Origin of the sequence: Paenibacillus etheri (assembly GCF_001012825.1) — a bacterium.
GTDB lineage: Bacteria > Bacillota > Bacilli > Paenibacillales > Paenibacillaceae > Paenibacillus_AQ > Paenibacillus_AQ etheri.
Window position 1 is genome coordinate 1 of the sequence record NZ_LCZJ02000043.1, and the last position, 47,506, is coordinate 47,506.

43 protein-coding genes and 9 tRNA genes are annotated in these 47,506 nt (G+C 45.2%); 49 read left to right on the forward strand and 3 right to left on the reverse strand.

Translation table 11 applies throughout. The features are described from left to right. Positions 1-141: 141 nt before the first annotated feature. The 16 genes from UQ64_RS26350 to UQ64_RS26425 all read left to right on the forward strand — a co-directional run bounded on the left by UQ64_RS26350 (position 142) and on the right by UQ64_RS26425 (position 9,455). A tRNA-Ser gene (locus UQ64_RS26350) sits at positions 142-233 on the forward strand. Positions 234-263: 30 nt separating this feature from the next. Beyond that, positions 264-340 (forward strand) — tRNA-Met (locus UQ64_RS26355). An 8-nt stretch (positions 341-348) separates the two neighbouring features. Then, positions 349-424: transfer RNA gene (locus tag UQ64_RS26360), tRNA-Val, on the forward strand. A 33-nt stretch (positions 425-457) separates the two neighbouring features. After that, positions 458-533: transfer RNA gene (locus UQ64_RS26365), tRNA-Thr, on the forward strand. Between the two features lie 13 nt (positions 534-546). Beyond that, positions 547-624: transfer RNA gene (locus tag UQ64_RS26370), tRNA-Asp, on the forward strand. A 65-nt stretch (positions 625-689) separates the two neighbouring features. Next, positions 690-762 (forward strand) — tRNA-Phe (locus UQ64_RS26375). A 9-nt stretch (positions 763-771) separates the two neighbouring features. Continuing rightward, a tRNA-Tyr gene (locus UQ64_RS26380) sits at positions 772-857 on the forward strand. A 5-nt stretch (positions 858-862) separates the two neighbouring features. Beyond that, positions 863-935: transfer RNA gene (locus UQ64_RS26385), tRNA-Lys, on the forward strand. Between the two features lie 149 nt (positions 936-1,084). Beyond that, a complete protein-coding gene (locus UQ64_RS26390; protein ID WP_060626412.1) occupies positions 1,085-2,179 on the forward strand; it encodes a PucR family transcriptional regulator in 1,095 nt (364 codons plus the stop codon). Between the two features lie 114 nt (positions 2,180-2,293). Continuing rightward, the gene (locus UQ64_RS26395) at positions 2,294-3,415 is read left to right on the forward strand and encodes an ABC transporter ATP-binding protein (protein WP_060626414.1); all 1,122 of its coding nucleotides are present in this window, start codon (positions 2,294-2,296) and stop codon (positions 3,413-3,415) included. A 210-nt stretch (positions 3,416-3,625) separates the two neighbouring features. After that, a complete protein-coding gene (gene hprK, locus UQ64_RS26400; protein ID WP_060626415.1) occupies positions 3,626-4,564 on the forward strand; it encodes an HPr(Ser) kinase/phosphatase in 939 nt (312 codons plus the stop codon). Positions 4,565-4,576: 12 nt separating this feature from the next. After that, positions 4,577-5,608 carry a prolipoprotein diacylglyceryl transferase gene (gene lgt / locus UQ64_RS26405; RefSeq protein ID WP_060626417.1) on the forward strand — a complete coding sequence of 344 codons (1,032 nt, stop codon included), beginning with the start codon at positions 4,577-4,579 and terminating at the stop codon, positions 5,606-5,608. Between the two features lie 5 nt (positions 5,609-5,613). Then, positions 5,614-6,270 carry a pyrophosphatase PpaX gene (ppaX, locus tag UQ64_RS26410; protein ID WP_060626418.1) on the forward strand — a complete coding sequence of 219 codons (657 nt, stop codon included), beginning with the start codon at positions 5,614-5,616 and terminating at the stop codon, positions 6,268-6,270. Then, positions 6,267-6,776 (forward strand): acyltransferase, encoded by a 510-nt coding sequence (locus UQ64_RS26415; RefSeq protein ID WP_209445888.1) that lies wholly within the window; start codon positions 6,267-6,269, stop codon positions 6,774-6,776. The genes ppaX and UQ64_RS26415 overlap by 4 nt, the downstream gene beginning before the upstream one ends. 285 nt (positions 6,777-7,061) lie before the next feature. Beyond that, entirely contained in the window at positions 7,062-8,258 is a 1,197-nt protein-coding gene (locus UQ64_RS26420; RefSeq protein WP_060626422.1) for an acyltransferase, read from the forward strand. 42 nt (positions 8,259-8,300) lie between these two features. Continuing rightward, positions 8,301-9,455 (forward strand): acyltransferase, encoded by a 1,155-nt coding sequence (locus UQ64_RS26425; protein ID WP_060626424.1) that lies wholly within the window; start codon positions 8,301-8,303, stop codon positions 9,453-9,455. 85 nt (positions 9,456-9,540) lie between these two features. Here UQ64_RS26425 and gntK read toward each other — a convergent pair whose 3' ends face one another. Continuing rightward, complete coding sequence (gene gntK, locus UQ64_RS26430; RefSeq protein ID WP_060626577.1) at positions 9,541-11,067, reverse strand: gluconokinase; 1,527 nt, start codon at positions 11,065-11,067, stop codon at positions 9,541-9,543. Positions 11,068-11,453: 386 nt separating this feature from the next. Between gntK and UQ64_RS26435 the strand changes: the two genes are divergently transcribed. The 27 genes from UQ64_RS26435 to UQ64_RS26560 all read left to right on the forward strand — a co-directional run bounded on the left by UQ64_RS26435 (position 11,454) and on the right by UQ64_RS26560 (position 39,012). Further along, a complete protein-coding gene (locus tag UQ64_RS26435) occupies positions 11,454-12,671 on the forward strand; it encodes an ATP phosphoribosyltransferase regulatory subunit (RefSeq protein ID WP_060626578.1) in 1,218 nt (405 codons plus the stop codon). A 72-nt stretch (positions 12,672-12,743) separates the two neighbouring features. Next, a complete protein-coding gene (gene hisG / locus UQ64_RS26440; protein ID WP_060626426.1) occupies positions 12,744-13,382 on the forward strand; it encodes an ATP phosphoribosyltransferase in 639 nt (212 codons plus the stop codon). Between the two features lie 36 nt (positions 13,383-13,418). Next, positions 13,419-14,729, forward strand: coding sequence for a histidinol dehydrogenase (hisD, locus tag UQ64_RS26445; RefSeq protein ID WP_060626427.1), 1,311 nt, complete (start codon positions 13,419-13,421; stop codon positions 14,727-14,729). Further along, positions 14,716-15,324, forward strand: a complete 609-nt coding sequence (gene hisB, locus UQ64_RS26450; RefSeq protein ID WP_060626429.1) for an imidazoleglycerol-phosphate dehydratase HisB — start codon at positions 14,716-14,718, stop codon at positions 15,322-15,324. The genes hisD and hisB overlap by 14 nt, the downstream gene beginning before the upstream one ends. Before the next feature lies 1 nt (position 15,325). Further along, the gene (gene hisH / locus UQ64_RS26455) at positions 15,326-15,946 is read left to right on the forward strand and encodes an imidazole glycerol phosphate synthase subunit HisH (RefSeq protein WP_060626431.1); all 621 of its coding nucleotides are present in this window, start codon (positions 15,326-15,328) and stop codon (positions 15,944-15,946) included. Positions 15,947-16,093: 147 nt separating this feature from the next. Then, positions 16,094-16,831: a 1-(5-phosphoribosyl)-5-[(5-phosphoribosylamino)methylideneamino]imidazole-4-carboxamide isomerase gene (gene hisA, locus UQ64_RS26460; RefSeq protein WP_060626432.1), complete on the forward strand. Its 738-nt coding sequence runs from the start codon at positions 16,094-16,096 to the stop codon at positions 16,829-16,831. Between the two features lie 830 nt (positions 16,832-17,661). Beyond that, positions 17,662-18,420, forward strand: coding sequence for an imidazole glycerol phosphate synthase subunit HisF (gene hisF, locus UQ64_RS26465; RefSeq protein WP_060626433.1), 759 nt, complete (start codon positions 17,662-17,664; stop codon positions 18,418-18,420). Beyond that, positions 18,417-19,133 carry a bifunctional phosphoribosyl-AMP cyclohydrolase/phosphoribosyl-ATP diphosphatase HisIE gene (hisIE, locus tag UQ64_RS26470; RefSeq protein ID WP_060626435.1) on the forward strand — a complete coding sequence of 239 codons (717 nt, stop codon included), beginning with the start codon at positions 18,417-18,419 and terminating at the stop codon, positions 19,131-19,133. Before hisF ends, hisIE begins: the two co-directional genes overlap by 4 nt. A gap of 16 nt (positions 19,134-19,149) precedes the next feature. After that, a complete protein-coding gene (gene hisJ, locus UQ64_RS26475) occupies positions 19,150-19,977 on the forward strand; it encodes a histidinol-phosphatase HisJ (RefSeq protein ID WP_060626437.1) in 828 nt (275 codons plus the stop codon). Positions 19,978-20,000: 23 nt separating this feature from the next. Beyond that, positions 20,001-20,951 carry a ribose-phosphate diphosphokinase gene (locus UQ64_RS26480; protein WP_060626438.1) on the forward strand — a complete coding sequence of 317 codons (951 nt, stop codon included), beginning with the start codon at positions 20,001-20,003 and terminating at the stop codon, positions 20,949-20,951. Between the two features lie 233 nt (positions 20,952-21,184). Beyond that, on the forward strand, positions 21,185-22,921 hold the full coding sequence (locus UQ64_RS26485; RefSeq protein ID WP_060626440.1) for a tetratricopeptide repeat protein: 1,737 nt from the start codon (positions 21,185-21,187) through the stop codon (positions 22,919-22,921). Between the two features lie 131 nt (positions 22,922-23,052). Beyond that, complete coding sequence (trxB, locus tag UQ64_RS26490) at positions 23,053-24,006, forward strand: thioredoxin-disulfide reductase (RefSeq protein ID WP_060626442.1); 954 nt, start codon at positions 23,053-23,055, stop codon at positions 24,004-24,006. A 159-nt stretch (positions 24,007-24,165) separates the two neighbouring features. Next, the gene (locus UQ64_RS26495; RefSeq protein ID WP_060626443.1) at positions 24,166-24,954 is read left to right on the forward strand and encodes a class I SAM-dependent methyltransferase; all 789 of its coding nucleotides are present in this window, start codon (positions 24,166-24,168) and stop codon (positions 24,952-24,954) included. 210 nt (positions 24,955-25,164) lie between these two features. After that, positions 25,165-26,592 (forward strand): glucuronate isomerase, encoded by a 1,428-nt coding sequence (gene uxaC, locus UQ64_RS26500; protein WP_060626445.1) that lies wholly within the window; start codon positions 25,165-25,167, stop codon positions 26,590-26,592. A 57-nt stretch (positions 26,593-26,649) separates the two neighbouring features. Continuing rightward, complete coding sequence (locus tag UQ64_RS26505; RefSeq protein WP_060626447.1) at positions 26,650-27,654, forward strand: LacI family DNA-binding transcriptional regulator; 1,005 nt, start codon at positions 26,650-26,652, stop codon at positions 27,652-27,654. A 157-nt stretch (positions 27,655-27,811) separates the two neighbouring features. Beyond that, positions 27,812-29,281 (forward strand): tagaturonate reductase, encoded by a 1,470-nt coding sequence (locus UQ64_RS26510; protein ID WP_060626450.1) that lies wholly within the window; start codon positions 27,812-27,814, stop codon positions 29,279-29,281. 35 nt (positions 29,282-29,316) lie between these two features. Next, on the forward strand, positions 29,317-30,807 hold the full coding sequence (locus UQ64_RS26515) for a UxaA family hydrolase (RefSeq protein WP_060626579.1): 1,491 nt from the start codon (positions 29,317-29,319) through the stop codon (positions 30,805-30,807). Positions 30,808-31,012: 205 nt separating this feature from the next. Continuing rightward, positions 31,013-31,240: a DUF1858 domain-containing protein gene (locus UQ64_RS26520; protein WP_060626452.1), complete on the forward strand. Its 228-nt coding sequence runs from the start codon at positions 31,013-31,015 to the stop codon at positions 31,238-31,240. 39 nt (positions 31,241-31,279) lie between these two features. After that, a complete protein-coding gene (locus UQ64_RS26525) occupies positions 31,280-32,539 on the forward strand; it encodes a DUF438 domain-containing protein (RefSeq protein ID WP_060626458.1) in 1,260 nt (419 codons plus the stop codon). A 208-nt stretch (positions 32,540-32,747) separates the two neighbouring features. Beyond that, the gene (locus tag UQ64_RS26530; protein WP_060626459.1) at positions 32,748-33,698 is read left to right on the forward strand and encodes an ROK family glucokinase; all 951 of its coding nucleotides are present in this window, start codon (positions 32,748-32,750) and stop codon (positions 33,696-33,698) included. Between the two features lie 45 nt (positions 33,699-33,743). After that, positions 33,744-34,643 (forward strand): RNase adapter RapZ, encoded by a 900-nt coding sequence (rapZ, locus tag UQ64_RS26535; RefSeq protein ID WP_060626461.1) that lies wholly within the window; start codon positions 33,744-33,746, stop codon positions 34,641-34,643. Between the two features lie 57 nt (positions 34,644-34,700). Next, positions 34,701-35,648 carry a gluconeogenesis factor YvcK family protein gene (locus UQ64_RS26540; RefSeq protein ID WP_167348529.1) on the forward strand — a complete coding sequence of 316 codons (948 nt, stop codon included), beginning with the start codon at positions 34,701-34,703 and terminating at the stop codon, positions 35,646-35,648. 143 nt (positions 35,649-35,791) lie between these two features. After that, positions 35,792-36,721, forward strand: a complete 930-nt coding sequence (gene whiA, locus UQ64_RS26545) for a DNA-binding protein WhiA (RefSeq protein ID WP_042123310.1) — start codon at positions 35,792-35,794, stop codon at positions 36,719-36,721. Positions 36,722-36,818: 97 nt separating this feature from the next. After that, positions 36,819-37,088 (forward strand): HPr family phosphocarrier protein, encoded by a 270-nt coding sequence (locus UQ64_RS26550; RefSeq protein WP_036687106.1) that lies wholly within the window; start codon positions 36,819-36,821, stop codon positions 37,086-37,088. Positions 37,089-37,237: 149 nt separating this feature from the next. Continuing rightward, the gene (locus tag UQ64_RS26555; RefSeq protein WP_060626465.1) at positions 37,238-37,993 is read left to right on the forward strand and encodes an SIMPL domain-containing protein; all 756 of its coding nucleotides are present in this window, start codon (positions 37,238-37,240) and stop codon (positions 37,991-37,993) included. A 127-nt stretch (positions 37,994-38,120) separates the two neighbouring features. After that, positions 38,121-38,264 carry a hypothetical protein gene (locus UQ64_RS31130; protein ID WP_156417687.1) on the forward strand — a complete coding sequence of 48 codons (144 nt, stop codon included), beginning with the start codon at positions 38,121-38,123 and terminating at the stop codon, positions 38,262-38,264. Positions 38,265-38,373: 109 nt separating this feature from the next. Continuing rightward, on the forward strand, positions 38,374-39,012 hold the full coding sequence (locus tag UQ64_RS26560) for a GDSL-type esterase/lipase family protein (protein ID WP_060626467.1): 639 nt from the start codon (positions 38,374-38,376) through the stop codon (positions 39,010-39,012). Positions 39,013-39,110: 98 nt separating this feature from the next. On the opposite strand, the gene clpP is transcribed toward UQ64_RS26560, so the two are convergent. Together clpP and UQ64_RS26570 are read right to left on the reverse strand one after the other, a co-directional pair. Then, positions 39,111-39,707 carry an ATP-dependent Clp endopeptidase proteolytic subunit ClpP gene (gene clpP, locus UQ64_RS26565; protein WP_060626469.1) on the reverse strand — a complete coding sequence of 199 codons (597 nt, stop codon included), beginning with the start codon at positions 39,705-39,707 and terminating at the stop codon, positions 39,111-39,113. 193 nt (positions 39,708-39,900) lie between these two features. Next, positions 39,901-39,975: transfer RNA gene (locus UQ64_RS26570), tRNA-Arg, on the reverse strand. 334 nt (positions 39,976-40,309) lie between these two features. On the opposite strand from UQ64_RS26570, the gene UQ64_RS26575 reads away from it, so the two are divergent. From UQ64_RS26575 to eno, 6 genes are all read left to right on the forward strand, one after another. Further along, the gene (locus tag UQ64_RS26575) at positions 40,310-41,362 is read left to right on the forward strand and encodes a sugar-binding transcriptional regulator (protein ID WP_060626470.1); all 1,053 of its coding nucleotides are present in this window, start codon (positions 40,310-40,312) and stop codon (positions 41,360-41,362) included. 102 nt (positions 41,363-41,464) lie between these two features. Then, positions 41,465-42,472 carry a type I glyceraldehyde-3-phosphate dehydrogenase gene (gap, locus tag UQ64_RS26580; protein ID WP_060626472.1) on the forward strand — a complete coding sequence of 336 codons (1,008 nt, stop codon included), beginning with the start codon at positions 41,465-41,467 and terminating at the stop codon, positions 42,470-42,472. Positions 42,473-42,590: 118 nt separating this feature from the next. After that, on the forward strand, positions 42,591-43,772 hold the full coding sequence (locus UQ64_RS26585) for a phosphoglycerate kinase (RefSeq protein WP_060626474.1): 1,182 nt from the start codon (positions 42,591-42,593) through the stop codon (positions 43,770-43,772). A gap of 27 nt (positions 43,773-43,799) precedes the next feature. Beyond that, a complete protein-coding gene (gene tpiA, locus UQ64_RS26590) occupies positions 43,800-44,552 on the forward strand; it encodes a triose-phosphate isomerase (protein WP_060626476.1) in 753 nt (250 codons plus the stop codon). Between the two features lies 1 nt (position 44,553). After that, the gene (gpmI, locus tag UQ64_RS26595) at positions 44,554-46,098 is read left to right on the forward strand and encodes a 2,3-bisphosphoglycerate-independent phosphoglycerate mutase (RefSeq protein WP_060626477.1); all 1,545 of its coding nucleotides are present in this window, start codon (positions 44,554-44,556) and stop codon (positions 46,096-46,098) included. Positions 46,099-46,166: 68 nt separating this feature from the next. Then, positions 46,167-47,453, forward strand: a complete 1,287-nt coding sequence (gene eno / locus UQ64_RS26600; protein WP_060626479.1) for a phosphopyruvate hydratase — start codon at positions 46,167-46,169, stop codon at positions 47,451-47,453. The last annotated feature ends 53 nt before the right edge of the window (positions 47,454-47,506 follow it).

Below are 47,506 nucleotides of genomic sequence, written 5' to 3' on the forward strand. Positions count from 1 at the left end.
GGTGGAAGTGCAGTAATGCATGGAGCTGACCAATACTAATCGGTCGAGGGCTTATCCTATATTTAAAACGCAAATTCAATTCGGATTCAGTTTTCAGGGAGTCAAATTCCTGTTTGGATTGCTGTGGTACTGATATCGTTTGGAGAGATACCCAAGTGGCTATAAGGGGACCCTCTGCTAAGGGGTTAGACTGCGTAAGCGGTGCGTGGGTTCGAATCCCACTCTCTCCGCCATTTTCAATCCATAGCATTACTAATTATTGTGGCGGTGTAGCTCAGCTGGCTAGAGCGTACGGTTCATACCCGTGAGGTCGGGGGTTCGATCCCCTTCGCCGCTACCATAATACCTGGAGGCTTAGCTCAGCTGGGAGAGCATCTGCCTTACAAGCAGAGGGTCGGGGGTTCGATCCCCTCAGCCTCCACCATTATTACTTTTTTAGAATTACTTTTTACACCGTGCCGGTGTAGCTCAACTGGTAGAGCAACTGACTTGTAATCAGTAGGTTGGGGGTTCAAGTCCTCTCGCCGGCACCATTATTATTAATGCGGAACCGTGGTGTAGTTGGCCTAACATGCCTGCCTGTCACGCAGGAGATCGCGAGTTCGAATCTCGTCGGTTCCGCCATTTTTTTCCACAAGACTAGGGTGGGAAGTTTAAACTACCACTTTATTTTTATGTCAATTTAATATGGCTCGATAGCTCAGTCGGTAGAGCAGAGGACTGAAAATCCTCGTGTCGGCGGTTCGAATCCGTCTCGAGCCACTTTTCCCTGGGGGATTAGCGAAGTGGCCAAACGCATCAGACTGTAAATCTGCTCACGTACGTGTTCGGTGGTTCGAATCCATCATCCCCCACCATTTATGAGCCATTAGCTCAGTTGGTAGAGCACCTGACTTTTAATCAGGGTGTCGAAGGTTCGAGTCCTTCATGGCTCATCCCAAACAGAAAGTCATCACCTTATGGTGGTGGCTTTTTTTGTGTTTTATGGTTGTATTATAGTAGCGCGCTACTGTAGCGATTAACATAATATAAGAGAATATGCTAAAATAGGCGAAAAGAGCAAAAGTGGTGGAGCATGGTGACTATGGATAGTGAGACATTGCGGAAAAAATTAGAGCAGCTCACCGGAAAGAGAACCGGAATCAAGCAGTTAGGGAGGCAGCATTCAGCTTCTCTTTTTAGCATGGGATTAGAAGGACAAGATCAGCTGGTAATCCATGAAGGTCATCTCTGGGCACCTTTATATGAGAGTGACGGACGTATAACCGCTGTTTGGGTAGAAATGGAGGGACTCACCTCTCTGGAAGTACAGCTGGTCAACTATGCAGTTCGAAATTTTGCTATTGCACTTAAAGCTACAGGGCTTAGAGAAGAAGGTGAAGTGGAGGCACGGCAGCTTGGTGCCTGGTTGAACACGGAGCTAGAGCAAGAGAAGAATGACACTGAAATTCCCGATGAGATCACCCTAAAGGGGCGTCTGTTCGGCGACATGGTTCCATTCCTTCTTAGTAGTGAGATTGCACATAGCCCGCAGATCTCTTATCGTTCACTGATGAAATTGCTGCGTAGCTATTTTGAGAACGAAATCTTGCTTATTCCCCTACAAGAGAAGGAATGGTTGATTTTAGCTCGTAAAGAATTACTTACGGGCGGGGATGATAAGGATGATGAAGAAGAGAGTGTAGATGATCTTCTAGCACAGACTAGTATGGGCTTACATGAGTTGATAGCTAGTGAATGGGTAGGTGTATTCCATTTAGCGGTGGCTCCGGCTATTGTCCCTGTTAAGGGATTGACTGGATCTGTGGCTTTGCTCAGGGAGACGATTGTACTCGGTCGTATCTTTCAAGTAGGAGAGTATATTCATTTGCCTTGGGAACTACATTTGGAGCGTTTGGTTAATAGCATTCCTGTTGTGCGCCGTAAACAGTTGCTTGGACAGATTGGTGACTATTCCTCTGTACTATCAGATAAAGAGATGCTGCTGACTTTGGAAACCTTTTTTGAGATGGACTGTAATGTAAGTGAAACAGCCAAGAAGTTGTATATCCACCGAAATACGCTGCTATACCGTCTGGACAAGATAAAACAAGAGACTGGAGCAGATGTACGAAGCTTTGGGGACGCTGCTATTGTGAAGCTTACTATGCTTTTGTATAAAGTGACGAAAAGGAAATAGGTTTTTTGTGAACCTTACAAATAGCCATAGTGTCCCGACTGGGGTAATATAAATGTACAAGGAAACAGAATTTATATTTTAAATAATTAATAATTAACTCGAGGGGGAAATACAATGGCAGGCGTACGTTTAGAGCATATTTTCAAAAAATACCCGGGTTCAGATAAAGCAACAGTAATCGATATCAATCTTGATATTAAAGATAAGGAATTTCTAGTATTGGTTGGACCTTCCGGTTGCGGTAAATCCACAACTTTGCGTATGATCGCTGGTTTGGAAGAAATCTCCGAAGGTAAAATGTACATTGGCGATCGTGTAGTTAATGACGTTGCTCCTAAAGACCGAGATATCGCGATGGTATTCCAATCCTACGCCCTGTATCCGCATATGAGCGTATACCAAAACATGGCTTTCGGTTTGAAACTTCGTAAAGTGAAGAAGGATGAAATCGACAAGAAAGTTCGCGAAGCTGCTAGAATTCTCGATATCGAGCATTTGCTAGATCGTAAACCAAAAGCACTCTCTGGTGGTCAACGCCAACGTGTCGCTTTGGGACGCGCTATCGTACGTGATCCACAAGTCTTCTTGATGGATGAGCCTCTTTCCAACTTGGATGCTAAACTTCGTGGTCAAATGCGTGCTGAAATCACTAAACTGGTTAAGCGCCTTGAAACTACTTGTATCTACGTAACGCATGACCAAACAGAAGCTATGACAATGGGTGATCGCATCGTAGTTATGTATGATGGTATCATTCAACAAGCAGCTTCCCCTGAAGAGTTGTACAATGAACCTACAAACTTGTTCGTAGCTGGATTTATCGGATCCCCTACAATGAACTTTATCAATGGTACTTTGTCTGAAGTGAGCGGTTCTATCCGTTTCCGTGCTGAGAACCTTGATGTTGAAGTACCAGGCGGAAAAGCACAAATTATCCGCAACAAAGGTTACATCGGTAAAGAAGTAATCATGGGCGTTCGTCCAGAAGATATCCATGAAGAGCCAGTATTCTTGGAAGCTTCCCCGAACACAATCTTTACTTCATTGGTTGATGTTACTGAAAACCTTGGTCATGAAATGCTCCTTTACTTGAGCGGCCTTGGTAAATCTACTGTAATCGCTCGTGTAGATGGACGTTCCACTACTCGCGAAGGCAGCAAGCCAAAATTGGCTATCGATATGAACAAAATTCACTTCTTTGATAAAGAATCCGAAGCTAACATTTTGTTGGGATAAGATTGTAAAGATCTTTTCTCTCTTGATAAAGCCACCCGAAAGGGTGGCTTTATTGTTTAGATGGACCTTGTCTGGTTAGGCGCTAAGATTGCATTCATAAGCGTTATCAATTAAGATAGCAGGAGAATTACCTCCGGAATGTAAAGAGATCGCTGCCAACCGGACGCAGTAAGCGGACAAATACCGCAGGTGACGAAAGGACGAAATTAAATGGCTAAGAAAGTAAAAGTATCTGAATTGGTACAGCATTTTCAATTAGAGGTTATTTCCGGCCAGGAAGGTCTAAAGAGACCCATTACGGTCGATGACCTGAATCGCCCTGGACTAGAGATTGCTGGTTATTTTGAATATTATCCAGAAGAACGTGTTCAATTGCTAGGCAAAACAGAACTCGCTTTTTTCTCCATGCTGCCCGAAGCTGAGCGGAAAAGTCGACTTCGTGGAATTTGTAATGACAACACACCTTGTATTGTAATTACACGTGATTTGGATGTGCCTCAGGAGTTAATTGATATAAGTAATGAGAAGGCTCTTCCTGTGCTTCGTAGCTCCATGGCCACGACTATTTTTTCCAGTCGTTTGACCAGCTTCTTAGAAGGAAAATTAGCCCCTACGGCGACGATTCATGGCGTACTTTGTGATGTATATGGTGTAGGTATGCTAATTACGGGCAGTAGTGGGATTGGTAAAAGTGAAACAGCCCTTGAACTTGTAAAACGCGGACATCGATTGATTGCTGATGATGCAGTGGAAATCCGTCAGACTTCAGATAACCAGCTGCATGGTACAGCACCTGAGTTAATCCGTCATTTACTGGAGATCCGTGGAGTAGGTATCATTAATGTAATGACACTTTTTGGTGCGGGTGCCATTCGTAATCATAAACGGATTACACTTGTTGTTAGATTGGAAGCTTGGCAGCAAGACAAGCAGTATGACCGACTTGGGCTCGATGAGGAAACGACACGGATTATAGATACAGATGTTCCACTTGTAACGATTCCTGTACGCCCAGGACGTAACCTTGCAGTTATCATTGAGGTTGCAGCGATGAACTATCGCCTGAAGCAAATGGGCTTTAATGCAGCCCTGCAGTTCACGAATAAGTTAACTGCGACCATATCTGAAGATATGGATGATCTCGATTAGGAGTGTGAGAGAATGTTCCCATTAGCATTAGATCCTATTTTCTTCTCCATTGGATCACTGCAAGTACACTGGTACGGATTAATACTAGGTTTCGGTGCACTCGCGGGGTTATTTCTTGCGATCCGCGAGGGCAAAAGGTTCGGTATCCCACAAGAGTTCTTTATGGATATGCTACTGCTAGGTGTGCCCTCGGCCATTATTGGGGCACGGATTTATTTTGTAGCGTTTAAATGGGACGATTATAAGGATAATTTAATAGATATCTTTAAGATCTGGAACGGTGGCATTGCTATCTACGGTGCGTTAATTGGAGCCATTATTTGTGGGATTATTTATTTCCGCTATAAAGGCTACCCATTCTGGCGTATCGTTGATATTTGTGCACCAGGACTACTAGCGGGCCAAATGATTGGACGCTGGGGAAACTTTGTCAACCAAGAGGCATACGGCAGCGTGGTTGAAGAGTCTTTTTTACGGGATAAACTGCATTTACCTGATTTCATTGTGAACCAAATGTACATAGGTGATGCTTTTCATCATCCGACCTTCCTGTATGAATCTCTTTGGAGCTTACTGGGCATCGCGCTACTAATGGTCCTCCGCCGCCAAAAATTTGTGCGTGCTGGTGAGATCTTCATGTCTTACTTTATATGGTATTCGATTGGTCGTTTCTTCATCGAAGCCGTACGTACGGATAGCTTAGCGTTTAATGGAAGTTCAGGTGTGGCATCCTTTATAAACGGATTGTGGAAGCCGATGGAATGGTTAGGTTTTGAACAAGGATACTTAGACCCGAGTTATGGAAATATCCGTATTTCTCAGTTACTTTCTCTACTGATCATCGTCGCAGCTGTACTTCTTATCATTATTCGTAGGGTCACCGGAGAGCCTAAAGCACATTATTCTGATCCTATCGTATGTACTAAACCGATCAAAGCAGATACTGTAGTGCCAGAAAGCGCAGTAAATACACCGCAGAAAGCTCGTCACGGGGCACAACCTGAGCAAGGACAGCCGGCGGATGGAGATAAGAAGGAGCAGTAAAGCTTATGATAGAATGCGTTCTTTTTGATCTAGATGGAACGATTGTCGATACAAATGAGCTAATTATTAGTTCATTTATGTACGCGCTGAAGGACAATGGTTTTGCTCCACTGACCAGAGAAGAGATTATTCCCCATATGGGAACTACCCTTCAGCAACAGATAAGAGTCTTCTCTGGACTTGAGGATGCAAGTGGTGCGCTAGAGAAGTCTTACCGGTCTTATAATAATGAGCATCATGATGAGTTAGTACGTCCCTTTCCTCAGGTGAATGAGACGATGGAAGAGCTCTTACGTCGTGGGATTAAAATGGGAATTGTAACTACCAAAATTCGTCCTACAACGATTAAATCGCTCGAGATGTTTGATTTGCTTAAGTACATGGATACGATTGTGACGGTGAACGATGTTACTGAACCAAAGCCACATCCAGAACCTGTTCTTACAGCTGTCAATAGCCTTGGCGTTGATCCACGTAAAACTCTAATGGTGGGTGACAGTACGGTTGATATTCAATCGGCTAAGGCTGCCGGTGTATATGCTGCTGGAGTAGCATGGTCATTAAAGGGCGAAGACACTCTCCGCAAGTATGATCCCGACTATATCATCCATAACATGAAGGATATTATAGAAATTGTGGAGCGAGGAACGAGTGAATCGTGAGAAACGTAACCCGATATCCTGTAGAAGGTCATAACTCACTTTGGTACATTTACCGCACGGTCAGTCCATGGAAGGGTGTCCGTAACTTTATTTTTATTCAAATTGCCCGTTATTGCCCGATTCTACCGCTAAAGAACTGGATCTATCGTCGGATTCTCGGGATGAAGGTAGGTAAGCATACTTCCTTCGCTCTGATGGCGATGGTGGATGTGTTTTTTCCGGAAAAAATAACGGTGGGTGAGAACTCTATTATCGGTTATAACACGACGATTCTGGCGCATGAGTATCTAATCAAGGAATATCGCCTGGGTGAAGTAGTGATTGGTGAAAATGTATTGATCGGCGCGAATACAACGATTCTTCCCGGTGTAACCATCGGTGATTGGGCAGTTGTTGCCGCAGGATCAGTAGTACACAAGAACGTGGCGGCTGGCTCTTTTGTAGGAGGTAATCCACTGCGGGAGCTACGCCCAGCCTCATCGGAAGATTCTTCGGAACAAGTGTAAAAGATTCTTCGTAAACCCTGCAGTTTCATATTGCGTTTTTTTAGCGCAGGATCTGCAGGGTTTCTTGCGTCTTTGGAGAAGCTTCTTAAGGAAACTTTAAGTTCTTCTTAAACGGATGCAAGTTATATAATTAGCTTTAGTGATCATGTAAATCCCACGCTAGGCATTCAGCGTCAAATATCAGAATGTAAATTCAGCAGGTGCAGACTTCCTGGTATGTTCAGTTTCCAAATTCCGCTTAGCGTCTCTATGAACTACCATCATAGTAGAGAAGAGGAATATAATATGAATACTGTGAGACAGGAAAGGCTACCCCAGCTGGATATTTTTAGAGCTTTAGCTATATTAGGAGTGCTGCATGTGCATTCTTCATCTTTTGCTGCTGCAGAGCAGGCACTGCATTCTCCTTATTATTACTGGCTGAACTGGATTAACATTTTCTTTAAATTCGGCACGCCCTCATTTATTTTCCTTAGCAGCTTCGTATTGTTTTATAATTATTATGGTCTTCCTGTGACACGCAGCGTGATCATTAATTTCTATCGTCGTCGATTAAAGTATATCTTACTGCCGTATTTGCTAGCTTCTATGGGCTATTATGCACTAACCCTATATGTGAACGGACGATTGACGCAGAACCTTGGTGACAACCTGTTAAGCTTTTCTAGAGCGTTATTCTCGGGCTCTGCATATGCGCATTTGTATTTTGTGTTTATTAGTATTCAGTTTTATTTGCTTTTTCCAGTGCTACTTAAGTTACTACAGAGTTCCCGCTTCTTAGTTAAATGGGCGATACCGCTCGGTTTGGCTCTTCAGTGGGGTTTTATTTTTTGGAATAAATACGAACTGCATATTGTTGAAAAAGGGAGCTTGGCGATCTCCTACCTGGCTTATTATATGATGGGTGCTTATATTGCCATTCACTTTGAGAAGGTGAAGCTGTGGCTGTTAAAGCCATGGAGAGAGCTGCCTGCCAAGCAAAAAGGATGGACTGCCCTATTAGTGAGCTTGTGGTTAATTGCAGCCTTTATCCATGTGCAACTATGGTATGTGGCCCGCCATTTTGGGGTGTGGACGGATTCGCTCTGGTACGAGCTGTTATGGAATGTCCATACAATATTGTCAGCGTTGGTACTGCTGTATGCTACATTTTTGATTTATTGTAAGGCCCCTCGTGTGATCGTTGCTTTTTTGACTCGTTTAGGTGAGCTGTCATTTGCGATTTATTTGATACATCCGCTATTGCTGGCGATATATCGCAGATTCCGATATCATATTCCACTAGAGTCGCTAACTTATGTTTTCTTCATCTATGGAGGACTTGTGTTTGCACTGGGAGGAAGCTGGTCCATGGTGCAGTTTGCTTTTCGCCGAATTCCTAAGTCATGGATCTTCTTGGGGAGTGTTCCACGGTCTCTACAGTCTAGTCTGAAGGTGAAGTCAGTACATGCCTCTGATGAGATGAGGAAGGTTAATATTTGATTAAGGCATCATTTTGATGCGAGCTTAACAGGAGGAAAGATCATGAGACAAAAAGAAAGAATTCCGCAGCTGGATATTTTTCGGGCGATTGCTATTTTCGCAGTGCTAGCTATTCATGCTACCTCGCGAACGCTGGCGGAGACACTAGATACAAACATGTTTCATCCGTTCTTATTTATTAATAAATTCAGCCAGTTCGCCGTACCTTCATTCATATTTTTGAGTGGGTTCGTGCTGTTCTATAACTATATTGATCGTCCACTGGGCGGAAAGACGCTGGGGAAGTTCTACAGTAGAAGGCTGCTGTATATTATTGTGCCGTATGTACTATTTTCGCTGCTGTATTTCGCATTAAAAATGACGGCGGGACATACATGGAGCTTACCTCCAGGGGAGATGGCTTCTAAGCTTTGGAAGTATTTATGGACAGGAACGGCATATACGCATTTGTATTATGTTATTATCATTATTCAGTTTTACGTATTATTTCCGCTCATTCTGTGGTGCTTGCAAAAGGTTCGTCGTCTGGGGGCTTGGGCACCGTTAATCGGGCTGCTGCTACAGTGGGGGTTCGTATTACTGAATAAATACATGACTAATAACGGGTATTGGCAGTTGTCTAAGGGTAGTCTGGCGATCACTTACTTCTCTTATTTCCTACTAGGAGCTGGGATTGCAGTATATTACTCTTCTCTGAAGAAATGGCTGGTGCCTTCACGTGAGGGCTGGCGCGCCGGTAAAGGTCCGGTATGGATTACATTGTGGTTGTTATGGATTGTAGCAGGGGTCGTTCATGTTGAGCTATGGTTTAACAACTATACGAAGAAAACGGTCATCAATAGTTTATGGTATGAGGGATTCTCTAACCTTCATGCGCTGCTCTCTTGTGTGGTGCTGCTGCAAGTTTCCTTCTTATTGTACGGAGCGGGTCGAAGCTTGCTCACAAGGCTCTTGCTATCTGCCGGGGCATGCTCGTTCGGAATCTATTTACTACATCCGTTACTGCTCTTTTTCTATAGAAAATTACCGTTTCACGGAGGATCGCTTGCTTATACCGCAGCGATTGCCGGAGGCTGGCTCTTTGCGTTGTTAGGTTCATGGCTGGTAGTGGCTTTTACCTTCCGATATATTAAATCGGCTTGGGTCATCTTTGGGTCGAGTCCACAGAAAGCGAAAACGAATTCGAAAAGCGCGTAACTTAGTTACGGCGCTAATGGTAATAAAGAAAGCGTCGGTTTACCACCATAGGGTGGATTAACCGGCGCTTTTTGATTTCTTATGCTTATTCTCCAGCTTGCAGCTGAAATTCTGCAATTGCTTGATACTGGCTTTCGAGACTACGGTAGACAGAAATATAGATCGGTAGTAGCTGCTTGTATACCTTGGTATGTTCATGTATCGGAGTATGCTTATGGGTTGAACCAATCATGTCAAATACCACATCAAAGGAATTTACGCGACCTGTTGCATAAAGGCCAAGTACAACCGCCCCGAGGCAGGAGCTCTCGATACTCTCCGGAATGACAACCTCCTGATCAAAAATATCGGCCATCATCTGCCGCCATAATGAGGAGTGGGCGAAGCCGCCTGTGGCTAGGATTTTTTCAGGACGTCCGATTTGCTCTTCCATCGCGAGCAGGACCGTATACATATTAAAGATCACGCCTTCTAAGACCGACCGAATCATATGCTCCTTATGGTGGTTCATAGTAAGGCCAAAGAAGGAGCCCCGAGCATCCGGATTCCATAGCGGTGCTCGCTCCCCGGTCAAGTAGGGATGGAATAAAAGTCCGCCGCTTCCCGCAGGAACCTGCTCTGCAATGCGAGTTAGAACCTCGTAAGGATCAATACCTAGTCGTTTGGCGGTTTCAACTTCAGAGGCCGCGAACTCGTCACGTACCCAGCGGAACAGCATGCCCCCATTATTGACGGGTCCCCCAATTACCCAATGTTTTGGGGTTAGGTTATAACAGAAGATCCGACCTTTGGGATCGGTGAGTGGGTGATCCACTACAGTGCGAATCGCTCCACTCGTACCAATCGTAGCGGCCACTACACCGGGTTCAATTGCACCTACGCCGAGGTTGGACAGGACGCCGTCGCTGGCGCCAATAACAAATGGGGTTGTAGGGAGCAGCAGAAGCTCCTCCGCCAGACCAGGGAGCAGCCCTTGCATGATCTGTGTGGTGGGAACAAGCCTCGAGAGTTGATCCGCTGTAATATGAGCAATCTCCAAGGCTTCTTTATCCCATTCTAGATTCTCCAGATTGAGCATGCCTGTGGAAGAGGCAATGGAATGATCGATGACGTATTCGCCAAACAGTCTTGCGAATATGTATTCTTTTATGGAAATGAATTTATAGGTTTGGTGGAACATGTCGGGCTGCTCTTCACGAAGCCACATTAGCTTGGTGATCGGAGACATTGGGTGTATAGGTGTTCCTGAACGTAGATACAATTCATGACCGTTCAGCTCATCCTTCAAACGAAGTGCACACCCGGCACTGCGATTATCAGCCCATGTGATGCAGGCAGTTAGTGCCTTGCCCAGTTTATCAACTGCAATGACACTGTGCATGGCTGAACTGAAGGAGACGAATAGGATTGCATCCGCAGATACACCGCTTTGCCGTATAACATCAGAGATTGTATGGAAGACTGCACTCAGGATTTGCTCGGGGTCCTGCTCCGCTATTGAGGGTGAGGGCTGATGTAAAGGATATCCTACGTTTGCTTGTGCAGCTATGGCTCCTTTTTCCTCGAAGAGAACTGCTTTGGTACTTGTAGTTCCAATATCAACGCCAATCATATAGGATTTAGTCACGCATTAGCCCTTCTTTCTAGTTGTAAGTAGATTTTTAGAACACTAATTACAGAATTATGAAGTACAATCATATTAGCTCATTATAGTATTGGATAAACGTAGAGGCAAAATAAGAGGGATTTCCAAGTATTCGTTCGAAGTACATAAGTATTTATTTTAGAATGCAGATTTTCCTTGTGAGCAATTCAATCTAGATGGACAAACTTAAGCATACAAGCATTTGAAATGAAGTTATAGCTTTATTCCGTTTGATTGACGAAAAAGCGGTGAACATGATACGATATTGAAAATACTTTAATTTGCTACCACTTTACCATAGTAAAGTAACCATAAACAATATCTAATGATAACTGACGAGGTGAACAATGAAGATGTCCAAACCAAAGGGATTTGAGAAGCCGTCTGGCGTTCGGGACTATCTGCCCCGGGCCGTGACGAAATTGCGCAAAATTGAGAACGATGTACTGCATTGCATGAGTCGCTGGGGTTATCAGCAAATGATGACTCCGACGCTAGAATATTACGATACGGTTGGCGTGGCTAGCTCTACGTCTGACCAAAAGCTTTATAAATTGCTTAACAATCGTGGTCAGGCGCTAGTGCTTCGTTCTGAAATGACAGCTCCAGTCGCCCGTGTGGTTGCATCTCTTTTGAAGGATGAGCCATTGCCATTGCGGTTGTCCTATCACGCTAATGTTTTCCGTGCCATCGAGGAAGAGGCAGGGCGGGAAGCGGAGTTCTTCCAGACAGGGGTTGAGCTGGTTGGTGATGATTCACCTGAGGCCGATGCAGAAGTAGTGGCGCTTGCGATTTCATCGCTGCAGGCTGCGGGTGTGAAGTCTTTTAAAATCGCTATGGGGCATGTAGGCTTTTTGAATGGTTTATTTCAAGAGGCACTTCCGGAATTACCGGAGGTTCAGGAGGAGTTGAAGAGTCATTTGCTGGGTCGCGACTATGTCTCTTTCCGAGAGACCCTACGGCGGCTGGATCTGACGGAAGCTCAGAAGAATGAACTGGATGGACTGTTGCGTCTACGTGGCGGCAAGGAGATTTGTGGACAGGCGCTGGAGCTTAGCGATCATCCGCTTGCCCGCCATTCGATAGATCATTTGTGCAAGGTATGGGAGGTACTGGTCTCTTACAGCGTATCCCAGCATGTGTTGATCGATCTGACGATGATTGGGGACTTTTCCTATTATACAGGCATGACTTTTGAAGGCTATGCAGCGGAATTAGGGTTTCCGGTATGTAGTGGAGGCAGATATGATAATCTCCTTCAGCAGTTTGGGCGTCCGATCCCTTCCACAGGTTTTTCCTTAAAAACGAATCGTATTCTCGATGGAGTGGCCGGAGCAAACGAAGAGGAAGAGCTACCTATCTTGATCCAATATGATGCTACTCGCAGAAAAGAAGGTCTGGAAGAGGCAACACGTTTGCGGTCAGAAGGCCACGCGGTAGTGACTAGGCTGGCAGCAGGTCCAGAAGAGCTTGAAACGGTGAAGCGTCTAGATACGGACACGGTCGAAGCAGAGGGTGTGCGGTACGGCGAAATCTATACCTTCGTATCTTTTGTAAGTGAGCATGGCTGAGATATCGCTAGTACAAAAAGCGGTTAAGATAAATTTTGTTTGTATGGAGATGGAAAAGGAGGCAACTTAACGATGGCACAGATTTTGAAGGTCGCTATGCCAAAAGGTCGGATTTACGAAAAGGCTGCTGAGCTGTTCCGCCAGGCAGGTCTCCCGATTCCACCGGACGGTGAGGCATCCCGCAAGCTTGTTATTCCACTGCCTGAGGCAGGGATGGAGTTTATATTAGCGAAACCAGTAGATGTACCTACATATGTAGAATATGGTGTGGCCGATATTGGAATCGTGGGCAAGGACGTATTGCTGGAAGAAGATCGTGATGTATATGAGCTGCTTGATCTTGGCATCGCTCGATGCCGGATGTCGATCATTGGATTACCTAACTGGCAGCCGGGAATTCAGCAGCGTGTGGCGACGAAATATCCGAATGTAGCATCAAAGTATTTCCGGGAGCAGGGACAGCAGGTCGAGGTCGTGAAGCTGAATGGTTCAATTGAGCTTGCGCCGTTGATTGGGCTCGCTGATCGTATCGTGGATATGGTAGAAACCGGGCAAACGCTGCGGGATAATGGATTAATAGAAATGAAGAGCATATTCGAAATTACGAGCCGTCTTGTGGCGAATCGTGTAAGCTATCGGATGAAAAATGAAGAAATACAGCAGCTGTGTGATCGACTGCAGACGGTTATAGGGGAACCTAATTTGCGGTAGGTGACAGATGTTAAGGGGTAAAGGGAGGAACCAGCGATGAAGGTTGTATCGAGCAAGGATTTTAAGCTAGAGCGAGAAGTGGAGTATGGAACACCAGAGCAAAATCAGGCGGTAAAGGAAATTGTGGCCGCGATTAAAAAAGAAGGAGACACGGCGCTTCTTCGCTACACGGAGCAATTTGATCGGGTCACGCTTACACCGAACCAGCTGCGGGTAACTCCGGAAGAGCTTCAGGCAGCATATGGTCGGGTAGAAGAATCTTTCGTATCCGCTATTCAAGCAGCCGCAGCCAATATCCGGGCCTTTCATGCTAGACAGAAACGGAATTCGTGGATGGATCTTCAGCCCGATGGCACGATTCTGGGACAGATTATTCGTCCATTGAAGCGGGTAGGGGTGTATGTTCCTGGTGGCAAGGCAGCTTATCCTTCCTCGGTGCTGATGAACGTGATCCCTGCGCAGATCGCAGGCGTGCCGGAGATCGTTATGGTAACCCCGCCATCCACCGGTGGCAAAGAAGGGATTGATCCTTACATCCTGGTTGCTGCCGCAGAAGCAGGTGTGAATGAAATCTACCGTGTGGGCGGTGCGCAGGCGGTAGCTGCTTTGGCTTTTGGTACGGAGAGCATAGCGCCGGTAGATAAAATATGTGGGCCCGGCAACATATACGTTGCCCTGGCTAAACGCGAGGTATATGGCGCCGTAGATATCGACAGTATCGCGGGTCCAAGCGAAATTGTCGTGCTGGCAGATGAGACCGCTGAGCCGGCCTATGTCGCAGCGGATCTGCTCTCGCAGGCCGAGCATGACGAGATGGCCTCGGCGATTCTGGTCACGCCATCGCAGAGCCTGGCGGATAGCGTGGCAGCCGAAGTGGAGCGTCAGCTACAAGAGCTGCCGCGACAGGCGATCGCCCGTTCATCCGTAGAGAATTACGGCGCGATCATTGTTGTGGAATCTATGGAGGAGGGAATCTCCGTAGTGAATCGTTTGGCACCAGAGCATCTAGAGATTGTTGTCGAGGATCCAATGGGCCTTGTGGGCAGCATCGAGAATGCTGGAGCGATCTTCCTAGGAGCGTATAGCTCGGAGCCTGTGGGCGACTATTTTGCCGGACCGAATCATATTATCCCGACCAATGGTACAGCACGGTTCTCGTCGCCAGTGGATGTCGATGATTTTATAAAGAAATCAAGTCTGATCTATTACAGTAAAGAAGCCCTCCTGCGGGATGGGAAGACCATTATAGAGCTGGCGCGTCGCGAAGGGCTAGAAGGCCACGCACGAGCCATTGAGATTCGACTCAAGAACGAAGGGAAAGGTGGAGATGGATATGGAGAACAATAACGAACAGACCTTACGCCAAGCAGGATTAAGCCGTAAAACAAATGAGACGGATATCAAGCTGTCTCTTAACGTAGATGGAAGTGGAGTTTCCGAGCTGGAGACGGATGTTCCTTTTTTGAATCATATGCTGGACCTGTTTACGAAGCACGGCCAGTTTGACCTGTCTGTACAGGCGCGTGGAGATATCGAAATTGATGATCACCACACGGTTGAAGATATTGGGATCTGCCTAGGTCAAGCGCTGCATGAAGCACTTGGTGATAAAAAGGGAATCAAACGTTATGCGAGTGTTTTTGTACCGATGGATGAGGCGTTGGCGCAAGTTGTGATCGATATCAGCAATCGCCCGCACTTTGAATATCGCGCAACCTATCCTTCACAGCAGGTGGGCAGCTTTTCGACGGAGCTGGTTCAGGAGTTCTTATGGAAGTTCGCGCTGGAGGCTCGGATTACGCTGCATGTGATCGTACACTACGGTTCTAACACACATCACATGATTGAGGCTGTATTCAAGGCGCTCGGACGGGCGCTCGATGAAGCGACACTGATTGATCCACGTGTGAAGGGTGTGCCTTCTACGAAGGGAGTGCTGTAGCATGACTGTTGCAATCGTCGATTATGGCATGGGCAACCTGCACAGTGTGAGCAAGGCGGTAGAACGTCTCGGTTATGAGTGTGTGGTGACGGGTGAAGCCGAGCGAATTCTCGCTGCTGATAGTGTTATTTTGCCTGGTGTCGGTGCATTTGGCGATGCGATGGAGCAGCTGCGAGAGAGTGGTTTGGATCTTGTGGTCAAACAGGTAGCTGCCGGAAAGCAGCCGCTGCTAGGCATTTGTCTCGGCATGCAGCTATTGTTTAGTAGCAGTGAAGAGCATGGCAGCCATGAGGGACTTAATATTCTCTCAGGTTCCGTAATGCGGTTCGCTCCTAGAGAGGGCTATAAGGTGCCACATATGGGTTGGAATAAGCTGAGCTTCACACAACCTAAAAGTCAGCTGTTTGATGGTCTTGATGAGGGGCATGTGTATTTCGTCCACTCTTATCATGCGCATGTAGCAAAAGAGAGTGATCTGCTGGCTGTCACCGATTATGGTTACCCAGTTACGGCTATTGTAGGGCAAGATAATGTATTCGGTATGCAGTTCCATCCGGAGAAGAGCGGAGAGCTGGGAATCAAGCTGCTGGGCAATTTTTTGAAATATAAGGATAAAGTATAAGTTTCACAATACACTTTATCCTTATATCTCTCGCTTAAACGCTTACCGTCCTTATAAGGACGACGAAGGCGTTTATACTTGAAGCTTAAGGGAGAGCGGGCATAAGCTGCGCTATAAATATAATGTAACGAAAGTGGGGAGCGCCAAATGTCTTCTTTTATTGTATATCCGGCGATTGATATCCGGGATGGAAAATGTGTCAGGCTACAACAGGGGGATTACAGTCAGGAAACGATATACAATGATAGTCCACTGGAGGTGGCAAAATCATGGGAAGAGCAAGGCGGAAAGTTCATTCATTTGGTGGACTTAGATGGTGCAAAAGCGGGTCATCCTGTGAATGATGCGATTATCGGCGCTATTGCTGCTAATGCTAATGTGCCGGTTCAGGTGGGCGGTGGCCTTCGTAATCTTGCGGACGTGGAAAAATTGCTCGGACTTGGCGTTAGCCGCGTTATTATCGGTACTGCCGCGATTAACGATCATGCCTTTACCGAAGCAGTATTGGCTAAATACGGTGATAAAGTAGCTATCGGAATTGATGCGCGCAACGGGTTTGTTGCAACACATGGCTGGCTGAATACCTCTGAGGTACGTGCTGAGGATCTGGCTAAGGAACTGGCTGCAAAAGGAGCTGAGACGTTCATATACACCGACATCTCCCGCGACGGGATGATGCAGGGGCCGAACGTGGAGGGAATTGTGTCCATGGCGAAGGTCAGCGGCAAAACGGTGATCGCCTCCGGCGGAGTTACCAGTCTTGATGATCTGCTACGTCTGAACGTGCATAGCGGCAGCGGTGTGGGCGGAGCTATTGTTGGCAAGGCGTTGTACACGGGCAATATTGATCTTTCTGAAGCCTTGCAGGCGCTCGGGCAGAAGTAGTGCTGGATGTGTGCGTTAGTTGACGAACCTGACTAATTAACTGGTTCTAACTCTGTGAAAAGTCTCATTTGTGGTTATGGTTGTATTTTGTGCAATAGAACGCTGATTAAAGAGGCTGAATACTTATTTGATTGCACTTTGTACAATTGAAATAGTGAAAAGCCATCTTTTTCGTGAATTCCTGGGGAATCCATTGCACGAAATACAATAGACGGCATTATTAGATTGTTTGAGGTTGATTCCATTGCACAGAGTGCAATGGAACGTTGAACTATGCTGTGGTACGGACATTACCCTCAGATGAATGATATAAGTGTACTTCATACAACTATTGTTCCAATTAAGAGCATGTTTGCTAATTTAATTGTATTTCGTGCAGCTATAAATGAGAGTTGCTCAAAACCAGTGGAGGCCCCACCACGAACGGGTGACAAGCGAGAAACCGTAAAAATCATTGTGAGCTAATTAAATATCGAATTACTTTTTTTGGTAATTAACTCCTACACTTTAAGGGCCCTTTAATTTTTTACTTCATTCCAAATAATTAAATGTAAAATTATTACTTTTTAAGTTTTTCGATTTCATGTAAGGTTCTATGCATGTCTAGTGCATGTTGTGCAACTAAATGAGCCAATTATTTCATGAGCGCGAGCCCACAGGCCGCCTATATGGATGTGATCTTTCAGATGTTGCAAGTCCGTCGTTCTGCTAGGAGCAAGAATCGTGGAAACATAGTGATTATAGAGTGAGTTTGGGGTCGCCCTTGACTAAGGGGGATCGAAATGCTTTAGGGGGATCGAAACGCTTTTTAATGAAAGGAGGAATATTTAATGTTAGCAAAACGTATCATCCCCTGTCTTGACGTTAAGGACGGACGGGTAGTCAAAGGCGTTAACTTTGTGAATCTGCGTGATGCTGGAGATCCGGTAGAGCTAGCAGCGCTGTATGACCGTGAGGGTGCAGATGAGCTTGTGTTTCTCGATATATCGGCTTCTGTAGAAGGTCGTGCGACCATGATTGAGGTTGTGCGGCAGACCGCAGGTGAAATCGCCATTCCTTTTACAGTGGGTGGAGGGATCTCTACGCCTGACGATATGAAAAGAATTCTTCGTGCAGGTGCAGACAAAATCGGTATTAATACAGCAGCTATCACTAATCCACAGTTAATTCTGGAGGGTGCCCGCCGTTTTGGCTCTCAATGTATTGTGGTAGCGATAGATGCTAAATATAACGAGGCTTTTGGCGAATGGGAAGTGTACACCCATGGTGGGCGCAAGCCCACTGGCATCCGAGCTCTAACTTGGGCTAAGGAAGCTGAGAAGCTGGGTGCAGGCGAGATTCTGCTCACTAGTATGGATGCAGATGGCACTAAGGATGGCTTCGATTTGAAGCTGACCTCAGCAGTAAGTGACTTGCTTAGTATTCCTGTGATTGCTTCTGGCGGTGCTGGGAAGAAGGAGCATTTTTACGATGTATTTACGGAAGGGAAAGCCGATGCGGGACTGGCGGCGACCATTTTTCACTATAAAGAGATTGCTATTAACAACTTAAAGGCAGACTTGAAGCAAAAAGGGGTAGAAATCCGATGAGCGAAACTCAAAATAATACAACAATAAGCCAAGAGGAAGCGCTGGCCGGCATTCGTTGGAATGAAGCAGGTTTGGTGCCTACCGTTGTGCAGGATGCTAACACACTGGAAGTTTTGATGGTTGCGTATATGAATTCGGAATCATTACAGCTCTCCCTGGAAAGTGGCCAGACCTGGTTCTGGAGCCGCTCACGCAGTGAGCTTTGGCACAAAGGTGGAACCTCAGGCAACACACAAGCGATTACCTCCATATCCTATGATTGCGATAGTGATACGCTGCTCGTGAAGGTTGTCCCTGAAGGGCCAGCTTGCCATACTGGAGCAACATCGTGCTTTTTCCGCGAGATTCCTTTGAATAACCAAACCACGGAAGCTCAGAAATCTGTGGCTACTAGCCTAACGGATGGCGAGCGTTTTGCTGTTCTTGGTGAGCTGGAGCGCGTGATTGCTGAGCGGGAGGTAGAGCGTCCGGAAGGCGCGTATACAACGTATTTGTTCGATAAAGGTGTCGATAAGATTCTTAAGAAGGTAGGCGAAGAAGCCTCCGAAACGATTATTGCCGCCAAAAATAAAGACAATGCCGAGCTGCGTCTTGAAGTTAGTGATCTGATTTACCACTTACTAGTACTGCTACAGGAGCGCAAGCTTCCGCTTGATGAGATCATGGAAGAATTGAGTACCCGCCACGAGCGCCCACGCCGGGACCAGTACTAGGGAGGGGGACTGACGGATGCATATCGATTACCACACGCATCATGAGCGCTGCGGTCATGCCGTGGGCAAGCTTGAGGAGTATGTGCAGCGTGGGATAGCGCTTGGACTTCAGCAGTTAGGTTTATCGGACCACTTACCGCTCATCCATGTCGATCCCGCCAACTATTACCCTGAAATGGCTATGCCTATGGCTGATCTGCCTCGTTATGTGGAGGAATGCCTGACGCTGAAGGAGCGCTATCGTGGAGTCATAGATCTGCGGGTGGGGCTGGAAGCGGATTATATTGAAGGCTACGAGGATCAAATTCGTGAGATTTTATCTCCTTACCCATGGGATTATCTGATAGGCTCTGTGCATTTTCTTGGGGAGTGGGATATCACAGATTATCGACAGGTTGATGGCTGGGAAGGCAAGGATGAACTAGAGGTATACCGCCTTTATTATGATGCTGTAAAGAAGTCGGCGTTATCAGGATTATATGATATTATAGGACATATGGATGTTATTAAACGGTTCGGCTATGGTCCTCAGACACCAGAAGGTAAAGCAGAGGTGAGAACGCTAGAGCTGGAAACCTTAAAGGTTATAGCGGATAGCGGAATTGCTATGGAGCTGAATGCTTCAGGACTTACCAAGCCATGTGCTGAGATGTTCCCGGCGGAACATCTGCTACAGGAGGCTTTTAAGCTTGGTATACCGCTTACGCTCGGCTCGGATGCACATGACCCTGCCAAGCTTGGTGACGGCTTGCAAGAGGCACGTAGCATGCTTTGGCACACAGGCTTCCGTGAGCTGGCTGTATTTGAGGGACGCCGTCGTACCACTGTTCCGTTCAAACTATAATTTATAATCCGCAGGAGGGTATTATGCATCATCAACAATTACGTATTTTTTCCGGTTCGTCGAATCCAAACCTGGCGGCAGATATTGCAGAGCGACTTGGTGTTGAATTGGGGCAGATTAAACTGACCCGTTTCATGAGCGGCGAGATTTACGTGCATTACGAAGAGAGCATCCGGAACTGCGACGTATTTTTGGTGCAATCCCTATCCCATCCCATTAATGAGATGTTCGTGGAACTGCTCGTGATGATAGATGCTGCTAAACGGGCATCGGCACGTACAGTTAACATTATTGTACCGTATTATGGATACGCTCGACAGGAACGTAAGTCTGCACCTCGTGAACCGATCTCGGCTAAGATGGTAGCTGATGTACTTACGACCGCGGGCGCAACCCGTGTGATTACTATCGATTTGCATGCAGCGGCAATTCAAGGCTTTTTCAACATTCCGGTTGATCATCTGACTGCACTCGATTTAATCAGCAGCCATTTGAAGGCCAAGGCTATGTCTGATTTGGTCATTGTCTCACCGGATGCCGGACGTGCGTCTATGGCTGAGAAGCTGGCGAATAAGCTGGATTCACCTTTTGCCATTATGATTAAGAAGCGTCCAGCCCATAATGAATCGGTAATCACTCATGTCATTGGTGATGTCGAGGGACGTACACCGATTATTATCGAAGATCTGATTGATACAGGAACTACCATAGTGAATGTGGTAGAGGGTCTGAAAGAGAGAGGTGCGAAGGACAGTATCGTCTGTGCTACGCACGGATTGTTCTCAGGACCTGCGCTACAGCGGCTTGACCATCCCTCTGTTCAGGAAGTGGTCATTACGGATTCTATCGCGCTTCCAGATGATCATTCAAGTCGGTTTACGGTCTTATCGGTTGCACCGATGCTTGCACAAGCTACACGTATTATTCTTGAGGGCGGTTCGATCGATAAGCTTTTCAGAGACGCGGGAATTTAATTCCCCGTCTTTTTTATTTTTACGTGAAAAAGTTGCTGTTTATGGAGTGGTAGAGTCTTTCTCAACTTGAGAATCTCGCAGTCACATGTGGTATACTGTGTGAAGATAGCCGCACCCATAAAGGGAACGGAATAGCGATTAAGTTTGGAGCTCCGGTATACCCCATTGGGCGCCGCCCTCCTATTTTTTCGTTAATATAAAGGAAGCTTCTTATAAGGGGGTGCCTTGCTTCCATGATGGAGAGAACTTCAGAGTATGAGGAGAATGGTAATGTTATTCCTGTCACTCTGAATGCCAATTTTTTCTTTGAAAGAGCCGTTCGGTCCTTGGATCGCTTTCAATATGATAAGGCATTAAAGAATTTTCGCAAAGCTGTAGAGTACGAACCGGAGAACCCGGTAAATCATTGCAACGTAGCAGGCGTATTATCAGAGATGGGGAATTATGAGGCGTCTAACGACATTTTGACCCATGTGCTGGAGAATATTGATCCTGGAATGACGGAATGTTATTTCTATATGGCTAACAACTTTGCCAATATGGAAAGCTATGAGGAGGCAGAACGCTCACTCGTTACTTATCTCGAAGAAGATGTGAACGGTGAGTTTCTGGCCGAATCGGAAGAATTGATGGAACTTCTGCAATATGAGCTGGATCGTCCTGCTCCGCTTATCCGGATTAGAAGCCGGGAAGGGGTAATAGAGCATGAGCGGGCTCGAGCGCTGTTGGAAGAAGGCAAGTTTACACAAGCTGTTACTTTGCTTGAAGAGATTGTGAGCAATACGCCAGACTTCTTGGCGGCGCATAACAACCTAGCCCTTGCGTATTTTTATATGGGTCGTTTTACCAAAGCCAAAGAATGTATTATGCGGGTGCTTGAACAGGACTCTGGGAATTTGCACGCACTTTGTAACTTGGCAATCTTTCTGCAGTATGAAGGTGACCGCGAGCAACTGGCTGGATTATTACGTCTGCTAGAGACGACAATTCCTTTTCACCAGGAGCATTTGTTCAAAATGGCCACAACCATGGGAATTCTGGGACGGCATAGAACCGCCTATGGTCATTTTCGGCGCCTGCTAAAGGATGAAGAAGTCGGCGGTGACGCCAGTCTGTACCATTATTGTGCGGCAGCAGCTAGCAATAGTGGTCTGTACACAGAAGCTCAGCGTTGTTGGCAAAAAGCCGCTAAGCTGGATCCGGAATCGGCTGTGCCGAGATTTTTTCTGGCCCAACTGCAGCAAGCGCAGGGAGAAGGCAAGGCGTTGTCTCCAATCAGCTACAACTATCAGCTCCCATTTCAAGAGCAGCTGAAGCTGTGGAAAGACAATAAAGGAAGCTTTGCCGAAGAGGTGCGGAACAATCCGTTGCTTCGATCCTCCTTCTTCTGGGCGCTTCGCTACGGCGATGCCAATACGAAGCTTCAGGTTACGGAAGCTCTGCGGTGGATCGAAGATGAAGAAATGTCTGAGATTCTGCAAGGACTTCTGAAGCAACAGCCTTTGCAGGAAGAAAAGCTTCAAGAAGCTGCACTTCTCAGTCTGCAACGATTGATTGGTAGTGTTCCGGAGGAAAATGTACTTCAGGAAGCCAAAGAAACTTCAACTGCGCGTCTGAAGGGATTGCCCGAATGGAGAGAAGATTGGCAAAAAGTCATTGACCAGACAGTAAGTATGATGGACCGGAGATTTGATGCCGTCCAGAAAAAAGATGCTGAATTACTCTGGAAGCAATTCGTGAGTAGCATATATCCAGATGTTCCTTTTATCCGTCAAACGGAGGGCTGGTGTGCTGCCTTAGAATATCTGATCGCAAAGATGCATAACCTTCCAGTCACCTACCGTGAGGTAGCCCAGCGCTATGACGTTTCCGTGTCGATGGTCAGTCGTTATGCTCGGCGTATCGATGATGAATGCAGTCTTCAGGGAAGTGTGAGCGACAGTCTTCCCCCGTTTACCGAAAATATCTAAATTGTTGATACAGTATTTCGTAGAAACGGAGCCTTCTTTCTAATGAGGGTCCCGTTTTCTTCAAAATAAAAGAAATTTAAGTTTTACACCTTTACTTTATGTCTAAACCCTATTGTGAGGAGGCCACTGTTATGTACAAAACGATTGTAATCGGAACAGGCCCGGCCGGGCTTACTGCTGCTATTTATTTGGCACGTGCCAACCTTAACCCACTTGTAATTGAAGGTATGCAGCCAGGTGGACAACTGACAACGACAACGGAAGTGGAGAACTTCCCAGGTTTTCCTGAAGGGATTCTCGGACCGGATTTAATGGACAACATGCGTAAGCAGGCTGAACGTTTCGGCGCTGAATTCAAGAATGGTTGGGTGGATTCAGTGGATTTTTCACAGCGTCCATTCAAAGTGACAGTAGATGGATTGGGTGTATTAGAGGCAGAGTCGGTGATTATCTCTACCGGTGCTTCTGCCAGATATTTAGGAATACCAGGTGAGCAGGAGAATGTGGGCCGTGGGGTCAGCACTTGTGCTACTTGTGATGGCTTCTTTTTCCGGAACAAGAAGATTATCGTGGTCGGTGGTGGAGACTCCGCGATGGAGGAAGCCAGCTTCTTAACAAGGTTTGCTTCCAGTGTAACCGTGGTTCATCGTCGGGATGAGCTCAGAGCTTCGAAGATTATGCAGGATCGCGCACGTGACAATAGTAAGGTAGCATGGGCACTTAATCGTACACCGCTTGAGGTTACAACCAGCGAGTCTGGAGTTAAAGGGCTGACGGTTCGCAACAATGAGACGGGGCTTGAAGAACTCATTGAAGCGGACGGAGTGTTTGTCGCTATCGGCCATACGCCGAATACCGGATTCATGGGAGGTCAGATTACGACGGATACCAATGGTTATATCGTGGTTAATCCAGGTACTACTGAAACGAACATTCCGGGAGTATTCGCTTGTGGCGACGTACAGGATACCCGTTACCGTCAAGCGATTTCTGCAGCAGGGACTGGCTGCATGGCAGCAATGGATGCAGAGAAATACCTTGAAGGCTCAATGGTGCATGACTGGAGCGAAACATTAGATAGTTAATTTTGCGAGAAATCGTAGTCCAATGACAAATAAGCAGGCAATCCTTTCTCTAAAGATTGCCTGCTTATTTGTTAATAAACGCTAAGCTTCACAGAGTTTGTGAAACTTTACACATAAACAGTTCGTAAAACATTCCATGAAATCAAGGGAGTGATGAGGATGGATACTATGGATTGGATCAAACAAAGTAAAAGTTTTAATAAGGCTGCGGATTACTACGATGTGTTTAGACCGAGTTATCCATCGGAGGTAATTGATTGTGTTGAAGCTAATACCTCTCTCCACGCAGCTTCAAAAATACTAGAAATCGGAGCGGGTAGCGGAAAAGCTACGGAATTATTTTTGAATCGGGGATATGAACTCTTGTGTGTAGAACCAGGGCCGCAATTGGCCGAAATTGGCGTGCAGAAGCATAAACATAACAAGGTGCAGTATGTGGTCACTCGATTTGAAGATTGGGAAGAGCCCCGAAAAGGGAATGATTTGGTGTTCTCTGCTCAAGCCTTTCACTGGGTTCCACAACCTGAGGGATATAAGAAATGTGCTGAAGTGCTTCAGCCAAACGGGCATTTGGCTCTTTTTTGGAATTTCTATTTATGCGGAGAGAGTAAGTTGGATAAAGAGATTGCTGAGCTTTGCAAACAATATCATGCCTTTACCATTTCCAGCAAAGAAGAGATAGATGAGAGAATAAATAGGACTTCAGCTGAGATTTCGAATAGCGGATATTTTGAGGCGCCATCCACTTATCAATTTCCGTGGTCCCATCAAGAGGATGTCGATAGTTTCATTGGCTTCTTAAACACTACGAGTTCTTTTCTGGTTCTTTCGGAATCAGAGCAAAACAAATTTATTGCTGAGTTAAAGCTGCTTTTTTCCACCAATGGTGGGGTTGTGTCCAGATATTATATATGTTGTTTATTTATTACCTCTCGGAAGTTAAAATAACTGTAACAATGTCCTTAGAAAAAGACTTGCGCATTTTAAAAATACGATTACAATAAACATAATGTTAACGTGAACATTTTTCTGTCGAACTGTATCATATTTATTGATAATAAGTTTAAAATTGATTTTGAGAAATTAGCTGTTAAACCAAATATTCACGTTAAACAAATGTAACTCCCATTATGATCATAAAGGAGAGCAGCAAACCTCATGAGCAGAAAATTCATGGATGAGAACTTCTTATTGTCCAGTGAGACAGCGATTCATCTGTTTCATAGCTATGCGAAAGACATGCCGATTATCGATTATCATTGCCACCTCAGTCCTCAAGAGATCTACGAGAACAAGACATTCAACAATATTACCGAAGCTTGGCTGTATGGCGACCATTACAAATGGAGAGTGATGCGGGCAAATGGTGTAGAAGAGAAGTTCATTACCGGTGATGCTAGTGATTATGAAAAGTTCTTGGCATGGTCTAGAACCGTTCCTAAGATTATCGGGAATCCGCTATATCATTGGACACATCTGGAGTTGCAGCGTTTCTTTGGAGTATATGATTTGCTGAATGAGGCTAATGCACCGAAGATTTGGGATGAAGTGAACAGACAGCTGCAAGGTGAAGGGTATGGAGCAAGAGATCTAATTGTTAAATCGAAGGTCACTGTTGTATGCACCACAGATGACCCTGTAGATACTCTGGAATATCATGAAAAAATCAGTAGCCTGAGTGGATTTAATGTCAGTGTAGTTCCGGGGTTTCGTCCAGATAAAGCCCTTGAGATTAATCGTCCTACCTTCCAGCCATGGGTAGCTCAGCTAAGCGAAGTTTCGGGAATGGCTGTTGAGAATTACGGACAGTTTCTTGCAGCATTGGAGAGCAGAATGAGATTCTTCCATGCCAGAGCCGGCCGTGTATCTGACCATGCTTTGGATGCGGTGATGTTTGAGCCAACTACCTTGGAGGAAGCTACAGCTATATTCGCTAAAGCACTTTATGAAGGTACTGTAAGCGAGAGTGAAGAGAAGAAATATAAAGGGTTCACACTTGTGTTCCTTGGTAAATTATACAGCGAGCTGGATTGGGCCATGCAATTCCATATCCATGCGCTACGCAATAATAACAGCGTAATGTTCGGCCGACTCGGTCCTGACACCGGCTATGATTCCATTAATGATGGCGTGATTGCTAAGCCGTTGGCAGGTCTGTTAGATGCGCTGGATCGTGAGAACGCGCTTCCTAAGACGATTTTATACTCCCTGAATCCAAATGATAATCATGTCATTGCTGGTTTAATGGGCTGCTTTCAAGGAGGCGGTATTCCAGGGAAAATTCAATTCGGAACGGCATGGTGGTTCAACGATAATAAGGATGGCATGCTGGAACAGATGAAGACGCTTGCTAATCTAGGTGTACTTAGTCAATTTGTCGGAATGTTAACAGATTCCAGAAGCTTTTTATCGTATACCAGACATGAGTATTTTAGAAGAATTCTATGTGATCTTGTAGGTTCTTGGGTAGAGGCTGGAGAAGCTCCGGATGATATGGAACTGCTGGGCGGCATGATTGAGAATATCTGTTACAATAACGCTGATCATTATTTCAATTTCTCGAAACAGGCATTGGTGACTAGGTAATCGTTATGATATCCTTACATGGAAGAGCCAAACCCGTTTAATAAGGAAGGTTGACCCATGGCACCTACAATCAAGGATATCGCCAAACTGGCGAATGTTTCACATACAACTGTATCGAGAGCACTTAACAACAGTCCCCTAATTAAAGAAGTCACACGTAAAAAAATTGCCGAGATCGCTGCGCAAGTAGGCTATGTTCCGAATTACAATGCCAAAAGCCTAGTGATGCAGAGATCGTATACTATTGGTCTGTTCTTCACGAGTATTGCCAAGGGGACATCGTCGGGTTTCTTCTCTGACACGATCCGTGGTGTGAATAGCGTCATAGATGTGGAGTATAATCTGTTCATTCGAGGGATCGATGATTATGCGGAGTATTCTTCTATTCATCGCAAGCGTTTTGATGGAATTATTCTAATGAGTCAAAGCGAAGCAGATAATAAATTCATTTACCATGTAGTACAGCAAGGCATTCCAATCGTTGTGCTGAACCGACAAATTGATGACCGTTCCATTATCAACATCATCTCGAATGACCGGGAAGGCGCTTATAATGCAGGCAAACATCTAATTGAAGCCGGGCATCAAGACATTGCGATTATTGAAGGTGTCGAGGGCTTTAAATCGACGCAGGAACGCAGAGATGGCTTTATAAAAGCATTGATTGAATATAATATTCCTGCACGTAATGACTACATGATCAGTGGTAATTATGATATGCAAAGTGGATACGAGGCTATGGTCCAGTTGTTGGATTTAGAAAAACCGCCGACGGCAGTATTTTGTTCCAATGACGATATGGCGATCGGGGCTATGAAAACGGTGTTCGAGCGAGGGTTGCAGGTACCGAATGATGTTTCTATTGTTGGTTTTGATGATAGTGGATTTTCGCTCTTTGCTAATCCTTCGCTTACCACAGTTAAACGTCCCATTGAGAAGATCAGCGAGCAAGGAGCCCGCAAGCTTTTAAGCTTAATCAAAGAACCTATAGAGAATGACGTGCTAATCTCGATCGACACGGAGTTTATTGCGAGAGAATCGGTTAGGAAGTTGCAGAAATAGAGGCTGCGTATAGTAGCTTAATCCTTTACAATCGTAAAGGGTTTTACCGTAAAATTTTAACGTGTGCATAAATTTATAATAATTTTAATATAAATATTGTTTTGTAAGGTTTATTTAATTAGTTTATCGTGTGCATTTATTATAAGGAGGCGTTAACTTGAACAGATTAAATAACGATAGTTGGAAAGCTTACAAGCAATATCCTGAGAAGGTTCTGCAATTTGGTGAAGGTAATTTCATGCGCGCTTTTGTAGATTGGCAGATTCATACCATGAATCAAAAAACGGATTTCAATGGTGGAGTGGTTGTTGTACAACCGCTGGGCAACGGACTTGCAGAAATGCTAAATGCGCAGGATGGGTTATATACGCTTTATCTCCAAGGAATCAAAGATGGAGCGGCGGTAAAAGAACATGAGGTCATCAACTGTATTACAAGAACGCTTAATCCTTTTACCCAGCATGAGGAGTATATGAAGCTTGCCGAGAATCCAGAGCTGCGATTTATTGTGTCTAATACTACTGAAGCGGGAATTGCTTTCGAAGCCGGCGACAAGTTAACCGATACTCCGCAAAGTAGTTTCCCGGGCAAGCTGACGGCCTTATTGTATAAACGTTTTGAATTTTTTAATGGGAATGCTTCTAAAGGTTTTATCATCATTCCGTGTGAGCTGATTGACCGAAATGGTGATGAGCTCAAGAAGGTTATTTTGAAATATGCTGAGCTGTGGAATCTTGGAGGAGGTTTTGTAAACTGGTTGAATGAAGCTAATACCTTCTGCTGCAGTCTGGTGGACCGCATTGTTCCCGGTTATCCAAGAGACACTATCGCTGAGATTACAGAAGAACTGGGCTATGAGGATAAGCTGGTTGTTGTCGGTGAGCAATTCCATCTTTGGGTGATTGAAGGACCACAGTGGATTAAAGAGGAATTTCCGGCTGAACTAGCAGGTCTTAATGTGCTAGTGGTGGATGATATGACCCCTTATCGGACTCGTAAAGTGAGAATTCTAAACGGAGCTCATACCGCGATGACACCAGTAGCGTATTTGTATGGGATTGATACGGTTGCCGAGGCCATTGAGCACGAAGAGGTTGGGGCGTTCGTAAAGTCCTTAATATACGATGAGATCATTCCCACGCTGGATCTGCCGGCAGAGGAATTGAATTCTTTTGCAGACGCGGTATTAGAAAGATTCCTGAACCCTTATGTGCAGCATTACTTGATGAGCATCTCCCTTAATTCTATATCGAAGTTTAAGACAAGAGGTCTGCCTTCTTTACTGCAATATGTAGAGGTCAAAGGCCGTTTGCCCGAGAAGCTTGCCTTCTCATTGAGCGCATTAATTGCATTCTATAAAGGACGTAGAGGGGAAGAAGAGATTCAACTGGCGGATGATGCGGATATTTTGGAAGGGTTCGCTTCCCTTTGGGGAGGATGGGATGGCACAGACACTGGGCTACGCGCACTGACCGCTCAGGTACTAGCAGCAACAAATCATTGGGGCTGTGATCTGAATGAAGTTAAGGGACTTCCCGACAAGGTGGCAGAAGGGCTAATTGCAATTGAGGGAATAGGTATGAAGCAAGCGCTGCAAACGTTCGTGAAGAGACCTGCGCACAATTGATACACAGGAGGTGGGTACCCGATATGATCAAGACCATGAAAGAGGTACTACAGATCAATGATGCTGATAATGTAGCGGTTGCACTGAAAGACTATAAATCAGGCGACACCATCGTAATTGGTTCAAAAGAGATTAAAATTACAGAAGATATCGCCAGAGGCCATAAAATTGCACTAACCAGCATTAGTGAAGGCGAGAATGTGTTGAAATATGGTTATCCGATCGGTCATGCCAAAGCGCCTATCACGCCGGGGGAATGGGTGCATACCCATAATACGAAGACCAACTTAACAGGGGTAGAGGAATATACTTTTGAGCAGAAGCTGACGCCGAATCCTTTTGCAGCAGAGAATTTGACCTTTAAGGGGTATCGCCGCTTAGATGGATCTGTAGGTATCCGCAATGAGCTGTGGATTGTTCCTACAGTTGGTTGTGTAAATGGAGTGGCGGAGCAGATCATTAATATTTTCAAGGCAGAGGTTGGGGATATCGCCCCTTTCGATAACGTGCTTGTGCTTAAGCATAACTATGGCTGCTCCCAGCTGGGTGATGATCATGACAATACTCGTACGATTCTAACAAATGCGGTTAAACACCCGAATGCTGGCGGAGTGCTTGTGCTCGGGCTGGGGTGCGAGAACAACAATCTGCATATTTTTAAAGACATGCTTGGCAGCTATGATGAGGATCGTGTGCGTTTCCTTGTCTCTCAAGAGGTTGGGAATGAGATAGAAGAAGGCGTGAAGCTGCTGAAGGAAATCTACAATAATGTACAAGGTGACCATAGGGAAGAAGTATCGCTCTCTGAGCTGAAGATCGGTCTGAAATGTGGAGGCTCCGACGGTTTATCCGGTATTACTGCGAATCCTCTCCTAGGACGTCTGTCTGATTATATGGCTGCCCAAGGTGGTACAACTGTATTGACTGAAGTACCTGAAATGTTCGGTGCCGAAAAAATTCTGATGGAACGTGCAGCGGACGAAGTTATTTTCCACAAAATTGTCGACCTGATCAACGACTTCAAGCAGTATTTCATGGACTATAAACAGCCGGTATATGAAAATCCATCCCCAGGCAATAAAGCTGGAGGGATTACTACGCTTGAGGATAAATCTCTAGGCTGTACTCAGAAATCCGGCAACTCCACGGTTATGGACGTACTCAAGTACGGCGAGCTTATCACCAACAAGGGCTTAAATCTCCTTAACGCACCTGGTAATGATCTTGTGGCCTCCTCTGCACTGGCTGCTGCTGGTTGTCAATTAGTGATCTTTACAACCGGACGGGGAACGCCATTTGGTACCTTTGTGCCTACGATGAAGGTATCGACGAATACGCCTTTGTATGAAGGTAAACGTCACTGGATTGACTTTAATGCGGGTGTGCTGGTCGAAGACGGTTCTCCAGATGAGGTCCTGCGCGATTTCATTAATTACATTATCAGCGTGGCTAGCGGGGAATGGGTATTTAATGAGAAGAATAACTTCCGTGAAATTTCCATATTCAAAACAGGAGTAACGCTATAATAAATAATTTATTTCAAATCAGGCTGTCCCTTATGCTTTTTAAGCGTAGGGGGCAGTTTTTTTTATTTCACACTAATACGTAATCCGTTGTTAAAAAGAACAACAATCGCTTTCTTTTCATTTAGTGATTGCAATCACTATCGCCTCATATGGCCTGTGCTAATCTGTTATTGAGAATAGTTCTCACAAAAAGGAGAAGAGTTACATGGAAAAAGTGCTGCGAATGGATGAGTCCATATTCGATATGGTATCACGGCATCCGGAGGTCATCGAGATTATGGTAGAGCTGGGCTTTAAGGATATCGCTAAGCCTGGCATGCTGCAGACGGCTGGGCGTTTCATGACCCTATCCAAAGGAATCAAGTTGAAGAAAATGGATCTCGACACCGTGAAGTTAGCATTTGAACGACATGGCTTCGAGATTATGAAATAAAGGAATCTATAACCAAACTTCATTAAGGAGAGATCAATAATGAGTGAACTGATAAATAATCGTGAGGTTGATGTACCGGAGCAGACTCGTCGCCAAGCCATGCTCAAGGAGATTATTAAAGAACTGCATGCAGGCAAAAGTGTTGAAGAGGTTAAGGCACGCTTCGAGGAAGCTGTAGGCGATGTTACCGTAGCGGAAATATCTGCTATGGAGCATTCATTAATGACTGAAGAAGGTATTCCGGTCTCAGAGGTACAACGACTTTGTTCGGTCCATACAGCAATTTTTAAAGGTTCTATTGAGCAAATTCACCGTTCGTCTAAGCCTGAGGAGCAGCCAGGGCATCCAGTGCACACCTTCAAGCTAGAAAACCGTGAGATTGAAAGACTTGTTAACTTCCGTTTAGATTTACACGCAACCAAATTTCAGAAGAATGACAGCGAAGAACTCATCTTCAAGCTGTTGGAGGATCTAAGCTTGCTGCTAGATCTTGATAAACACTACAGTCGTAAAGAGAATCTTCTATTTCCTTACCTCGAAAAGTATGGGATTTATGGGCCAACCAAGGTTATGTGGGGAGTGGATGATAATATCCGCCGTATGATTAAAGAGGCAAAAGCGGCACTCAACAATTACAGCGGAAACGCAGCAGAAATAGGTGTTCAGCTTGAGGAGATCATTAAGGAAGTTAATGAGATGATCTTTAAAGAAGAGAACATTTTACTACCTATGTCGCTGGACAAATTGACGGAAGACGAATGGGTCAAAATCGCTCGTGAGAGTGATGAGATCGGATTCTGCCTAACGGCGCCGGAGCAGGAGTGGATACCCGAGCGCGCCGCAGAGCCGGAAGGTGCAGTGCTGGGAAACGAAGAGGGAGCAGCTCCGCAAGAAGGGTTCATACGTTTTGAGACAGGGCTGTTGTCACTGCATCAGCTAGAGACCGTGCTCAATCACCTGCCGGTAGATTTGACATTCATTGATGAGAATGATGTCGTTCGATATTTTTCACACGGGAAAGAACGTATCTTTGCTCGGACAAAGGCGGTTATCGGTCGTACGGTACAGAACTGTCATCCTCCGCAAAGTGTGCATGTGGTAGAGAAGCTTTTGGAAGATTTTAAGGCAGGTCTTAAGGATGCTGAAGACTTCTGGATTGCCATCAAGGATAAATTCATCTATATCCGTTATTTCGCTGTCCGCGACGAGACTGGCCGGTATATGGGTACGCTGGAGTTTACGCAAAATATCGCTCCAATCCGTGCACTAGAAGGACAAAAGCGTATTTTATCAGAATGAATGCGGGTTTTGGGTTATTTTCCAAATAATAATATAGGTAGAGGACTCTCTTACTTAGCGTAAGAGGGTCTTTTTAGAATATAATAGAGTATACTCTTAAAATAAGGAATTCCCGGGTGTGTTGTCTTTCCTTGACCACAGAGGGGGCTTCTATTATAGTTGGTACTTAGGATTAACTATTTTAGTATAAAAAAAGGTGGCTTGTTACATGTCTGAGAATATCTACGTTGGCGTGGATTTGGGTGGAACTGCAATTAAGGTTGGGATCTGCAATGCTGAGGGAACTCTACTGCATACTTATGAGGGACCTACAGGAACTGCAGAAGGTGTCGATACTGTTATCGATAATATCGAGAAGTATGTACGCCAAATTGTGGAGGATTCCCCGTACTCATGGGATCAGCTTGCAGGTGTAGGAGCGGGCGTAGCCGGGTTCACAAATATTCGTGAAGGAATCATTATCCTTGCGCCCAACATAGGATTTAAAGATGTGCCGATTCGCTCCATTTTGGAAGATCGCTGGAACAAGCCTGTCAAAATAGACAATGATGCGAACGTGGCTGCCCTGGGTGAAGCTTGGAGTGGTGCAGGACGCGGGATTGAAAACTGTGTCTGCTATACGCTTGGAACAGGTGTGGGTGGCGGAATCATTATTAATGGAAAAATTTATCAAGGTTTTGCAGGCCTAGCCGGTGAGCTTGGTCATATCACAGTAGTGCCGGATCTGGAAGCTATTCAATGTGGTTGCGGTAATATGGGATGTCTGGAAACCGTTTCCTCCGCTACAGGAATTATTCGTATGGCTAATGATGCAGTAGCACGTGGTGATCGTACTTCCCTCTCTATGGTAGAGAAAATTGCTGCGAAGGAAGTCTTTGATGCGGCTAAGGCTGGCGATGAAGTAGCGATTCGCATAGTAAACCGTGCAGCATACTATCTGGGTAAATCTATGGCTTCTGTTGCGGCCGTGCTTAACCCTGAGGTCTTCATCGTTGGTGGTGGTGTGTCTAAGGCTGGAGATATTCTATTTGATGAAGTTCGTCGTGTGTTTGCTAAGTTGGCACCGGCTCCACTTCAGACTGGAGTTACGATTATCCCAGCAGAGCTTGGCAATGATGCAGGTATTGTTGGTGCTGCAGGCCTTTTGCTTCGTTCTTAAAAGATAGGGAGTATTCATATACTAATTTAGGGAGGGGACGCTTTAATGACCGAATTGGACAATTCTCCAACGGCTGGAGCCACCCTGATCATTATTACCGGAATGTCAGGTGCGGGTAAGACAATTGCTGTACAGAGTCTGGAAGACCTAGGGTTCTTCTGTGTCGATAATTTACCGCCGGTGCTGATCCCTAAGTTTGCAGAATTGATTGAGCAGTCGAAGGGTAAGATCGCCAAGGTAGCTCTTGTAATTGACCTGCGCGGTAGGGAATTCTTCACTGCTTTGTCCGAGTCTCTAGCCTATATCAAAGATGAGTCAACTATTGGCTGTGAAATCTTGTTCTTGGATGCTACGGATTCGGTACTTGTGCAGCGTTACAAGGAAAGCCGGCGTCATCATCCTCTAGCACCTAAGGGACTTCCGCTTGATGGTATCAAGCTAGAACGTAAAATGCTTGAGGAGTTAAAGAATTCAGCTACATTATGTCTGGATACTAGCAGTATGAAACCAGTGCAGCTCAAAGAGAAGATTGTATCGCGGTTCTCGCATTTAGGAAAAAGCACACTCTCCGTCAATATTACATCGTTCGGATTTAAGTATGGCATTCCTATTGATGCAGACCTCGTCTTCGATGTTCGCTTTTTGCCTAACCCACATTATGTGGATCACCTGCGGCCAAAAACGGGTCAGGATAGCGATGTCTATGATTATGTAATGAAGTGGCCTGAAACACAGGTGTTCCTGACCAAACTGCTCGATATGCTTCATTTTTTAATTCCACAATATCGTAGGGAAGGTAAATCCCAGATTATTATCGGCATTGGCTGTACAGGCGGGAAACACCGTTCTGTAGCCATTTCTGAATATTTGGGAAAAATGCTGGGCGTCAGCGAAACGGAATCCGTAGCCGTGAGTCATCGGGATTCCGAGCGTGATCGGCACTAATGAGAGAAGGGGTCCATAGTGGCTGAAGAACAAAGACAGCGTCCACGTATCGTCGTTATGGGCGGTGGGACGGGGCTATCTGTTATGCTTCGTGGCTTAAAAGAAAAGCCGCTAGATATTACAGCTATAGTTACCGTAGCAGATGATGGAGGAAGCTCGGGCATTTTGCGCAGTGAACTGCAAATGCCTCCTCCTGGGGACATCCGCAACGTATTAACAGCTATGGCTGATGTAGAGCCGCTCATGGCGGATATTATGAGATATCGTTTCAACACGGGCGAAGGCTTGGCGGGTCATAGTCTTGGTAATCTAATCCTTGCTGCGCTAACAGATATATCTGGCGATTTTGTCACAGCTGTTCGCGAGCTTAGCCGACTATTCGCTGTTCGCGGACGGGTATTGCCCGCTGCGGGGGATGCCGTTGTGTTGCGTGCAGAAATGTCGGATGGCACGATTATCACGGGTGAATCTAAGATACCGGAAGCCGGCGGGATCATCAAACGGGTGTCTTTGGAGCCTGCGGACGTAGAACCGTTGCCTGAAGCACTTGAAGCGATTCGAAATGCTGATGCGATTCTTTTGGGTCCAGGGAGTCTCTATACGAGCATTCTTCCGAATCTACTTGTTCCTAAGCTGGCAGAAGCAGTTGTATCTTCTGATGCAATCAAAATCTTTGTCTGCAATGTAATGACTCAGCCTGGTGAAACGGACAATTATACCGTAAATGATCATCTGCAAGCCGTTTATGATCATATTGGAATTCATTTATTTGATTATATTATTGTTAATGACGGTGAAATTCCAGAGCAGGTTCAGACGAAGTACGCGGAGAAGGGTGCACGTCCGGTACAACTCGACAAGGATGTACTAGAGGGCAGCAGTTATAAAGTCATAGCGGATAAGCTAGTGTTATTCCGAACTTATTTAAGACATGATACAGATAAGCTTAGTCATCATATCTATCAGCTTGTGCAAGATTGGATAAACAGAAACCCTAGGGTATAACATAAAATATAAGAAAGTATAAGTTTTACACCTATACTTTCTTATATTTCTCGCTTAAACGCTTACCGTCCTCAAAAGGACGCCGAAGGCGTTTATGCTTGTATATATGAATGACGTACTTATTTCAGAAAGAGGTGAGACCCTTGTCTTTTGCGGCCCTTACCAAAAAAGAGCTGACGATGGTGGAGAGTGAGCCTTGTTGTGAGAAGGCGGAAATGTCAGCGCTTATCCGTATGAATGGATCTGTGCAGCTTTCAAGCAAAAAGGTTATTCTCGACATTTCGACGGAGAACGCCGCGATTGCAAGGCGGGTATATTCTTTACTTAAGAAATATTACCAGGTCCATATTGAGCTACTCGTGCGTAAAAAAATGCGTTTGAAGAAAAATAACGTTTATATCGTTAGAATCCCTAGTCGCGTACAGGAAATCTTAAATGATCTCAGAATTGTATCCGAAGGATTTATTTTTACCGACGGTATTGATAAAGAGATTGTTGGGAATAACTGCTGTAAGCGTGCTTATTTGCGTGGTGCTTTTTTGGCCGGCGGATCGGTTAATAATCCGGAGGGTTCCTCTTACCATTTGGAGATTTCCTCAATGTATGAGGAACATTGTAAGGCGCTAGTCGATCTAGCTGGTGAATTTCACCTAAACGCACGCTGCATTGAACGTAAAAAAGGGTTCATTCTATACATTAAAGAAGGCGAGAAGATTATCGAATTCTTAAGTCTGATCGGGGCGCATCAAGCGTTGTTCAAATTTGAGGATGTAAGAATTATGCGTGATATGCGTAATTCCGTGAATCGGATCGTGAATTGCGAGACCGCGAATCTCAATAAAACGATAAGTGCCGCGGTGCGGCAGATTGAGAATATCAAACTGCTGCAGCGAGAAGTGGGGCTGGAGAGCTTGCCGGATAAACTGCGAGAAGTTGCAGAAATTCGAATGGCACATCCGGATATCAACCTTAAAGAGGTTGGTGAAATGCTGAAAGGTACGGTTAGTAAGTCCGGAGTAAATCATCGGCTTCGTAAGATTGATGAACTGGCGGACAAGGTTCGAGGCGGCTAGTCACTTTTTTTCTAGTGTGGTTTACGTTATAATGATATAATAATATAAAATTAATGTGAAATTTTTGGGGAGAACTCAATTAGGGGGTAAGCGTTTCATGACAAAGCACCCGGTAGTTGTTCGGTTGAAGACAGGGCTACACGCTCGACCGGCAGCATTGTTTGTGCAAGAAGCTAACAAGTTTTCGTCGGAGATTTTCGTGGAAAAAGACGATAAAAAAGTAAACGCCAAAAGTATTATGGGTATTATGAGCCTAGCGATCAGTTCCGGCACGGAGATCTATATCAGCGCGGATGGTGCAGACGCGGATCAAGCTGTAAACGCTTTGACGAGTCTCGTTAGCAAAGAAGAGCTTGAGAACCAATAATCTTTTGAAATGACTTTTTATCGCGTGACCAAAAGCCCTTCGGGGCTTTTTTTAATACCAAAAAATAGTTTTTCAGTGTGCAACATTTACCAGAAAGACTCGTCTAGAGGATAATAACAAATCACAAAAGATGAAAGGGGCTGGCAAATATGAAAGGTTTGGTAAAGAAGATTGGTTCAGTGTTGATCGTAGGGAGTTTGTTAATTGGAGGGATTAGCATGAGCGGTGTCTTCCAAGGTCCTGCAAAGGCTTACGCAGATGATGTGCAGAAAAATGTCGTTAGTGTAGTAGGTAAAGGTGAATTGTCCATCAAGCCGGATATTGTATACTTGTCCATCGGTGTGGATACTACGGCTACAACCGCGCAAGAAGCGCAAAAAACAAATGCTGCTAAAATTCAAAAGATCACTACACTACTGAAAGGGACTTGGAAAATCGCAGATAAGGATATTCAAAGTACCCAATTTTATGTGCAACCCAACTATAGCTATAGCGAAAAAGAAGGACAGCAAGTGAAAGGATACAACGCGAATCATACACTGTTAGTGTCTTATAGAGATCTGACTAAGGTTGGTGAATTGCTGGACGCTGCATCTGCAGCAGGGGCAAATAATATCGGAAATGCACGTTTTTCCGTGGAAGATACTTCTGCCTTTGAAGCTCAGGTGATTGAAAAGGCGATGGCGAACGCAGATGTTAAAGCAGGAGCTATTGCTAAGGCAGCTAAACGTAGCTTGGGTCAAGTAATCACGGTCAGCCAAAATGATGGCAATGTCACTCCGGTTTATTTTGAACAGAATCTAAAAATGGATATGGCTGCAGCAGATGCTGGTGCAAGCACATCCGTTCAACCAGGAGTAGTTAAAGTTACAACACAGCTAAGCGTAATGTATGAATTGAAATAGTAGCAGAACAAGATGATTGCAGAGAGGAGAGGGGATCTTCCACTAGTAATAGTGGGGGACGCCTCTTTTTTTTTGTGAAAAACTCTAAGATTAGGTTTAATAAATTGGAAAGGGGTGGGAAAATAATATGATGAATATTTCGAAAAGAATAGTACGCAAATGGGGTATAGGCTTGATGTACACAGCTTATGCTGCAGGGTTCCCGGAATATACCTTTAGTTTCAAAGAACTGTTGCCGGAAGGCGGTAGCCCATTTGCTGCTGTAAAATAAATTGAGAAGTCGTAACCGCTGGTGACAGCACTGGACATCTCCCCCTTACCAGAATCACCTCGAATTCATATGCTAAATGGAGGAACTAGTTTATGAACGGGGGAGAGCTATGAGCTATCAATACACTGCAATTGGCGATTCCTTGACGACTGGATTTGGCGCTCTGCCAGGTAACGGTTTTGTACCGGTGTACCGTAGAATGGCGGAAGGGAGACTGCGTTCTAATGTAGCCTCTACAAATTTGGGCGTGAATGGATTGACTACTTCTGAATTGGAACATCGGCTACGGGGGAGTTCAATGACTCGCGAAGCCATTCGGGCGGCCGACATTATCACTCTATCCATTGGTGGCAATGATTTAATCCATGCTGCGAAGGCTGCAGCTAGACAACCTGAAAATCTATCTAAAGAGCTGCGAAGATCACTGCAAGAATGCAAACAGAATTTCGCTGCAATTATGAGTATTCTATTCCAGTTGAAGGCTGGAACGCGCAGACCTTATATCATTCGGATTGTGGGACTGTATAATCCTTATCCTCAGGTAGTGGGTGCAACAGAGTGGGTGCGTCAGTTTAACCGCTATGCCTCTCAGTACAGTAGCAGAGTATGTGGATTTGCTTCTATTTATAATGAGTTTGCTGGAAACGAGAGAGGGCTTTTATCGATTGACCACTTACATCCAAATGGTAGAGGCTACCGTGTGATTGCTGAGAAACTCGATGCGCTTGGGTATGGCGGTTTGAATTAATTGAGATTCGTATGAAGCAGTGGTCTGAAAAGTAAAGAGGCAGTACGCTAACCATCAAGTGGATAGGGTACTGCCTCTTTATGTTGTTGTTCTATAGCTTACACACCGCTAGGCAGTGTCTTCTCGATGACTTTATCAACGATACCGTAAGTTGCCGCGTCTGCAGCAGTCATGAAGTAATCACGATCTGTATCCTTCTCAATACGTTCTAGCGGTTGACCCGTACGTTCTGCAAGAATACGATTCAACTTATCACGCAATTTCAGGATACGGCGGGCACGGATTTCGATATCCGTTGCTTGACCTTGAGCACCACCCAGAGGTTGGTGAATCATGATCTCACTGTTAGGCAACGCGAAGCGTTTGCCTTTAGCGCCAGCGTTAAGTAGGAAAGCTCCCATGGAAGCAGCCATACCCACACAGATGGTGGAAACGTCCGGTTTAATGTACTGCATTGTATCAAAAATAGCCATACCTGCAGTAATGGAACCGCCGGGGCTATTCACATAAAGGTGAATGTCCTTCTCCGGGTCTTCGGCAGCCAAGAACAGCATTTGTGCGATGATAGAATTGGCTACCACGTCATTAACCTCCGTTCCAAGGAAAATGATGCGGTCCTTCAGCAGGCGGGAATAGATGTCATAAGCGCGCTCACCGCGGTTGCTCTGTTCTACTACCATAGGAATATAACTCACGTGGAAAACCTCCTTGATATTGGTTCTTCAAATGTATTCATTTTTACTCTTGCCGTATTACCCACATGATAAACAAATTCAAACAAAAAGTCAAAGAAAGTCAAACTTATATTCAAAAAAAAGAGCCGACACGCGGCTCTTTGGTTAAGTAGTAGTATAGGCACTACTAAATTATGTACGAAAGTGAAATTAATGGCGCGCCCGCCAAGAATCGAACTTGGATCTCAGGCTTCGGAGGCCTACGTCATATCCATTGGACCACGGGCGCAACAAAAATGATTATACTACAATTTCTGTGCAATTGCAATGAATTAATAATACTGTACACGGGTTCTATCCCTTGTCTTCAAGGTGGACAAGCGTACATTGTCTTTCACTCAGTGATAGAATCTGGATTGTTAATGACAGGTTTTAGGAGCTGTACCTCTTTCCCGATCTTATAAATGTATAAGAAGACAAGCGCTTGAGAATTCTACTCTCGGAAGACTTGCACTTCGAGCAAAATTTGGTTAGAATATGAGTGGGACTTAAAAAGTTTACCCGGGACATTTTGAGACCATGAACAAGGGAATAGAGGAAGACGAAGTTGCAGGAGTGAAAGTATGCGTAATTTATTAGATATCCAAAAGCAGCTTCTGCCTGATCTCATGGAAACCCTTAAGAGACGGTACACGATTCTCCATCAGATCATGCTGTCCGATATAATTGGACGCAGAACGCTTGCCGCTTCACTTGATATGACTGAGCGGGTGCTGCGTGCCGAGACGGATCTTCTGAAATCGCAAGGGCTCATTGAGATCGAGAGCGTTGGTATGCGCATTAGCGCTGCCGGGCGTAGACTGCTTGATTTACTAGAGCCGGTCGTTAAGAGCCTGTTTGGTCTGGATGATCTGGAAGAGAAAATTCGGGCAACGTATGGTCTGGATAAAGTTATTGTGGTGCCGGGTGATTGTGAATCATCGCCGTTCACCAAACGTGAGCTTGGCCGAGCAGGTGCAAAAGCGCTGCTCAGTGTACTTCGTACAGATGATATTGTTGCTGTCACAGGTGGATCAACGCTTGCCGATATGGCTGATCAACTGACACCGCCGTTATCCCTTTCCTATAAGAACGCTTGGTTTGTTCCGGCGCGTGGTGGATTAGGAGAGAGTATGGAGATTCAAGCCAACACGATTGCTTCAACAATGGCAAAGCGGGTTGGAGCGAATTATCGGTTGCTGCATGTCCCTGATTTGCTTAGTGGCGATGCTTACCAGTCATTAGCACTTGACTCTAATATTGGGGAGATTGTACAAACCATTCGCAGTTCGCGTATTATTGTACATGGGATTGGGGATGCCATTGAAATGACTCGCCGCCGCAAGCTGGATGAGACTACAGTCTCAGAGATCCAGGGTGAGGGAGCAGTGGCCGAATCCTTTGGCTATTATTTTAACGAAGACGGTAAGGTTGTCCATACCATGCTTACGATGGGACTACGTCTAGAAGATATTGTTCGGACGGAGACAGTCATCGGTATTGCTGGAGGCAAACCAAAGGCCAAAGCCATTCATGCCATGCTGCGTTTCGGGCAGGAGAATATACTCGTCACGGACGAGGCTGCTGCTGTGGAAATAGGCAAGGGAATTGACAATCAGTTACAGATATCCTCGTAACTCACCAGAACATATATCTTGCATTATACTTAACATTGTTGTCATGACAGGCTTCACGGTCTGTTTTGAATAAATAAAACGAATTCTAGGAGGAACTATTCAATGAGTGTTAAAGTTGGAATTAACGGGTTTGGTCGTATTGGACGTCTTGCTTTCCGCCGTATTCAAAATGTAGAAGGTATCGAAGTGGTAGCAATCAACGATTTGACTGACGCTAAGATGCTTGCTCATTTGCTTAAATATGATACAACTCAAGGTCGCTTTGATGGAGAAGTAGAAGTACATGACGGATTCTTCAAAGTAAACGGTAAAGATGTTAAGGTTCTTGCTAACCGCAACCCTGAAGAATTGCCATGGGGCGACCTTGGTGTTGACATCGTTCTTGAGTGCACAGGTTTCTTCACAACTAAAGAAGCTGCTGAAAAACACTTGAAAGGTGGAGCTAAGAAAGTAGTTATCTCCGCTCCAGCTACTGGCGACATGAAAACTGTCGTTTACAACGTTAATGATGACATTCTTGATGGTACTGAGACTGTTATTTCCGGCGCATCTTGCACAACGAACTGCCTAGCTCCAATGGCAAAAGTATTGAACGACAAGTACACTATTGTTGAAGGCTTGATGACTACAATTCACGCTTACACTGGCGACCAAAATACTTTGGATGCTCCACACGCTAAAGGTGACTTCAGACGTGCTCGTGCAGCAGCAGCTAACATCGTTCCTAACACTACTGGTGCAGCAAAAGCAATCGGTCTAGTTATTCCTGAATTAAAAGGTAAATTGGACGGAGCAGCTCAACGTGTTCCTGTAGCAACAGGTTCTTTGACTGAGCTAGTGACAGTTCTTGAGAAAACTGTAACTGTTGAAGAAATCAACGCAGCAATGAAAGCAGCAGCGAATGATTCTTTCGGATACACTGAAGATGAAATCGTATCTTCTGACATCGTAGGCATCACTTACGGTTCCCTGTTCGATGCTACTCAAACTAAAGTAATGACAGTTGGCGACAAACAATTGGTTAAGACAGTTTCTTGGTATGACAACGAAATGTCTTACACTGCACAATTGATCCGTACTTTGGAAAAATTCGCTAAAATCGCTAAGTAATTGATTTGATATAAGCAACATCAATAGAGCGGAAACAGGAGTTAATTGTTTCCGCTCTTTCTAAAATTATTAGACTTGTTTCCTGCTAGAGACAATTTTGGGTGTGGAGGAATTAATCATGAACAAAAAGAGCGTCCGTGATGTAGAAGTAAAGGGTAAACGCGTATTTGTACGCGTGGATTTTAACGTACCTGTAGAAGACGGTAAGATTACTGATGATACTCGTATTCGCGAAACCCTTCCAACCATTAAATATTTGATCGAGAACGGTGCGAAGATCATTCTTGCCAGTCACATGGGTCGTCCTAAAGGCCAATTCGTAGATTCCATGCGTTTGACTACTGCTGCTGAACGTTTGTCCGAGCTTCTCGGCAAATCAGTAGCTAAAGCTGACGAAGCTGTTGGCGAAGCTGTAAAAGCAAAAATTGCTGAGCTAGGCGAAGGCGACGTACTTGTACTTGAGAATGTTCGTTTCTACCCAGGCGAAGAAAAGAACGATCCTGAATTGGCTAAACAATTCGCTGAACTAGCTGATTTGTTCGTCAATGATGCGTTTGGTGCGGCTCACCGTGCACATGCTTCGACAGAAGGTATCGCTCATTTCCTACCGGCTGTATCCGGTCTTTTGATGGAGAAAGAATTGTCCGTTCTGGGTAAAGCTCTTTCTAACCCTGAGCGTCCTTTCACTGCAATCATCGGTGGTTCGAAAGTTAAAGACAAGATTGATGTTATTGATAACTTGCTGTCTTTGGCTGATAACGTACTGATCGGCGGTGGATTGTCTTATACATTCACCAAAGCTCAAGGCTTCGAAATTGGTAAATCACTTGTAGACAACGACAAACTTGATGTTGCTCTTGGATTTATTGAGAAAGCTAAAGCACTTGGCAAAAACTTCATGCTTCCAGTAGACGTTGTTGTTGCTGATAAATTTGGTGCAGATGCTAACACTAAGATTGTTGATTACAATGAAATCCCAGAAGGCTGGGAAGGACTTGATATCGGACCTAAGACTCGTGAACTTTATGCCGATATTATCAAAAACTCCAAGCTGGTTGTCTGGAATGGACCTATGGGCGTGTTTGAAATCGATAAATTCGCTGAAGGTACACTTGAAGTAGCAAAAGCTTGTGCAACAACTGAAGGTTACACTGTTATTGGTGGCGGAGATTCCGCAGCAGCAGCAGAGAAATTCCATCTGGCTGACCAAATGGATCACATCTCCACTGGTGGTGGTGCATCCCTTGAGTTCATGGAAGGCAAGGCGCTTCCTGGCGTAGAAGCACTGAACGACAAGTAAGACGTATAGAAGGAGGCAACTTAATTCATGAGAACACCAATTATTGCGGGTAACTGGAAGATGTTCAAAACAGTTCCTGAAGCAGAAAGCTTTATCGCTGATATCAAAGGCAAAGCAGAAGTAGAAGGCGTTGAGACTGTAATCTGCGCTCCATTTACTAACCTGCCTGCACTTGTAGCAGCTGCAAAAGGTACAGACATCAAGATTGGCGCACAGAACCTACACTTTGAAGATAACGGTGCTTACACAGGAGAAATCAGTGGTGTAATGCTTAGCGATCTCGGCGTAGACTATGTAATCATTGGTCACTCAGAACGTCGTGCTTATTTTGGCGAAACAGATGAAATCGTGAATAAGAAAATGCACGCTGCATTCCGTCACGGTATCACTCCAATCGTATGTGTTGGCGAAAAGCTCGAAGAGCGTGAAGCTGATCAAACTAAAGCAGTATGTAAAGTACAAACTGAAGCTGCATTCCAAGGACTTAGTGCCGAGCAAGCAGCAAAAGTTGTCATTGCATACGAACCTATCTGGGCTATTGGCACAGGTAAATCTTCCACTTCCCAAGATGCTAACGAAGTTATTGCTTACATCCGCAGTCTTGTAAAAGATCTGTATGATGCAGCAACAGCTGAAGCTGTTCGTATTCAATACGGCGGCAGCGTGAAGCCTGAGAATGTAACTGAGTACATGGGCCAAAGCGACATCGATGGTGCGCTTGTTGGCGGTGCCAGCTTGCAACCTGCTTCCTTCGTTCAATTGGTTGAGGGGGCGAAGTAAGATGTCAGCTCCAAAACCTGTAGCTTTGATCATCATGGATGGTTTCGGTTTGCGTGGAACAACAGAAGGCAACGCCGTTGCTCAAGCTAACAAACCTAACTATGACCGTTACTTGAAACAATATCCTAATACTACCCTTACTGCTTGTGGTGAAGCTGTTGGTCTTCCAGAAGGCCAAATGGGCAACTCTGAAGTAGGGCACTTAAATATTGGTGCAGGACGGATTGTATACCAGGATTTGACTCGTATCGATAAATCGATCCGTGAGGGCGAATTCTACGATAATGAAACACTGGTAGCCGCAGTTAGAAATGCTAAGAACACAGGTAAAAAGCTTCATCTTTACGCTCTTGTATCCGACGGAGGGGTACATAGCCATATTAATCACCTGTTTGCTATGCTTGACCTGGCTAAGAAAGAAGATATGCACGAAGTGTATATCCATGCTTTCATGGATGGTCGGGACGTACCTCCAGATAGTGGTAAGAAGTTTGTTCAAGATCTGGTTGCTAAGATTGAAGAAGTTGGAGTAGGTACAATTGCAACGGTATCCGGACGTTATTATGCAATGGACCGTGACAAACGTTGGGATCGTGTAGAAAAAGCCTATCGCGCAATGGTTTATGGCGAAGGCCCGAAATACACGGATGCTCTGCAAGCTATCACTGCATCTTATTCAAATTCCGTGTTCGATGAATTCGTTGAACCTAGCGTGATTGTAGACAGTGAAGGCAAGCCGGTGACGCAGGTTCAAAGCGGTGATTCCGTCGTGTTCCTCAACTTCCGTCCTGACCGCGCTATTCAATTGTCACAAGTGTTCACGAATCAAGATTTCCGCGGTTTCGACCGGGGGCCTTTGTTCCCACAAGACTTGCACTTCGTATGCCTGACTACTTTCAGCGAAACGGTACAAGGTTATGTAGCCTATTCACCGAAGAACCTGGATAACACATTGGGTGAAGTACTTGTTCAACAAAACAAGAAGCAACTGCGCATCGCGGAAACTGAGAAATATCCGCACGTAACGTTCTTCTTCAGTGGTGGACGTGATGAGGAACTTCCAGGAGAAACTCGTATCTTGATCAACTCTCCTAAAGTAGCAACTTATGATCTTCAACCTGAGATGAGTGCTTACGAAGTGGCTGCAGCCTGCGTAGCAGAAATCGAAGCGGAAAGACAGGATGCTATTATCCTTAACTTTGCAAACCCTGATATGGTTGGACACTCCGGTATGCTGGAGCCAACAATTAAGGCTGTAGAGGTAACTGATGAGTGCGTTGGTAAAGTAGTGGACGCAGTGGTTGCCAAAGGCGGCGTTGCGATCATTATCGCCGATCACGGTAATGCAGACATGGTGTTTGATGAGAACGGTCGTCCGTTCACAGCTCATACCACTAACCCGGTTCCGTTCATCCTCACAGATGAAAATGTTGTATTGCGCGATCGCGGTATCCTTGCTGATGTAGCACCAACTATTCTAGATCTGATGGGACTTCCGCAACCTGCGGAAATGACCGGACAATCCATGATCGCTAGTCGCAAATAGGGAAACAATACCTAAGATTAAGCTTCAACAATCAAAACCAAAATATTGTTTAAAGGAGATTAACTAAAATGACTATTATTTCTGATGTTTATGCTCGCGAAGTCCTTGACTCCCGTGGTAACCCTACTGTAGAGGTTGACGTTTATCTTGAATCCGGTGCTAAAGGCCGCGCTATCGTTCCTTCCGGCGCTTCCACTGGTGCTCATGAAGCTGTTGAGCTTCGTGATGGTGACAAATCCCGTTACATGGGTAAAGGTGTTCTGAAAGCTGTTGAGAACGTAAATGAAATCATCGCTCCAGAAGTTATTGGTATGGACGCTCTTGACCAAGTGGGCATCGACAAATTGATGATCACTTTGGACGGAACTCATAACAAAGGTAAATTGGGCGCTAACGCAATCCTAGCTGTATCCATGGCCGTAGCTCGCGCAGCTGCAGCAGCTTTGGATATTCCTTTGTACGTATACCTGGGCGGATTCAACGCTAAAACTCTTCCAGTACCAATGATGAACATCATCAATGGTGGTGAGCATGCGGACAACAACATCGACGTTCAAGAGTTCATGGTTCTTCCTGTAGGAGCTCCAAGCTTCAAAGAAGCTCTTCGTGTAGGTGCAGAAATCTTCCACAACTTGAAATCCGTATTGAGTTCTAAAGGTTTGAACACAGCTGTAGGTGACGAAGGTGGTTTCGCACCGAACCTTGGTTCGAATGAAGAAGCAATCACTACAATTATCGAAGCTATCGAAAAAGCTGGTTACAAACCAGGCGTTGACGTATTCTTGGGTATGGACGTTGCTTCCACTGAGTTCTACAAAGATGGTAAATACACACTTGCTGGCGAAGGTAAATCTTACACTTCCGCTGAGTATGTTGATCTTCTTGCTTCATGGGTTGAGAAATATCCAATCATTACAATCGAAGACGGTATGTCCGAAGACGACTGGGATGGTTGGAAATTGCTTACTGAAAAATTGGGAGACAAAGTTCAATTGGTTGGTGACGACTTGTTCGTTACAAACACTGAGCGTCTTGCAACAGGTATCGAAAAAGGTATCGGTAACTCCATCTTGGTTAAAGTTAACCAAATTGGTACATTGACTGAAACTTTCGATGCTATCGAAATGGCTAAACGTGCTGGTTACACAGCAGTTATCTCTCACCGTTCCGGTGAATCCGAAGATAGCACAATCGCTGACATCGCTGTTGCGACTAACGCTGGTCAAATCAAAACAGGTGCTCCTTCCCGTACAGACCGTGTTGCTAAATACAACCAATTGCTTCGCATCGAAGACGAGTTGGGTGAATTGGCTCAATACAACGGCCTGAAATCTTTCTACAACCTTAAAAGATAATCTGCTTTTATAGCAGAGTACGAAGACCCGCCATTATGGCGGGGCTTTTTTTT

Coding starts and splice junctions, on each gene's coding strand:
- UQ64_RS26390 (WP_060626412.1), top strand. CDS start 1,085: ATGGATAGTGAGACATTGCGGAAAAAATTAGAGCAGCTCACCGGAAAG.
- UQ64_RS26395 (WP_060626414.1), top strand. CDS start 2,294: ATGGCAGGCGTACGTTTAGAGCATATTTTCAAAAAATACCCGGGTTCA.
- hprK (WP_060626415.1), top strand. CDS start 3,626: ATGGCTAAGAAAGTAAAAGTATCTGAATTGGTACAGCATTTTCAATTA.
- lgt (WP_060626417.1), top strand. CDS start 4,577: ATGTTCCCATTAGCATTAGATCCTATTTTCTTCTCCATTGGATCACTG.
- ppaX (WP_060626418.1), top strand. CDS start 5,614: ATGATAGAATGCGTTCTTTTTGATCTAGATGGAACGATTGTCGATACA.
- UQ64_RS26420 (WP_060626422.1), top strand. CDS start 7,062: ATGAATACTGTGAGACAGGAAAGGCTACCCCAGCTGGATATTTTTAGA.
- UQ64_RS26425 (WP_060626424.1), top strand. CDS start 8,301: ATGAGACAAAAAGAAAGAATTCCGCAGCTGGATATTTTTCGGGCGATT.
- gntK (WP_060626577.1), bottom strand. CDS start 11,067: ATGATTGGCGTTGATATTGGAACTACAAGTACCAAAGCAGTTCTCTTC.
- UQ64_RS26435 (WP_060626578.1), top strand. CDS start 11,454: ATGTCCAAACCAAAGGGATTTGAGAAGCCGTCTGGCGTTCGGGACTAT.
- hisG (WP_060626426.1), top strand. CDS start 12,744: ATGGCACAGATTTTGAAGGTCGCTATGCCAAAAGGTCGGATTTACGAA.
- hisD (WP_060626427.1), top strand. CDS start 13,419: ATGAAGGTTGTATCGAGCAAGGATTTTAAGCTAGAGCGAGAAGTGGAG.
- hisB (WP_060626429.1), top strand. CDS start 14,716: ATGGAGAACAATAACGAACAGACCTTACGCCAAGCAGGATTAAGCCGT.
- hisH (WP_060626431.1), top strand. CDS start 15,326: ATGACTGTTGCAATCGTCGATTATGGCATGGGCAACCTGCACAGTGTG.
- hisA (WP_060626432.1), top strand. CDS start 16,094: ATGTCTTCTTTTATTGTATATCCGGCGATTGATATCCGGGATGGAAAA.
- hisF (WP_060626433.1), top strand. CDS start 17,662: ATGTTAGCAAAACGTATCATCCCCTGTCTTGACGTTAAGGACGGACGG.
- hisIE (WP_060626435.1), top strand. CDS start 18,417: ATGAGCGAAACTCAAAATAATACAACAATAAGCCAAGAGGAAGCGCTG.
- hisJ (WP_060626437.1), top strand. CDS start 19,150: ATGCATATCGATTACCACACGCATCATGAGCGCTGCGGTCATGCCGTG.
- UQ64_RS26480 (WP_060626438.1), top strand. CDS start 20,001: ATGCATCATCAACAATTACGTATTTTTTCCGGTTCGTCGAATCCAAAC.
- UQ64_RS26485 (WP_060626440.1), top strand. CDS start 21,185: ATGATGGAGAGAACTTCAGAGTATGAGGAGAATGGTAATGTTATTCCT.
- trxB (WP_060626442.1), top strand. CDS start 23,053: ATGTACAAAACGATTGTAATCGGAACAGGCCCGGCCGGGCTTACTGCT.
- UQ64_RS26495 (WP_060626443.1), top strand. CDS start 24,166: ATGGATACTATGGATTGGATCAAACAAAGTAAAAGTTTTAATAAGGCT.
- uxaC (WP_060626445.1), top strand. CDS start 25,165: ATGAGCAGAAAATTCATGGATGAGAACTTCTTATTGTCCAGTGAGACA.
- UQ64_RS26505 (WP_060626447.1), top strand. CDS start 26,650: ATGGCACCTACAATCAAGGATATCGCCAAACTGGCGAATGTTTCACAT.
- UQ64_RS26515 (WP_060626579.1), top strand. CDS start 29,317: ATGAAAGAGGTACTACAGATCAATGATGCTGATAATGTAGCGGTTGCA.
- UQ64_RS26520 (WP_060626452.1), top strand. CDS start 31,013: ATGGAAAAAGTGCTGCGAATGGATGAGTCCATATTCGATATGGTATCA.
- UQ64_RS26525 (WP_060626458.1), top strand. CDS start 31,280: ATGAGTGAACTGATAAATAATCGTGAGGTTGATGTACCGGAGCAGACT.
- UQ64_RS26530 (WP_060626459.1), top strand. CDS start 32,748: ATGTCTGAGAATATCTACGTTGGCGTGGATTTGGGTGGAACTGCAATT.
- rapZ (WP_060626461.1), top strand. CDS start 33,744: ATGACCGAATTGGACAATTCTCCAACGGCTGGAGCCACCCTGATCATT.
- UQ64_RS26540 (WP_167348529.1), top strand. CDS start 34,701: ATGGGCGGTGGGACGGGGCTATCTGTTATGCTTCGTGGCTTAAAAGAA.
- UQ64_RS26550 (WP_036687106.1), top strand. CDS start 36,819: ATGACAAAGCACCCGGTAGTTGTTCGGTTGAAGACAGGGCTACACGCT.
- UQ64_RS26555 (WP_060626465.1), top strand. CDS start 37,238: ATGAAAGGTTTGGTAAAGAAGATTGGTTCAGTGTTGATCGTAGGGAGT.
- UQ64_RS31130 (WP_156417687.1), top strand. CDS start 38,121: ATGATGAATATTTCGAAAAGAATAGTACGCAAATGGGGTATAGGCTTG.
- UQ64_RS26560 (WP_060626467.1), top strand. CDS start 38,374: ATGAGCTATCAATACACTGCAATTGGCGATTCCTTGACGACTGGATTT.
- UQ64_RS26575 (WP_060626470.1), top strand. CDS start 40,310: ATGCGTAATTTATTAGATATCCAAAAGCAGCTTCTGCCTGATCTCATG.
- gap (WP_060626472.1), top strand. CDS start 41,465: ATGAGTGTTAAAGTTGGAATTAACGGGTTTGGTCGTATTGGACGTCTT.
- UQ64_RS26585 (WP_060626474.1), top strand. CDS start 42,591: ATGAACAAAAAGAGCGTCCGTGATGTAGAAGTAAAGGGTAAACGCGTA.
- tpiA (WP_060626476.1), top strand. CDS start 43,800: ATGAGAACACCAATTATTGCGGGTAACTGGAAGATGTTCAAAACAGTT.
- gpmI (WP_060626477.1), top strand. CDS start 44,554: ATGTCAGCTCCAAAACCTGTAGCTTTGATCATCATGGATGGTTTCGGT.
- eno (WP_060626479.1), top strand. CDS start 46,167: ATGACTATTATTTCTGATGTTTATGCTCGCGAAGTCCTTGACTCCCGT.